Source organism: Micromonospora sp. NPDC048843 (genome assembly GCF_040649965.1).
In the GTDB taxonomy this organism is placed as follows: domain Bacteria; phylum Actinomycetota; class Actinomycetes; order Mycobacteriales; family Micromonosporaceae; genus Micromonospora; species Micromonospora hortensis.
Window position 1 is genome coordinate 1 of record NZ_JBEZGJ010000046.1, and the last position, 40,807, is coordinate 40,807.

The window sequence follows — 40,807 nt, forward strand, 5'->3', positions numbered from 1 at the left end:
CCCACCTGGCCAAAACCAGCCATCGACCGAATCGCGAACGGTGCCGTGCCCGAGCAGCCCCTGCTCGGGCACGGCACCGGCCTGATGTGAACGAAGCCGCCGGTTCAGACGTCGCCGAGCGCGTCGATGTCGCGCATCTCCTCGGCCGTGAGCGAGAAGTGGAAGACGTCGAAGTTGGCGCTGATCCGCTCCGGGGTCACCGACTTCGGGATCGCCACGATCTCGTGGTCGATGTGCCACCGCAGCACCACCTGCGCCGGCGAGACCCCGTGCGCGGCGGCGATCCTGGTCAGCACCGGGTCGCTGAGGTCGCTGGTCTTGAACGGGCTGTAACCCTCCAGCACCACGCCCCGGTCCCGGTGCTCGGCGTGCCGCTGCCGGTCGTACAGCGCCGGACTCCACTCGATCTGGTTGACCGCCGGGTTCTCCTCGGTCGACTGGATCAGTTCGTCGATCTGCCCGGTGCTGTAGTTGCTGACCCCCACCGCCCGAACGAGGTTCTCGTCCCGGGCCGCCAGCAGCTCACGCCAGAGCGGGATGCTGTCCGACGGTGACGACGGCGGCCAGTGGATCAACCAGAGGTCCACCTGGTCGACGCCGAGCGCCTCCAGGCTGGCCTCCAACGTCGCGCGCTCCTGGCCCACCCGGTTCGGCGGGAGCTTGGTGGTGATGAAGATGTCCTCCCGGCGCAGCCCGCTCTCCTGCACGGCCCGGCCGACCTCGCGCTCGTTGCCGTACACGGTGGCGGTGTCGACGTGCCGGTAGCCGGTGTCGAGCGCGGCCAGCACCGCGTCGTAACCGGCCTGGCCGGTGGCCTGCCAGGTACCGAAGCCGAGCAGGGGCATCCGGACGTCGCCCGGGAGCAGGGCGGTGGGCTGGTCGGTGAGGTCCATGAGGTCCGTTCTACCCCGCCGAGCCCTCCGCCGCCGAGCGAACCGGACACTCCGGCATCCAGCGCAGGGGTCCGGTGTGCCGCAGAATGCCTGTGTGACCGACCGGCTGGAGGAGTACCGGCGACGACGGGACGCGGCCCGTACGCCGGAGCCGGTGCCGGCGCGGACCCCCACGACACCCGGGGCCGACGGCGACACCGCGCGCTTCGTCATCCAGCAGCACCACGCCCGGAGCCTGCACTGGGACCTGCGCCTGGAGCACCAGGGGGTGCTGGCGTCCTGGGCGGTGCCGCGCGGCCTGCCCCGCGATCCGGGTCGCAACCACCTCGCCGTGCACACCGAAGATCACCCGATGGAATACCTCGACTTCGCCGGCGAGATTCCCGCGGGTGAGTACGGCGGCGGCCGGATGCTGATCCACGACCGGGGCACCTACCGGTGTGAGAAGTGGCGCGACGACGAGGTGATCGTGACCCTCTCCGGTGACCGGACCGCCGGCCGGTACGTCCTCTTCGCCACCTCAGGACGGGACTGGATGGTCCGACGCACCGACCCCGCGCCGCCGGGTTGGACGCCGATGCCGGATCTGGTCCGACCGATGCACACCACTCCCGCCGCCGGGCTCCCCCGCGACAGCGCCGACTGGGGGTACGAGCTGCGCTGGGACGGCGTGCGGGCGATGGCGTACGTCTCCGGCGGGCGGCTGCGGCTGCTCTCCGAGACCGACGAGGAGATCACCGGTGGGTATCAGTGGCTGCGCGCGATGGCCGAGGCGCTCGCGCCCACCGAGGCGGTGCTCGACGGTGTGCTGGTCCGCATCGATGGTGCCGGGCGGGTCCGCCCGGTCCGGCCGGCGACCGGCAGCCGGGTTCCGGCCGGCGCCCAGTACCTGATCGTCGACCTGCTCTGGTTGGAGGGCGTGAGCAGCGTCGACGTGCCGTACGCGCAACGCCGGGAGCTGCTCGACGGGCTGGTCTTGTCCGGTACGCACTGGCAGACTCCGCCGTGGTTCCCGGGCGCGGGCGACGAGGCCCTGCGTGCCGGGCGGGAACAGGGCCTGCCGGGCGTAATCGCCAAGCGACTGGACTCGGTCTACCAGCCGGGGCGGCGCAGCCGGCACTGGCTGAGCATCGACGCTGTGTGACGGCGAGGAGCGACGTGTACCTGACTCACCTGGACTGCCCGCGCTGCGGCAAGGAGTACGCCGCCGACCGGTTACAGAATCTCTGCGAGTGCGGATCGCCCTTGCTGGCCCGCTACGACCTGCCGGCCGTGGCGAAGGCGGTCACCCCGGAACGCTTTCCGCTGCGCCCGGCCGACCTGTGGCGATACCGGGAGCTGCTGCCGGTCGCCGACCCTCGGCACGTCACCACGCTGGGTGAGGGGTGGACGCCGCTGTTGCGGGCTCCGGCGTACGGCACCGAGATCGGTATCGCGGATCTGATGATCAAGGACGAGGGGCTGATCCCGACCGGCTCGTTCAAGGCCCGGGGCGCGGCGGTCGGGGTGAGTCGGGCCCGCGAGCTGGGCGTCGAGCGGATCGCGATGCCCACCAACGGCAACGCCGGGTCGGCCTGGGCCACGTATGCCGCGCGGGCCGGAATGGGCGCGACAATCGTCATGCCGCTGGAGGCGCCGAGCATCTGCCGGCGCGAGTGCGTCGCCGCCGGTGCCGACCTGCGCCTGATCGACGGGCTGATCGGCGACGCCGGCCGGCGGGTGGCCGAGCTGATAGCGGAGTCGAACGGGGCGATCTTCGACGCCGGCACGCTGCGCGAGCCCTACCGGCTGGAGGGCAAGAAGACGATGGGGTACGAGATCGTCGAGCAGCTCGGCTGGCAGACACCCGACGTGATCATCTATCCGACCGGCGGCGGGGTCGGCCTGATCGGCATCCACAAGGCGCTGCACGAGCTGCGCGAGCTCGGCTGGATCGGCGACAAGCTGCCCCGGCTGGTGGCGGTGCAGTCCACCGGCTGCGCGCCGATCGTGCGGGCCTTCGCCGCCGGAGAGGATCGGGCGCAGCCGTGGGCGGACGCGCACACAGTGGCGTTCGGCATCACGGTGCCGGCCCCGCTGGGCGACGAGCTGATCCTGGCGGCGCTGCGGGAGTCCTCCGGCACGGCGGTCGCCGTCGACGACGCGGACATCCTGGGCGATCTGCGGGACTTCGCCGCCCGGGAGGGGCTGCTGCTCTGCCCGGAGGGGGCGGCCTGCCTCACGGCGGCCCGGCAACTGCGCGCGGGCGGGTGGATTCGGGCCGGCGAACGGGTGGTGGTGCTCAACACCGGCGCCGGGCTGAAGTATCCGGACACCGTCGACGTCTCCGGCGTACCAGTGATGGGGTGACGTGACGGCGCCCCGCGGACCGGGCGGTCCGCGGGGCGCTGTCGTGCCGCTCTACTGGTAGGTGATGTCGGAGGGCGAGTAGAGGCAGTTGACGCCGTCGGCACCCTCGCCGATCTCGGTCGGCTCGCTGCCCTTGGGCACGCCCTTGTACTTCACGCAGATCGAGGTCTCCCGGTCCGGGTCGCCGACGATGGTGATCCGGCTGAACCGGGCGGTGTCGCCCCAGTTGGTGTTGATGCCGGCGATCGCGTCGGTGTTCCGGACGATCACGTTGTCGATCACCACGTGCCGCTGGTACGACGTGGAGCAGTTGCCGCAGGCGCGGTAGAGCTTGCCGGCGTTCTCCACCCGGAAGTTCTTGATGTAGACGGTGCCCGAGCCGTTGTGCTGGAAGACCTTGTCGCTGGCGGAGCGGGCCCCGCCGCCGTCGACTGTGTACGTGGTGCCGCCGCGGAAGGTCGCCGCGTCCTCGCCGACGTCCTCCCACCAGACGTTGATCAGGGTGCAGTTGCCCTCGCAGTGCACGCCGTCGCCGGCCGGAGCACCGATGATCACGTTGCGCAAAGTGGCACCTGCGGCCAGCTCGAACATCGGGTCCTGGCTCTCGCTCTGCCCGCCGTCACCGATGCCGTAGTAGCGCTTGAGCCCTCCGTCGAACGAGCCGGAGACCGGGATCGTGGCGTCCACCTTCTGGCTGCCGGTGGGCGTCGGCCAACCAGCCGGCGGAGGTGTGGTGGTCGGTGGCGGCGTGGTGGTGGGTGGCGGAGTGGTCGTCGGTGGCGGTGTGGTCGGGGTGCCACCGCCGGACGAGTCGACCGACACGTCGTCGAAGCCGCCACTGGCGTACGCGGTGACCAGGCCGATCCGGCCGGCGCCGGCCAGGCTGTTGCTGCCGGACGCGATCTGGGTGCCGTTGACGAAGCCGCGGATGGTGCTGCCGCTGGTCTCGATGCGCAGGTTGTACCAGGTGCCGGTGCCGATGCCCAGCGCGGCGGAGCCGATCGCCGTGACGGAGCTGCCGTTGACCGCCTGGAGTTCGGCCCGGCCGGAGCCGAGCAGGGCCAGCCGGTACATCTTGGTGCTGCTGGTGGAGCGGGCGGCGAGCCCGACCAGGGCGCTGGACGAGCCGAAGCTCGTCGGCCTGACCCGGGCCTGCACTGAGTAGTTGGTCCAGCTCGTCTGGCCGGTGAACTGCCGGGCCAGCTCGCTGCCGGCGTTGGACTGGTTGAGCACGCCCGAGCCGTCGACGGCCCAGGTGCCGCCGGACTTGGACCAGCCGGAGGTGTCGCCGTCGGTGAAGTCGTCGCTGAAGACGGTGGCCGCGAAGGCCGAGGTCATGCCGGCGGCGAGGGCCGCCGCGGTCACCCCGGCCCCGACCGCCAGCAGGAGTGGTCGGCGGCCGGAGAGTCGTCTTTTCTGCACAGGTGTCCTCCTTGACGCATGTGGTGGTGATCCCTCGGTCGCCGTACCGAGACGTGTTCGCACGGCGTGCTGCGCTGAACGGGATCGGTGTGCGCCCCCGTCGGACGCCCGGATCCGAGGCGGGGTGAGGCGGGATCAAAGCCCTGGGGAAAGGGCTTTCCCGATGCCTCGAGGCTAGGACTGTCCAACCATCAGCGTCAATGCCTGGCGTTTGCAGGTCTGTTGCAGGATTCCGGCCGGGGCGGAACCGACAGCTCAGTAGCTCTCCGGCTCGGTGATCCGCCAGGCTGCGTTGATCAGCCCAATGTGCGAGAGCGCCTGCGGCGTGTTGCCCAACTGCATGCCGGTGGTGAGGTCGATCTGCTCGCTGAACAGCCCCACGTCGTTGGAGTACCCGACGACCCGCTCGAAGAGCGCCTCGGCGCGCTGCGGCTCACCCGTCATCACCAGGCACTCCACCAGCCAGAACGAGCACAGCAGGAATCCGGCCGGGTCGGTCGTCCAACGCCGCAGCAGGCCGTCCTCGGTGCCCAGCTCACGCTCGACCATCGCGATCGTCGAGCGCATCCGCGGGTCGGTGGCCGGCAGGAAGTGCGTTACCGGCAGCGCGAGCACCGAGGCGTCCAGCTCCGCCGAGCCGAACGCCCCGGTGAACGCCCCGATCCGTTCGTTCCACCCCTCGCGCAACACCGTGTCGCGGATCTCGTCGCGTACCCGCGCCCAGCGACCGGGGTCGGCCCGATCACCGAGCCGGTCGGCGAGCCCCACCGCCCGGTCCATCGTCAACCAGCAGGACACCTTGGACGAGACGTAGTGGCGCTCCTCGTCGCGGGTCTCCCAGATACCCCGGTCCGGCAGGTGCCACGTCGCGGCCACCTGCTCGGTCAGCCCGAGCACCATCTCCCGCAGCTCGTCCTCGAACCGCGCGCCCAGGTAGTCGCGCAGCCGCCACACCGCCGACATCACCTCACCCGGCACGTCGAGCTGCCGCTGCCGCCAGGCGTCGTTGCCGACCCGCACCGGTCGACTGTCGCGGTAGCCGCGCAGGTGGTTGCAGTGGTGCTCGGAGAGATCGCGCTCCCCCTCCAACCCGAAGAGCACCGGCACTGGCTCATCGCCGAACCGGCCGATCGAGCGGGTCGCCCAGGCGAACAGTCGGGACGTCTCGTCGGGGCAGGCCGCCACCCAGAGGGCCCGCATGGTCAACGAGAAGTCCCGCAACCAGGAGTAGCGGTAGTCGTAGTTCCGGTCGCCACCGATCTGCTCCGGCAACGAGGAGGTCAACGCGGCGGCGACCGCGCCACTGCGGGCGTACGTGAGGCCGGTCAGGACCGTCGAGCTGTGTTTGACGAGTTCGGGGTAGCGGCCGGAGTACCCGTGCGTCTCCCGGAACGCCTGCCACGCCGCCGTCGTCTCGGCGAGGGTGGTCAGCGGGTCCACCCGGGCCGGCGGGTCGCCGTACGCCTCGCCGAACGCGAGGTCCATCCCGATGACCTGACCGGCGGAGACCTCGAACTCGTGGGTCACCCGGTCGGCGCCGGCCCGCAGGTGCAGACCCCCGGCGCGCAAAATCAGCACCACCGGGCCGGCGCCGGCCAGCACCCCGCCGTCCGGCTGCTCGTGCAGGTACGGCGTGAGCAGGCCGTACTCCGGGCGAGGCGCGAAGTCCAACGCCATCCGTACCCGCCCGGAGAGTCCCTTGACCACCCGGATCAGCACGGCGGGTGAGTTCTTGCCCAGCTCGTGGGCGCGGGCGCCGACCTCGGCGGCCAGCGCGTCGGTGACCGCCACGCTGCCGTGCGGGGTGTGGTGCACCGTCCGCAGCACCAACGTGTCCGGCAGGTACGCGCGCTCCACCCGGTGACCCGGGCCGCCGACCCCGACCGGTGCCAGCCGGAAGTGGCCGGCTCCCGGGTCGAGCAACCGCGCGAACACTGACGACCCGTCGAACCGGTGCGGGCACCACCAGTCGATCGAGCCGTCCTTGCCGACCAGGGCGCCCGAACGAGAGTCCGAGAGGAACCCGTAGTCGGAAATCGGCGGCTGCTGCTCCACCCGCCGGGGGTACCCGCATCGGCCCGAATCAGGCCGGACGCATCACTCGGTCGGTGGCTCGTCCTCGCCCGCCGCCTCGGCCGCGTCGGCCTCTTCCTTGGTCTTGTGCACGGCCTTGTCGGCGTGCTCCGGCGGCCCGTAGACCGTGTACAGCACCAGCGGGTTGGGACCGGTGTTGACGAAGTTGTGCTTGGTGCCCGCCGGCACCACTACCAGGTCGCCCGCGACGACCTTCCGCTTCGCGCCGGCGACCCGCGCCTCGCCGACGCCGCTCACGAAGGTGAGGATCTGGTCGATGTCCTCGTGCACCTCCTCGCCGATCTCCCCGTCGGCGGGGATGGTCATGATGACCAGCTGGGTGTGCTCACCGGTCCACAGCACGCGCCGGAAATCCGGGCTCTTCTCGGCGACAGTCGCGATAGTGAAATGCTCCATGTCCACGCTCATACCCCGTCCGGCGGCGCGCCACGCCGGGACCCGCGAATGGTGGAATTCCCCACGCTGGGCGGGTTTGGATACGCGCGGACCGGGGATCGAGAAGCGGACCGGCGCGAACGGCCGGTCGAGCCAGGTCCCCGCCGACGTACCGCCGAACGGCTGCGGTGGTGGGAGACGGCCAGAGCGCGGCGACGTTCCGATCGCGGAGCGGCGCCGCGCGCTCTTGTGTGCCTGGGGGCCTAGCGGTGCAGCCAGGTGAGCAGGTCGGGCGGGGCCAGCGCGGTGACCCGTTGTTGGTAGCGAGCGAGGCCGGCCTCGTCCAGCAGGTCACGTCCCTGGCCTGAGGCGCCTCGGCGGAAGAACGCCTGCCGGTCACGCAGCACGCCGAGCGTGTCCGGCGCGAGCCGGTCGGCGCGCTCCCGCATGCGACTGAAGGTGGCCGCCTCCACCAACCCCGGCCCCGGGCTCGGGAGTTCCCACCTGTCGGCGAGCCGGCGCATCTCACCGCCCAGATCGGCCAGCAGGTCGTCGTAGTGCACCAGCTCGACGTTCGGCTCGTGCCGGCGGGCCCACGCGTCACTCAGGTGCATCAGCACCCCGGGCAGCGAATCCAACTCGGTGTGCGGGTCCACCTCCCGGTCGACCCAGCTCAGCAACCACTCCCGTACTCCAGGCCGTTCTCCGGGTGGCCCGGCCGGGGCGGGTTGGCCGGTCAGCTCGGCGATGCGCGCCCGGTCCAGGTTGGCGCCCTGGTGGTAGAGGGAGACCGCCATGTCCAGCGGGTGCCGGGCCACCACCACGTAGTGCGCACGAGGGTCGAGCGGCACCCCGTCCAGCGGGGTGTGCGTCTTGATGAACCGCCGGTGTGGCTGGGCGGCCAGCCGGTCGTACACAGTGGCCTGCGGCTCGCCCAACCAGTCCAGCCACGGCGACAGCACTGTCAGCGGGGCCGGCAACTCCGGGGTACGAAGCACCAGGAGCGCACAGATCATCTGCATCCAGGTGGTGCCACTCTTGGACCGGGTGCTGATCACGATGTCGCCGTCGCGGAACGGGAAACCGGTCCACCGCCCGCTGTCCTCTTCGTCGGATTGGTAACGGTAAATCGGCGTGGGCATCGGTGGATGGTAGTCGCCGAACCGACAGTCGAGCAGCCGAATTCCGGCTTACATTCCTGGGGCATGTCCGGATGCCTGGCTAGATTGAAGTATGGTGCCCGCCCACGGGGGCCGGGCGGCGGCACCGGTCTACCGCCCCATCCTCGCCAACCGACGAGGCGAGCTTGAGGCCCTGAGCCACCTCGATCCCGCGTACACCGCACTGGTCGCCCCGATCCTGGAGATCGGCGCGATCGGTCGGTCCACGATGGACGACGTTCGCCGGTTGCCGTCCGGGCTGCTGGCCGCCATCGACGTCAGCGCACTGCCCGACATCCCCGAGGCGGAGCTGACCCGTTGGGGCGTACCGGTGGTGCCGGTGATCGGGCTCTCCGAGAGCGACCACCGGCTGGTAGCGCACGGCGCGGCGGCGCGGGCGTACGGCCGGCGCGCGCTAATCCGGCTGCGGGCCGGCCGGGACCGGGCCGGGCCGGACGCGAGCACCACAGCTGTGGAACGGATCTGGCGGTTCACCAGCCTCGCCCCGGAGGAGTGCGACCTGCTGGTGGACGCGGGGGACGTCTGCTGCCCGGCGGACGTGCGGACCGCCGAGCCTCGGGTACGCCACCTGCTGGACTGGGCACGTCGACACGCCTGGCGGTCGGTGACGGTGGCGGCAGGCGGTATGCCGCCGACGCTGTCCCGGTTGCCCACCGACGAGCCGGTCCAGTTGGACCGTTGGGACTGGCAACTGTGGCGACGACTTGCCGACGCCGGGGTCGACTACGGCGACTACGGCGTCCACCCGGCCGGGCCGGGCACCGGTGACAGTGGCGACCGGTTGCCGACAGTGCGATACACCGACGACGGCAGCTGGTGGGTCTACCGCTGGGCGCGACGCGGCGGCCGGGGCGACGACCGGTTCGCCGACCTGTGTCGCACGCTGGTGTCGGCACCACACTGGCCGACCAGCGGAGCGGCCTTCTCCTGGGGTGACCATGAGCTGCTGCGCCGGGCCCGCCGGGGCGCCGGGGCCGGCTCGACCGCCAACTGGGCGGCGTGGAGCACCTCGCACCACCTGGCCCACGTGCTCGGCACGCTGTTGCACCCGGCCGGCGACGGCGCGCCGCGGTGGCACCCCGGGCAGGGTCCACCGCAGCGGGGACGATCGCTGCGCTGAGGTCGGGTCTACTGCTTCTCGGTGAAGCCGAACTGGATGATGCCCTCGTCGTCGACTGTGGCGTCCACCGACGCGTCGCCGAGCAGCTCGGCGGCGTCCTCGTCCAGGAAGATCCGGGCGCCCTGGTTGTCGACCACCCGATCGCCCTGTGCCGGCTCGGGCACGAGCTCGACGGTGAGCGAGCCCGCCTCGGTGTCGGCGGCGATACGCACACCGCCGTCCTGGGCGACGTCCTGTTGATTGGCGAGGTCACGGATGACGAGCACGGCGTTATCGGTCATGGTGAGCATTGATGGAACTCCTCGTGGATTCTCGGGCTCGCGGTCGGATACCGCGCGGACCGGACAGTCGGCCCGCGTACGAGCACACGTGGGAGGCGACAGAGGGGCGAACGGTCGTCGCCGTCGCATCGAATCGGGGCAGCTGACGGCCCCGTCACTCCCACCGTGCCCGCTGGCTGACCATCCGTCAAATAGAGCCAGGTCAGTGGAGAACGGCGGCCGGCGCCAGCCAGGCGCGAATCTCGTTGACCGCCGCTCGGCCGGCCCGGTTGGCACCGATCGTGCTGGCCGAGGGGCCGTACCCGACCAGGTGAACCCGCGCGTCGGCGACCACCCGGGTGCCGTCCATCGTGATACCGCCACCGGGCGCGCGCAGCCCCAGCGGGGCGAGATGGTCGATGGCCGCCCGGAAGCCGGTGCACCACAGGATCACGTCGGCTGGCTCGAACCTCCCGTCCGTCCAGGCCACCCCGTCGGGCGTGATCCGGTCGAACATGGGTAGCCGGTCGAGGACGCCACGCTCGCGCAGTCGGCGCACCTCCGGGGTGACCGGCAGCCCGGTCACGCCCACCACACTGCCCGGCGGTCGGCCGGCCCGTACCGCCTGGTCCACCCGGGCTACGGCGGCGCGACCGAGCTCCTGGCCGAACTCCTCGTCGTTGAACGCCGGCGGCCGGCGGGTCACCCAGGTGGTGCCCGCCGCGACGGTGGAGACCTCGCCGAGCAGTTGCACGGCCGAGGTGCCGCCACCGACCACCACCACGCGCAGGCCGGTGAAATCGGCGGGCCCCCGGTAGTCGGCGGTGTGCAGCTGGCGTCCTCGGAACGTCGACCGGCCCGGGTAGTGCGGCCAGAACGGTCGCGTCCAGGTGCCGGTGGCGTTGATCAGGGCTCGGGCGGTCCAGGTACCCCGGCCGGTGTGCACGTCCAGTCGTCCGTCCGGGCGGGAGTGCACCCCCCGGACCCGCACCGGCCGCCGCACCGGCAGGTCGAAGGCCCTCTCGTACGCGGCGAAGTAGGCGCTGACCTGCTCGGAGGCCGGGCGATGCGGCTCGGTGGGCGGGAACGGCAGCCCGGGCAGGTCGTGGAAGCCGTGCACCCGGTCGAAGACCAGCGTCGGCCAGCGGTGCTGCCAGGCGCCGCCGGGCCCGTTGTCGGCGTCGAGGATGACAAAGCCGCTGCCGGGCGCGAAGCCGGTGCGGTGCAGGTGATAGCCGGCGCTCAGGCCGGCCTGCCCGGCGCCGATCACCACGATGTCCGCGGAGTGGGTGTCCACGTGGGCTACAACGCGCCGGACGTCACCGCTGTGCCCGTCCTCGACCGTCGCGCCGATCACAGACGGCCATTCCGGCTTCGGCCACCTGACCTGCACCTACGCTGAGTGAATGAGCGACTTCCGTCGGTACGCGGCCGAGTTCCTCGGCACCCTGCTGCTGGTGTTCTTCGGGGTGGGCAGCGCGGTCGCCGCACGGGTCCAGGGCGGCGTGGTGGTGGTGGCGCTGGCCTTCGGATTCGTGATGGTGGCCCTCGTCTACACGATCGGCCCACTCTCCGGTAGCCACGTCAACCCGGCGGTGACGCTCGGTGTGCTGCTCTCCGGCAAGATCTCGGTGCTCGGGGCGGTGGCGTACTGGATCGCACAGTTCGTCGGCGCGACCGTCGCGGGCTTCGTGCTCTGGGCGCTGACCCGATGGGGTGACGTGGCGGACCAGACCGGGGCCCTGGGCACGAACGGTTACGGCGCGCACATCAACCGGGGCGGCGCGGCGGTGCTGGAGGTCGTGCTGACCTTCCTCTTCGTGTTGGTCGTGCTGGTGGTGACGAGCCGGAGCGAGAATCCGGGCACCGCCGGGCTGGCCATCGGGTTGGCCCTGGCCGTGACCCAACTGGTGGGCGTGACGCTGACCGGCGCTGCGGTCAACCCGGCCCGCGCGTTCGGCCCGGCGGTGTTCGAGGGCGGCGTCGCGCTACGGCAGCTCTGGGTGTTCATCGTCTTCCCGCTGCTCGGTGGGGCGCTCGCCGCGCTGGTCGCACCGCTGGTGATGGGGGCGCAGCGGCACTACTGGGGTGGCCACGAGAAGACGGTCGGCGGGCCGAAGTAGCCCATACGGCAATATCTTTCGCTTGAGGGCCTTCTCCGGCGAATATCTCCGTGACAGCATCAGCGGATGCATCGCCGTCACTTTCCCCGGGCCCTCGCGCTGCTCGCGCTGGTAGCCACAGCGGCCACCGCCGCCGCGCCCGGCGCCACGGCCGAATCGCCCACCCCCGCGACGACCCAGCTGCGTGCCACCATCGACACGATCCTCGCCGACACCCGGTTGGCTGGCGCGCAGGCGTCGGTGGTGGTGGTCGACACCAGCACGGGACAGACGCTCTACGACCGCAACGGTGACCGCCGGCTGGTTCCGGCGTCCAACACCAAGCTGCTGACCTCGACGGCCGCCCTTGAGCTGCTCGGCCCGGGTCACCGGTTCAGCACCGACGTACGGGCCAGCGGCAAACGCCGTGCGGGCCTGCTCTCCGGCAACCTCTACCTGCGTGGCGGGGGCGACCCGACGATGCTCGCCGCCGACTACGACGCGCTCGCCGCCCAGGTCGCCGCCGACGGCGTGCGGGTGGTCACCGGAAACCTGGTCGCCGACGACACCCGCTACGACCGAACCCGCCTCGGCCCCGACTGGACCTGGGACGACGAGCCCTACTACTACGCCGCGCAGGTCTCCGCGCTGACCATCGCCCCGGACACCGACTACGACGCGGGCACGGTGATCGTGCACGCCGCACCGGCGGGCCGGGCCGGCGCCCCGCCGGTGGTCACCACCACCCCCGCCACCGGGTACGTCCGCGTCGACAACCGCGCCCAGACGGTCAGCGACGGCGAGACCTCGATCTCGATCGAGCGCGAGCACGGCGGCAACACCGTAGTGGTGACCGGTCAGATCGCCGTCGGCGACGAGCCCGCGAGCGACTGGGTCACCGTCTGGGAACCCACCGGCTACGCGGCCGACGTGTTCCGGGCGGCGCTGCACCGACACGGCGTCCGGGTGCTCGGCCGGACCGTGCTCGGCCAGCCCACCCCGGAGACGGCCGACCCGGTGGCGCGCCACGACTCGATGAGTCTGGGCGAGTTGATGACGCCATTCTTGAAGCTGTCCAACAACGGGCACGCCGAGGTGTTGACCAAGGAGATCGGTCGCGTGCTCTCCGGCTCGGGCACCTGGACGGCCGGGCTCACCGCGATCAGCGAGTACGTCGCCGACACCGGAATGGACACCGGGAGACTGCGCCAGCGTGACGGCTCAGGATTGTCCCGGCGCAACCTGGTCCCGGCGGCGGAATTCGTCGACCTGCTGAGCGCCGTCCGCGCCGAACCGTGGTTCGCGACCTGGTACGCGGCGCTGCCGATCGCCGGTCAGCCCGAACGGTTCGTCGGCGGCACCCTGCGCAGCCGGATGGCCGACACGCCGGCCGCGGGCAACGTGCACGCCAAGACCGGCAGCCTTACCGGTGTCTCCGGGCTCTCCGGCTACGTCACCAGCGCAGATGGTCGACTGCTGGCGTTCTCCATCCTGTTGAACAACTACCTCACGGCGTCAGTGAAGTCGCTCGAGGACCAGATCGCCGTGGCGCTGGCCGGCTTCCGCGAGGGTGGTGCGTCGACGGCACGGGTCGCCCCGCCGGCGGTGCCGGAGACACCGCGCACCCCGGAGGGCGTCGAGTGTTCCTGGGTCAAACCGATCACCTGCTGAGCGACGGCCGGGAGGCGCGATCACGCCTCCCGGCCCGGCGAACGCTCAGGCCGGACGGTCCGGTGGGGGGACCACCGCCGTCGGGTCACCACGTTCGATGAGCGCGGCGATCTCAGCGGCCCGCAGCCCGCGCAGCGCCAGCACCCGGGTGCCCCAGCGGTGCAGGCGGCACGGGTGCGGGCTGGCATCGTTACGGCACACCACACCCCCGGACCACAGCCGGGGGGCGTGCACCACCACCGCCCGTACGGCGAACTGGGTGTCCTCGCCCGTCACGTACGGCGGCAGGGGGATGTCGCGAAGAACCTCCCCGGGCGTTTCACCGGTGCCGGACGAAGCGGCACGACGGTCGCGGTGGACGGTGCTGCTACTCATCTCCGCTGCCTCCACACTGGATGGTCGGATGGGGACAGCAGAAAGTTACGACGCATTCGACAGTCTGCGACGGACAAACTGTCCCGCTGTCCGGACGCACAGCGATCAGTCAGTCAGTCAACGCACCGTCACGGCCTGGAGGCCGACGTTGCCGCAGTGCGGCGTGAAGACCTTCTCGACGGTCCAGTTCAGCAGCAGCCGGGCACCCTTCGGCACCGTGAAGCGGATGGTGAACTGGGCGCTCTGACTGGTGTAGGGGTCTTCCAGTCGGGCGATGCTGGCGGGCCCGCCGGTGGACAGCCGCGCTTCCAGTCGCCCCCGAGCCATCCAGATGCCACCGTAGAGCTGGACCGTACGCGGCTCACCACTGCCGGCGACGGCGAGGCTGAACCCGTTCCCGGCACCGCAGGCGTAGACGCCGTTGGAACTGCCGTTCGTCGACCGCTCCGGCGTGCCGTCGGCCCAGCGCACGTACTCCTGGTTGCCGTCCCAACCGACCCGCCGGCCTGGACCACCCCCGTCGATGATCTCGCCGGAGCCGGAACGCTTGCGGTTCATCGACCTGCCGCCGCGCTCCCCCCAGTGCACCCAGTCACGGGCGCCAACGGCGGTGAGGTCGACGATGGCCGGCATCTCGCCGCGGCTCACCGTCAACGCCGGCGAACCGGGCTTCGGCGGCGGCGGGGCGGGCGTGCTGGCCGACGGCGTCGGGTCCGGCGAGGGTGGGCGCTGGCGCGGACGCAGACCGGGCGTCGCCGGCCCCGCCTCGCCGGTGCGCCCGTCGGCGGCCGGAACACCGGAGGGACGGGCGGGCACGCCGCCCGGACCCGCCTGGTCGTCGTCCGGCGCCGGACCGGACCGGGTGGCGAGATACGAGATCAACACCACAAGGCAGACGAGGACGGCGGCTCCTTCGACCGCCCAGCGCCGCCGCTGTCGGGCACGGCGCAACACGCTGCGGGTCTTCCCGGCGGTAATGGCACGCGGACGGTGCTTCGGCGGCGCGTCGCCAGCCCTCGAACCAGCCCGCGTGCGGTCTTCGTCCGCCACCGACCCCTCCAACTCCGCCGCCCGGCCGTTTTGGACCGCCGAGGACCACACCATCCACTGTGGGCAGTTTCACGTTTACCCGGGCGTGGACGACACGCTAGATCCGGACTGCCGGACGTGTCCAGCCCACAATGGGACGCTGTCGGACAACCCGGCCGCCCGGACGGGCAGTTGGGCAGACCACCAGCCCCTTTCGGGTCAGCCGATCCGGAAGCCGAGCAGTTGTGCGACGACCACTGCCTGCTCGACGTCGATCACGGCACCGGCCCGTTCGACGACCGTCGGGTCCAGCGCTGTGAGATCGCTGCCCCGCAGGTCGGCGCCACCGAGCCGGACGTTTGTGAGCTGCGCCCCGGAAAGATCGACACCGGTGACCGTAGCACCGGTGAGGTTGGCCCTGGTGAGGTCCACCTCGCGCATGCGCACCCCGGTCAGCCGGACGCCACGCAGGTCGGCACCGGGTAACGCGACGAAGGACCAGTCACCGCCGTCCACCGTCAACGGACGCAGATCGCACTCGCTGAAGGTGCTGCCGACCAGCTTGCAGCCGGTGAACTCGGCCTCGAAGAAGTTGCACCGCCGAAAGACGCAACGGGTGAAGGCGGAGTCGACATGCCGGGAGGCGTTGAACGCCACGTTGCCGAACGTGCATCCGGTGAAGACCGCGCCTCTGCTCACCGCCTCGGTCAGGTCCACCCCGAAGAACTCACAACCCATGAAGTGCCGGTCGGTCAGCTCCTCGCCGTACCAGTCCTCGTTGCGGAAGGTCACGTCCTCGGTCAACTCCGGCATCCGGCCAGGCTAGTGGGCGCCGCCGACAGCCGGCGGCCGGCGGGCCGACGCCGGCCCCCTTCCGGTGTCGGTGTACCGGCGAGTACGTTCGGCGGCGTGAGTGTGGCTCGGAGCAAGGACCCGGATCAGATCGGTTTCGACAGGGCGCGGCTGGCGCGGATCGACGAGCACTTCGGCCGGTACGTCGACGACGGCAGGCTGGCCGGCTGGCAGGTGGTGGTCACCCGTCGCGGTGAGGTGGCGCACTCCTCGACGTACGGGCTGCGCGACCGGGAGTCGGGCGCACCTGTCGAGGCCGACACCCTGTGGCGGATCTACTCGATGACCAAGCCGGTCACCTCGGTCGCGGCGATGATGCTGTGGGAGGAGGGCCGGTTCGAGCTGACCGACGAGATCAGCCGCTGGCTGCCCGAGTTCGCCGACCTGCGGGTCTACTCCAAGGGGTCGGCGCTCAAGCCGTACACGGTGCCGGCGGTCGAGCCGATCCGGGTCTGGCACCTGCTCACCCACACGGCCGGCCTGACGTACGGCTTCATGCAGACCTCGGTGGTCGACGGGCTCTACCGGGCCGCCGGCTACGACCTGTACCCGCCGGCGGACGTCGACCTGGCCGGCGCCTGCGCGGCCTTCGGCGAGCTGCCGCTGCTGTTTCAGCCCGGCTCGGCGTGGGGCTACTCCGTTGCCACCGACGTGCTGGGCCGACTCGTCGAGGTGATCTCCGGGCAGAGCCTCGACGCGTTCTTCGCCGACCGGATCTTCGGCCCACTGGGCATGACCGACACCCGCTGGTGGGTGGAGGGCGACGAGGCCGACCGGCTGGCCGCGCTCTACGTACCGGAACCGCGCAGCGGCCGGGCCGTCCGCTACGACAGCCTCGGGGCCCTCGCGTTCAGCAAGCCGGCGCTGCTCTCCGGCGGTGGCGGCCTGATCTCCAGCGCCGCCGACTACCACCGGTTCACCCAGTTGCTGCTGCGCGGCGGCGAGCTCGACGGCGTCCGGCTGCTCGGGCCGCGCACTGTGCGGTTCATGACCCGCAACCACCTGCCCGGCGGTCAGGACCTGGGCACCCTGTCCACCGGCGGCTTCGCCGAGACCACCCTGGACGGGATCGGCTTCGGCCTCGGCTTCGCGGTGGTCGACGACCCGATCCCCAGCCGGGTGCCCAGCAGCGTCGGCGAGTACTACTGGGGCGGGGTGGCCAGCACCGCGTTCTGGGTCGACCCGGCCGAGGAGATCACCGCGCTGCTGTTCACGCAGCTGATGCCGTCGAGCACCTACCCGCTCCGCTCCCAACTACGCCAGCTCGTCTACGCCGCCCTGGTCGACTGACCCCGCCGGAGGCGCTGACGGACCCCACCCCAGCCCTGTCGATCTTGCACATTGTGTTGTCTAGATGACCCTGATGAGTCGTTTGTCGGGACAGAAACTGCAAGATCGACGGAATGCCCGGCGAAGGAACGGTCAGTCGGCGAGGCGGGCCGGGAAGCCACCGGTGGCGATCGGACCCCAGGCGTCGATGGTCACCCTGATCAGCGACTTGCCCTGACGCTCCATCGCCGCCCGGTAGTCGTCCCAGTCCGGGTGCTCACCGGAGATGCTGCGGAAGTATTCGACCAACGGCTCCAGTGCCTCGGGCAGGTCGAGCACCTCGGCGGTGCCGTCGATCTGCACCCAGGGGCCGTTCCAGTCGTCGCTGAGCACGCAGGCCGAGACCCTGGGGTCGCGGCGGAGGTTGCTCACCTTGGCCCGCTCGGGGTAGGTGGAGATGACCAGCCGCCCCTGCCCGTCGACCCCGGCGGAGACCGGCGAGGACTGCGGTCGCCCATCGGCCCGGGTGGTCATCAGCACGACGCGGTGTCGCGGCCGGAGGAAGTCGAGCAGGCCATCCCGGTCGACCCGGGTGTTCCTTGCGATGCTGCGTGCCATTCCCCGTTCCTACCAGGGTGCGGGCGCAACGGCGGCGGCGGGTCAGCGGGGTCGGGCCGCGTCGCGGTGCACCGCCTGGGTGGGCACCCGGGGACGGCCGGACGGACGCCAGGCCCGACCGTTGGCGTAGATCACCCGAAAACCGAGGTACGACGCGAGGGGCGCCCAGTGGGCGGAGCCCATCCGCAGCTCGGCGGCATTGTGTCGCTGGCCGTTGGCGAGCACGTCGAGGAGCACTGTTTCGAAGGCCGCCGATTCGACCCAGTCGACCTCCCGGGTGAACCCGCAGATCAGAGCGGCTCCGGTGACCTCCAGGAACTCGCGCAGCACCGCGTCCGAGGCGCGCAGCACCGAGCAGCTACCGAAATAGAGTCGCCGCCCCTCCGCGCGGCCGGCCATCAGCTCGGCCACCTCGTTCAACTCCACCGACTGCCAGTCGGTGAGGCAGAGCCGGCTCGGCTCACCGTGCATGGCGAAGAAGCCGACCCGGTGGTCGGCGTACTGCTTGAGCAGCCAACGGTCCAGGAAGTAGAACAACTCGTCACGGGTGGCCGCGTCCTTGTGGATGAACCGGATCTTGCCCAGCCGCTCCAGCAACTCCAGCGTGGGCAGCACCGAGCCCCGCTCGTTGAGGTCACGGTGCCACTGACCCTCGACACAGAAGACGCCACCGCGTGCCACGCGCACCTCCGCCAGTCCGCAGCCCCGGGGCTGACGTTACCGGCAGCCATCACCCCGGGAACATCACCCTCCGTGTGGCAGATTGCGACGTTCGGTGCCCTTTTCCGCAGGAGGGGCGATCGGCCGGAAATGGCTGTTTCGCAAATCAGCCTAATTCCCAGCCAATACCCAGGTACAGCGGATTGTGAGCACGATTCTCGTTAACCACCTCCAACGGCACTGATCAGTGCGAGGGTGGAAATCACGGGACTTCTCGGTCGATGTCCCGAAGCCACCCCATTCGCTCTCCTATCGGGAGGACTTCTGTGCGCGTAAACACCTTGAAGCGGGTCGCCGTCGCATTCGCCCTGGCACTGCCCGGGGCCGCAATCGCCACGGTGATCGCCGCACCGGCGGCGTACGCGGACGGCTGTTACACCTGGAACCGCACCCTGAGCCAGGGGCGCTCCGGCGACGACGTCCGCCAGTTGCAGATCCGGGTCGCCGGGTGGGCCGGCTACCGGGACATCGTGGAGAACGACGGCCGCTACGGGCCGAAGACCGCCGCCGCGGTCAAGCGGTTCCAGCAGGCGTACGGGCTGCGCGCCGACGGCATCGCCGGCCCACAGACCTTCGCGAAGCTGTACCAACTCCAGGACAACGACTGCACACCCGCGCACTTCACCTATGGCGAGTTGGACAACGGGTGCGGCGGAAGCGGGTGGAGCGGCGGCCCGCTGTCGGCCAACCAGACCAAGCAGAACGCGCTGCGCACCATGTGGAAGCTGGAGGCGCTGCGCAAGAGCCTCGGTGACAAGCCGCTCCACGTGTCGAGCGGTTTCCGCAATCGCGCCTGCAACAACCAGGTCGGCGGCGCGTCCGACAGCCAGCACCTGTACGGCAACGCGGCCGACGTGACCTCACGGACGTCCTCGCTGTGCCAGGTCGCCCGCGGCGCCCGCAACAACGGCTTCAGTGGAATCTACGGGCCGGGCTACCCCGACCACGACGACCACGTGCACGTCGACTCGCGTCGGGAGAACAACAGCGACGACAGCTCGAACACGACGAACTGGTCCGCCCCGGACTGCGGGGTCGGCAACTGAGCCCACCCGCTCAGAGCGACGTCGGCCCGACGCGGAGGGGGAATCTTCGCGCCGGGCCGACGTCGTGTCGCCCCGGGTCGGATGGGCGGAGGGGTAGCGCGCTCAGCTCGCCCGGGGCCAGCGCGGCGCGGTGACGGGGGGAGTCACCGGCCGGCCAGCAGCGGTGGGCCGTATCCCCTGGGGGACGACCCGCGCGGCCTGTTGCCGCGACGGCCCGGTCGCCGTGAACGGGAACGGCACGTGCACGAACGGATTGCCATGCCGGATCAACGCCTCGATCTGCCGCTCGTTGAGCCCGTGTGTCTCCAACACCCGACGCCCCCAGCGGTGCAGCCGGCACGGGTAGGAAGCGCCGTCGTTGCGGCACAGCGGCCCGGTGGGCCACTCCTCGGCTGTGTGCACTACCACCGCCCGGACCGCGAGCCGCACATCCTCCGGGGTCAATGGTGCCGGCATTGGCACCTCACCCAGTACCTGATCGATGGGATCCGTCGACTGCTCACCAACTCGCACGGCAGGCCTCCCGCAGTTCGGCAGCGGTACGGCGGACCTACCGCACCGACATCCTCGGCCATGGGTACGGCGGACACCGGACGAAAGTTCAATTCCGGTACGCGGTAAGCAGATCCTCCGCCGACAGCACCCGGATGCCGTCCACGGCGGTGCCACTGCGCGACACGGCAACGACTGGCACCGACTCGTCGGCGCCGGGCAGCAGAGAGCGGTGCAGGAGCAGCCGGCCCAGGTCATGCGCGTCAAAGGGTCGGCTCTCCTGCCACTTGACCGATCCCACGAAGCTGATCCTCTGAGCGACTGGCGCACGGTCGGCGCCGACGATATCGATCTCCGGGTCGTTGGTCCGGGTCCAGTAGCCGCCGATCGTCGCCGCCTCCGCCGGCAGATGGTCACCGGGCAGCCGGCGCAGCGCCTCCCGGACGACAGGTTCGATGGCCCGCCCCCGCCAGGACGTCCACGACCGGTCGATCCGGTCCAGGGTCAGGTCGCCACGCCCCCGCTCGATCTCGGAGAGGTGTGGCCCGAGAAACGACAACCAGAAGCGCAGGTACGGATCGGCCACCGCGTAGCGGGTCTCCCGCGACGGCTTGGTCGACAGCGGAACGGTGACCTCCACTGCCCGCTTCTGGGTCAGCAGGCGCAGGGCGCGGTTGAGGGACGCCTGCGGAAGATCCCCTGCCGCGCGGGAGATCAGCGAGAAGGTCCGCTCACCGGAGCCGATGGCACGCAGCACCAGACCCGCCTGGGACTGGGGCGGGAACTCCGCCGCCAGCGCCCGCTCGCCGCTCACCAGCAGGGCAGAGGTCGGATCCCGTACCGCGTCGGTCAGGTACTCGTGGACGGATGCACCGGTCGGCCACTCGTCGAGGATCAGCGGCAATCCGCCGGACACCAGGTAGGCGTCGAACGCGTCGGCGGCGGACAGGCCGAGCATGTCGCTGACGTCGGCCGGGCTCAGCGGCGGAATGACCATTTCCGTGGCTCGCTGGTGGAACGGCCGGCCGTAGTCGTTGAGCGCTTCCATCATGGCCAGGTCCGATCCGACGCAGATCAGCAGGACCGGCCGTCGGGACAACTCGCGATCGAAGACCTTCTGCAGCGTTCCCTCGAAGCCCGGGTCGCCAGCGATGAGGTACGGCATCTCGTCCAGGACGACGACGCTCGGCCGGTCGGACGGCAGCGCGGCGGCGAGCAGGGTCAGCGCGGCGTCCCAGGTCTGTGGTTGCTGCTCCCGAAGAATCTGCGCACCCGGCAGCGTCGAGGCGGCCGCCTCCTCCACGAAGAGGGCGAGCTCGGCTGCGACGGTCGGCTGCGCGGAGGCGGTGAAGAAGAGGTACGGCACCTCGGCCCGCTCCACGAACTCCTCGACCAGTCGGGACTTGCCTACCCGCCGGCGACCGCGCATGAGCAGGGCCCGCCCAGGCCGACCGGCACGGCCACCCCGTCGCACCCGAGAGAGCATGCTGCCCAGGAGATCGAGTTCACGGTCCCGCCCGACAAAGCCGTCCACGATCACTCCTGACACAACCAACGATGGAACAACCAAAAATGAGTGTAACCTCATCCATGTTGGTGTGCCCGATCATTCGGCGCGTGTGAAACCGCTCGTCAGACGAGGCCGGCGTCGTGCACGAGCAGCGCCACCTGGACCCGGTTGTTCAGCTCCAGTCGGGTCAGCAGCCGGGAGACGTACGCCTTCACCGTCGCCACGCTCATGAACAACTCCCCCGCGATCTCCGCGTTGGTGTGGCCCCGCCCCAGCGCGACAGCCACCTGCCGCTCCCGCTCGCTGAGCCCGGTGAGCAGCCGCAGCGCCCGTTCGCGGCGCGGGTCCGGGCCGACCGGGCCGGGGGCGGCGGCGGTCACGTGGGCGATCAACGTCCGGGTCACAGTCGGCGAGAGCGTCGCCTCACCCGCCGCCACCCGGCGTACGGCGCGCACGATCTCCGCCGGTGGGGTGTCCTTGAGCAGGAAACCGGCCGCCCCGGCGCGGAGCGCCCGCAGCACCTGTTCGTCGGCGTCGAAGGTGGTCAGCACCAGCACCTCCGGCGGATGCGGTTGGGCACGCAGCGCCTCGGTGGCGGTCAGCCCGTCGACCCGTGGCATCCGGATGTCCATCAGCACCACGTCCGGGGCGTACGCGGCGACGGCAGCCGGCACCTCGCCACCGTCGGCCGCCTCGCCGACCACGGCCAGGTCCGGCAGACCGCCGAGGATCATCGAGAGCCCGGCCCGGACCAAGGCGTCGTCGTCCACGATCAGCACGCGTACCGGCGGCGCGCCCACGCCGGCCGACCCGCCCGCGCCCGACGGCCCGGCTGCGCCGGCAGGGCTGGTCACGCCGGCCACGGCAGCCAGGCGGCCAGCCGGAAGTCACCGCTGTCGTCCCGACCGTAGGCGAGCCGCCCGCCGGCCAGGGTGACCCGTTCGCTGATGCCGACCAGGCCGGTGCCGGCACCCGGCAGTGTGCCGCCGGCCGGCGACCCGACCGGCCACCGGTTGCCGATCGCCACTGTCAGCCCGGCGCCCGGCCCGCCAGCCACGTCCACGGTGACGGCCGCGCCGGCAGCGTGCTTGCGGGCGTTGGTCAGCCCCTCCTGCACGATCCGGTACGCGGCCCGGCCCAGCGCCGCCGGCACCTCCCCCGGGCTGGCGACGCTGTCGCTGACGTTCACCCGCACCCCGGCCGACCGCGACTCGGCGATCAGGGAAGGCAGGTCGGCGAGGGTGGGCTGCGGCGGCTCCGGGGCGTCGCCGGCACCATCGTCCTCGGCCCGGAGCACACCGATCACCTCCCGCAGGTCCTGGAGGGCGGCGTGCGCGCTGCCCCGGATCACCCCGGCGGCCCGGGCCACCTCGTCGGCCGGTGCGTCCGGACGGAACTCCAGCGCACCCGCGTGCAGGCTGAGCAGCGAGATCCGGTGGGCCAGCACGTCGTGCATCTCCCGGGCGATCCGGGTGCGTTCGAGGTGGCGAGCCTGGGTGACCCGCAGTTGCTGCTCCGCCTCGGCCCGCTCGGCCCGCTCCCGCAACGACACGATCAACTGCCGGCGGGCCCGGACGAACATCCCCCAGGCCAGCACGGCGAAGCTGATCACCACACCCCAGGACGCGGTCTCCCAGTACGACATGTGCGGATCCGGACGCACCCAGCTGAAGACCAGGTTCGTGAGAAGGCCGGCACCGGTGACCGCGATCGCGACGGCCGTCCGTCGATGCACCACCACTGTGAAGTAGAAGATCAGCAGCGGAATGGCGGCGGCCAGCGCAAACAGGGTCAGCGGTGTCGTGGCCACCAACAGCCCGAGCGGCCACCGTCGGCGCAGCCAGAGCAGCCCGCAACAGACCAGACCCATCAACGCGTCAACGCCGGTCATCCAGTCGTACGGCAGTGGGATCGCCATCGCCGGATCCGGCGACAGGGCGTCCGCGGTGACGAACAGCACCCAGAGCAGGGAGACCAGGAAGGCCAGGGTGTCGACCGCCCAGTCACGGGTGGTGCGGCGCGGCCGCCGGGTCGCCGCGTCCGGGCTGACCGCGCCGGCCAGCGCCCCGGGCAGCAGCCAGGGGTGCTCCGGGACGGCGAGGCTGGTCACGGCCCCATGCTAGGCAGCCGACGGGCACCACGACCAGCTACCAAAGTCGAGATCCGATGATCGACCAAGGTCGACGGGGCACAGACCGGCGGCCGCAGCGGATGGCCGGGCGGCGCGGGCAGGCTCAACCGCATGATCACCGTGGAGAACCTCACCAAGCGATACGGGCCACACCCGGCCGTGGACGACGTGTCGTTCCAGTGCGAGCCGGGCACCGTCACCGGCTTCCTCGGCCCCAACGGCGCCGGCAAGTCGACCACCATGCGCATGATCTGCGGGCTGACCACGCCGACCGCCGGCCGCGCCACAGTCGCCGGGCACCCGTACCGGGAGCTGCCCAACCCGGGGCGGGAGGTCGGGGTGCTGCTGGACGCCTCCGCCCAGCACGCCGGGCGCACCGGCCGCGAGGCGTTGACGCTGTCCGCGTACACCATGGGGTTGGACCGGCGCGAGGTCGCCGCGAAGCTCGACCTGGTCGGTTTGAACGCGGTGGCCGCGAAGCGTCGGGTACGGGCGTACTCGTTGGGCATGCGCCAACGGCTCGGGCTGGCGCACGCGCTGCTCGGCGACCCCCGGGTGTTGATCCTCGACGAGCCGGCCAACGGCCTGGACCCGGAGGGGATCTTCTGGATGCGCGGCCTGCTGCGCGACTTCGCCGACCGGGGCGGCACCGTGCTGCTCTCCTCCCACCTGCTGCGCGAGGTGGAGGCGGTCGCGGACCGGCTGGTGGTTATCGGGGGTGGCCGGATCGTGGCCCAGGGCGACAAGAACGAGCTACTGGCCGGCGGTGGCACAGTGGTCCGGGCCCGCGACGGCGCGGCGCTGCGCCGGGCGCTGGAGGTGGCCAACCTGAGCGCCGCCGACAGCTCGGAGGGGCTGCTCGTGCAGGCCGACGCCGAGGCGGTCGGTCAGGCCGCCGCCGATGCCGGCGTCGCGCTGGCCGAGCTGCGCCCCGCCAGCGGCGGCGGCCTGGAACAGCTCTTCCTCACCCTGACCGCCGGCGAATCGACAAAGGAGGCCGTCCGATGACCACCACCACCGCGCCCGCCGCCGGCGCCCTCGCGCCCCGGCACCACACTCCGGTACGCCGACCGTCGCTGCTCCGGCTCAGCGCCGTGGAGGTGCGCAAGCTCGTCGACACCCGGGCCGGTCGCTGGCTGATGATCACCATCGGTCTGGTCACCGCCGCGATCGTCACCCTGCAACTGATCTACGCCGGGGACGCCGACCAGACCTTCCTCAACTTCTTCGTCCCCTCGCTGCTGCCGGTGTCGGTGCTGCTGCCGGTGCTGGGCATCCTGTCGATCACCAGTGAGTGGTCGCAGCGCACCGCCCTCACCACGTACGCCCTGGTGCCCCGCCGGGAGCGGGTGGTCGCCGCGAAGCTGATCGCCGTGTCGCTGACAGCGCTCGCCTCGGTGCTGGCCAGTCTCGCCGTCGCCGCCGTCGGCACGCTGGTGGCGTCCGCCACCGGCGGGGCGGGCACCTGGGAGTTCGACTGGTCGCTGGTCCTGAACGCGGGGATCCTCCAGGTCACCAGCGTGTTGATGGGTGCCGCCTTCGGTCTGCTGCTACTCAACCCGCCGCTGGCGATCGTCGGCTACCTGCTGCTGCCCACCCTGTGGGGGGTGCTCGGCGAGATGGTCAAGCCGCTGCGCGGTCCGTCCGAATGGCTGGACACCAGCAAGACCATGGAACCGTTGTTCAGCAGCGACGCCATCACCGGCGAGCAGTGGGGGCGGGTAGCGGTCTCCCTGTTGGTCTGGATGGTCCTCCCGCTGGCCGCCGGCCTGTTCCGGACGCTGCGCCGCGAGGTGTCCTGACCATGGACGTGGCCGGCTACCGTCCGCGCACAGTGGTCAGCGGCGGCCCGCTGGAGCTGGCGGTCATGTGGGGTGGCTTCCCGCTGCTCGGCGCGGGCGCCGGATGGCTGCTCGCGGCGGCGACGGGCTGGCTCGCCCGGCTGCCCTGGGTGCCGTTCAGCGACCTGATCGAGTGGTTGGACCGGCTGCCCGAGCCGCAGGCCACCGCCGGCACCATCGGTGTGGGCGTCCTGGCCGGCCTGGTCATCGCCGGGATCGGCACCGCCGAACGGTTGATCGTCACCGTCGACGGGGCGCAGGTCCAGCTGCGCCGCTCCGATGAGAACCGGACCGTCGCCCGGGTCGACACCCGGGTGGCCTTCCTCGCCGACAGGCACCTGGTGCTGCTGGACGCCGACGGCGCGGAACTGGTCCGGGAGTCGACGGACCTTCCGGCCGCCCAACTGGCGGCGGCGTTCCGAGAGCACGGCTGGGGCTGGGCGGACGACGACCCGCACCGGTCGGCGTACCGGCTGTGGGTTCCGGACCTGCCCGGATTGCCGGCCGGCGCGGACGCGCTGCTGCGCGCCCGGGATCGGGCCATCCAGCGGGACCGCCGCGACGACGCCCGGGAGCTGCGCCGCGAGCTGGGCCAGATCGGGGTGGTGCTGCGCGACGAGGGCAAGCGGCAGTACTGGCGGTTGACCACCAAGGCCCTCGCCCCCGGGCCGGAGCGGCCGACTTCGGCCGAGCGGGAGGCGGACGGGCGGTAGCGTCTGTCCCAGCAGACCCTGGGAGCCGCGCGATGACCGAACAGCAGCCGTACCGGGTGGTGTCCCGACACCCCGGCTTCGAGCTGCGTCGGTACCCCGCCCACCTGGTGGCCGAGATGCAGATCCAGGCATCGTTCACCCGGGCGCCGATCGAGGCGTTCCGGCCGCTGGCCGCGTACATCGGTGGCGCCAATCGGGCCCGGCACCCGATCGGCTCCGCCGCTCCGGCGATGGCGGCGGCCGGCGGCTCGGAAAAGATCGCCATGACCGTGCCGGTGGTGCAGATCGAGGGTGAGTGGCCGGGCGCGTACCTGATCCAGTTCGTCATGCCGGCCAGCTTCACCACCGCCACCCTGCCCGAACCGGTGGACGCCCGGGTGCGGATCCACGCGGTTCCGGCGCGGCTGGCGGCGGCGATGCGGTTCTCCGGGCGGTGGACGGAGCAGGCGTTCAGCCAGCGGGCCACGATGCTTGGCCGGTCGGTGACCGCGGCCGGGCTGCAACCGACAGGCGCGATCCGGTACGCGCGCTTCGACCCGCCGTGGAAGCCGTGGTTCCTACGCCGCAACGAGGTGGTGCTGCCGGTCGTCGAATGAGCTACCTGAGCTGCCGACGATCCTCGACGCTGGGCCGCGCCAGCAGCACTGCCATACCCAGCCCGGAGAGCAGCCCGGCCAGGGAGGCCAGCAGATCGGAGTCGGCGGCGTGGATCGGGCTGTTGCCGGCCAGCGCGGTGAGCGCCGCACCGATCGGGATCATCATCATCATGGTGATGGCCGTGGCCAGCAGCAACACCAACGGGCCCACAAGCGCGATGAGCGCGGCCAGGGCGTGGTGCCACCAGATCGGCCGACCACCCGGCCAGTCCCAGGCCAGCAGTGTGACTCCGGTGAGCAGCACCACCCCGAGAGCGACCTCCGGCAGGAGTCGTTCGCCGGGCGCTGTGGCACGGACCAGCCCGACGCCGAGCAGGGCCACCACTGTGAGGCCGGCCGCCAATCCGACGCGAACCCGGGTCCGCGCCGGAGCCGCCGCCAGCGCGGCGCCGACGGCCACTGCCACCAGCAGCGCCGCGGTGACCAGGGCGCCCTGGTTCAGCTCCGGCTCCCGGTCGGTCGGTGACTCCATCGCGGCCGCCACAAGCGTCAGCACCCCGGCCACGCAGGCCGCTCCGGTCAACACCCGCCGGTCGGTGGCCGGGGTCGTGCCAGGCTCCCGCCCCGACGGCGTGTCAGGCTCCCGCCTCGGCGTGCGGCGCTCCCACCAGAGCAGAAGCGCCGCGACCACGCCGAGCACGGCGCAGCCCGCGACGGCCAGCAGCACCGTCGCGTCGACGCCGATCGGGTCGGCCCGGTCGACAGCCACGTCGGCGGCGATCCAGCAGCCGCCCAGCACCACCGCCGGGCCGCCCCACCGCACCTGCCCCCGCCCGGCAAGCACCAGCCCGAGCGGCACCACCATGATCGCCATGAACCGCAGGTCGCGCGCCCAGTAGGTGTTGTTGCCCGGCAGGATCTCCGACCACGGGCCGAGCGGCTCGGTCAGCGGTTGCCACGTGGTCATGCCGTACGCCCAGAGCGCGACGGCGGCGGCGGAGAGGAGCAGCCCGACCGGGCGCGCGAATCGCATCAGTGGACGGTAGCGGCCCTACCGCCCGTGCGGGGGCGCGGTCATCCGCCGACCGGTGACCGGGCGGGACGGTGGCGCAGCAGCCGCCACGTCGGCAGCACACTGGACAGCACCGCGAGCAACAGACACAGCCCCACCACACCGGCGACCACCGACCACGGCATCACCAGGTCGACGGGGGCACCGACCTGCTCGGCGAGGCCGGCGCTGATGCTGAGCAGACCGACGAACGCGACAGCCCCACCCAGCAGCGCGCCGATCAGGACCACCAGTGCGGACTCCGCCGTGACCAGCCAGATGACCTGCCGTCGGGTCGCCCCGGCCATCCGGATCAGCCGCAGGTCCGCGGCGCGGCCGGCGGCGGCCAGCAACAGCGTGTTGGCCACCGCGATGGCGCCGTAGCCGGCGGACACCCCGATCAGCAGCAGTGTGAAGAGCCAGACGAGCCGGTCCTCGGCGGCGTCCGCCTCGGCCGCCCAGCCCGGGACGTCGAGGATCCGCGCGCCGACCGGCGGATCGATGCGGTCCCGGACGTACACGGTGGACGTCAGCGCCGACGGGTCGTGCGCCCGCACCACGGCCCGCGGCACGAGCAGGTCGCCGGGGATCGAGGTGTCGTCGACCACGGCGACGACGCGCAACGACACAGTCGTCCCGTCGGCGAAGACCACCGGATACGGCTCGGACGGCAGCCGGTTCGCCGAGGCGCTGACCACCACAGTGTCGTCACCCCTCAGGTCGTTCAGTGAACCGGCGACGACGGTGAGCACCCGGTTCGCGGTGGCGAAGCCCTCCGGGTCCACACCGAGCGCGGTCATCGGCCGGTGCGGTGGCGATGTTCCGGGGTCGGTGCGGTAGACGGTGGTCGGCAGGAGCGCGGTGCCACCGGTCGCGGCGACTGCCCTGTCGGACAGGCCGGGTGCGCGGTCCGGCACGACGATCCAGCCGGCGTTCACGTTGTCCGCCCGACCCGCCGCGTACGCGGCGGTGGTGGTGCGCACCATCCCGGACACCAGCACCGCGAACGCGACAGTGAGCAGCACCGGCGCGGCGATGGCGGCGGTCCGTCGGGTCGCTGTCAACGCCCCGCCCCGGACCAGCATGCCGATCGCGCCACCGGGCCGACGCACCGGGGAACGCAGCAGCCACACCAGCGGCCCGACCACCACCGGGGCGAGCACAGTGGTGCCGGCCACCAGCGCCATCACCGCGTAGAGCGCGTACTGCGCCCCCACCCGAGCCTCGTCGGCGGTCGCCGTGCCGAGGCTGAGCGCGGCCCCCGCCGCGAGGAGCAGCACCCCGGTGGCGGCGCGCAGCCGCCCGATCGGTCGCTGTTCCACAGCGGCCTCGCGTAACGCCTCCAACGGACGGACGCGCGCCGCCCGGCGGGACGCCGACCAGACGGCCAGCAACGCGATCACCGGCCCGGCGGCGAGCGAGACCGCGACCGGCCAGAGTTCGTAGCGGACCCGGAAGGTCGACGGTTCGTAGCCGAAGTCGACCAGCAGCCGACCCAGCAACGGGGCGAGCGCCGCGCCCACCAACAGGCCGACGAGCCCCGCCGACACGCCGACGGCGAGCGCCTCGGCGTACACCATGCGGCGGACCTGGCGTCCGGTGGCGCCGACGGCGCGCAGCAGGCCCAGCTCGCGGCGGCGCTGCGCGATGGTGAACGCGAAGGTGGAGGCGACCACGAACACCGTGACGAAGCCGGCGAGGGCTGCCGTGGCGGTGAGCACCTGCATGCCGATCCACCGGGTACGGGCGTCGCCGCGCGGCTCCAGCGCACCACGGGCGGCACCGGTGAGCACCCGTCCGTCGCCGGCGACGACCCCGCGAGCCGCAGTGGCGACGCGCTCGGGGTCGGCGTCCGGGGCGAGCACCAGCCCGATGGCCCGCACGCCGGGCGCGAGCGCGGCGGCGACATCGTCCGCGACATGGACGCCGGGTCCGTCGACCAGACCGGTGACTGTGTACGACTCCGGGCCCGCCGCGGTCAGCACTGTGACCGGTGCGCCGACGCGCAGTCCGAGCGCCCTGTCGACGACCACCTCGCCGGGCCGACGGGGCTGCTCGCCAGCGGTGAGGCGCAGCCCACCGAGTTGGGCGCTGGACCAGCCGTGCCCCTGGTAGGCGTCCTCCCGCCGGGTGTCGGCGGCCGAGGGCCGGCCGTCGACGAGCGGCTGGGCGTAGAAGGTGCGGTCCGGCACCGCCGCCACCACGTCCGGCAGACCGGCCAGCCTGCCGGTCAACTCCGCCGCCGCGCTGGCGGACCAGGGCCGGGTCGGCACGAACTCGTCAGCTGACGCCCCCGCCTCCGGGCTCTGCACCACTACCGCCGCCCGCGCCAGCCGGTCCGGCACCTGCGGGCGGCCGGAAGCGAGCAGCAGGGTGGCCGCCGCGACCAGCGTGACCCCGATGGCGACGGCCACGAACGCGCTCGCCGACCGCCGGACGCTCAGCACGACGACTCCGCGACGGTCTCCCGCTCGACGATCCGGGCGGCGACGACGGCGGCGGTGATCGGGCCGGTCAGCTCGTCGACGACGCGACCGTCGGCGAGCAGGAGGACCCGATCGGCGTACGCGGCGGCGGCGGGATCGTGGGTCACCATCACGACGGTCTGCCCGTGGTCGTCGACGAGCGCCCGCAACAGCCGGAGCACCTGCCGGGAGGACGCGCTGTCCAACGCCCCGGTCGGCTCGTCGGCGAAGACCACCGCCGGACGGGTGATCAACGCTCGGGCCACGGCGACGCGCTGCTGCTCCCCGCCGGACAGCTCACTCGGCCGGTGCCCGGCCCGGTCGGCGAGGCCGACGGCGTCGAGGGCGGCGGCCACGTCCCCGGCCGGCGGGCGGCGGCGCGCCAGGCGCGACGGCAACTCGACGTTCTGCGCGGCGGTCAGCGTGGACACGAGGTTGAACGCCTGGAAGACGAAGCCGATCCGGTCCCGCCGCAGGCGGGTCAGCTCGTCCTCACCGAGGTCGTTGAGGCTGGTGCCGTCGATCGTGACGGTCCCCTCGGTCGGGCGGTCCAGCCCCGCCGCGCAGTGCAGCAGTGTGGACTTCCCCGAGCCGGAGGGGCCCATCACCGCAGTGAACGTGCCGCTCGCGAAGCCGGTGGTCACGCCGTCGAGCGCCGTCACCCGCCGGGTGCCGGCACCGTACACCGCGCGCAGCCCCGTCAGGGTCACCGTATGTGTGGTCATGACCGTTACCGTGCCGAATGCCGGGGGTACGGCGCGTCGGACCGGGGCGGGCACTTTCCGGCCCTCCCCCGGGTGGACTCGGCGGCCCGCAAGCGCCGGCACATCGTCCTGCGGGATGACCACCCGCAGGCGGACGCGGCCGACCCCGCCGGCCGTTACCGTTCGACGGATGACCGCTCTTCTGCTGACCCGACGGATGCGGCCGGCGGACCTGTACGCCGTGGACGCCCTGCTGGCGGTGGCCGTCGGTGGGCTGCTCTGCCCGTACGCCGCGCTGGAATCGCCGCTGCACGGCGGCGTACGCGAGCCGCTCTGGGTGTCGGTGCTGGTCGGGATGGCCCTCGGGCTGCCGTTGGCCGTCCGGCGACGGTGGCCGATGACGGTGGCCGTCGTGATCAGCTCGATCACCACTGTCGCCCTGGTCACCGGGGTGATACCCAACTTCGCGGCCGCCGCTCCGGCGTTCGCCATCGGCCTGTCCTTCTACACGGTGGCCGTGTTGACGCCCACCCGCCGGTCGATGCTCTGCGCCGCCGGTTGTCTGGCACTGGTGAGCGTCGGCCTGGCGCTGACCGCTGGCGACCTCTGGTCGCGGACCGGCGGGGTCGTCTACGCCACCGTCATGGTCGCGCCGGCCTGGGTGATCGGTTGGCTGATCCGGGAGCGACGCGCCCTCGCCACTCGGCAGAGTGATCAGCTCGTCCGTCAGGCCGCCACCGAGGAGCGGTTGCGGGTGGCGCGTGAACTGCACGACGTGGTCGCGCACACGCTCAGTCTCATCGTGGTGAAGGCAGCCGTCGCCAATCACGTCGCCGAAGCCGACCCCCGCGAGGCGGGCGCCGCGCTCCGGGTCATCGAGCAGACCGGCCGCACCGCGCTGACCGACGTCCGTCGGGTGCTCGGCGTGCTGCGCGAGGACAGCCCGTACGCGCCGACGCCGGGGCTGGACGAATTGCCCCTCCTCGCCCGGCAGGCGGCGATCGGCGGCGTCGACGTGCAGCTCGACGTGCGGCGGGACGAGCCGGCCGGCGCGGTGCCGGAGTCGGTGGGCCTCGCTGTGTACCGGATCGTGCAGGAGGCGGTGACGAACGTGGTCAAGCACGCGGCGCCGGCCGCCTGCCGGGCTACGGTGACCGTCCGGCCCGACGAGGTGCGGGTGGAGGTGACCGACGACGGCCAGCGGCCGGCTCTGCTCGGCGGGGAGGGGCACGGATTGATCGGCATGCGGGAACGGGTGGCGTTGCACGGCGGGGAGTTCCGCGCCGGCCCCCGCTCCGACGGTGGCTTCGCGGTGACGGCCAGCCTCCCCTACCGGGTGGCCGCGTGATCCGCGTGCTGATCGCCGACGACCAGGCGTTGCTGCGCGGCAGTTTCCGGCTGCTGGTGGATCTCAGCCCGGACTGCACCACTGTCGGTGAGGCGGGCACCGGCGTGGAGGCAGTCGCGTTGACCGGGCAGCACCGGCCGGATGTGGTGCTGATGGACGTGCGGATGCCGGAGATGGACGGCATCGAGGCGACCCGGCGGATCTGCGCCGACCCGGCGACGGCCGACACCCGGGTCATCATCCTGACCACGTTCGACCTCGACGAGTACGTCTACGGTGCGCTGCGCGCCGGGGCGAGCGGGTTCCTGCTCAAGGACACCCCACCGGCGGACCTGCTGACCGGGATCCGGGTGGTCGCCGCCGGGGAGGGGCTGCTCGCGCCGACGGTGACCCGCCGGCTGATCGACGAGTTCGCCCGGCAGCCGGAGCCGACCCGACCGCTGCCCCGGCGCCTCGACGGGGTGACCGACCGGGAACGGGAGGTGCTCGCGTTGATCGCCCGGGGCCTGTCCAACGCGGAGTTGGCCGCGCACCTCAACCTCAGCCAGGCCACAGTCAAGACGCACGTCGGGCGGCTGCTGACCAAGCTGGCGGTACGCGACCGCGCCCAACTGGTCATCGTCGCGTACGAGACGGGCCTGGTGGGTCCTCACCGGCCGGGGTAGCGAGGTCGTGTCTCGACGTGGGCGCGGGAGCATCCGATCCGGACGCTCCCGCGCTCACCGAGATCAGCTGACGTACACCGACGTGCTGGTCGCCGACTGGAAGTCGGTCGAGGTGCCGGGGTAGACGACCCGCCAGAAACCTGCCGTCTTCCGGTAGATCGACGTGGCGAAGTCGTAACTGGCGCCAGCGTAGATGGTGGCCTGGGTGCCCCAGGTGCCCTCGACGCCGGTCGCCGAGAACTGCACCTTCAGCGGCACCGTTCCCGGGGACAACCCGCCGTTGAACTCCATCTCACCGCTGAGCGCCACCGTCGTCGCGTTCTCCCGGACCGCCGAGAAGCTCCGGAACGCGGCCGGCTGTAGCACTGAGATGTTCGTGCTGGCGATCGCGGCGCTGACGAACTCGTCGTTCATCGAGTAACCGACCTGGAGGCGGCCGGACTCGTACGGCGAGGTGGTCAGCGAGTATCGACCGTCCGCGTCAGTGGTGGCGGAGCCGAGGTACGTGCGGCAGTAGTCGGCGCTCATGCAGAGGGAGACCCCCGGCTCCACACCGGGCACCGGCACCCAGCCCTCCGGCGTCCGCCAGGTCAGCCGACCGCTCACAGTGACGTTCTCATCCTTGAGGATCTTGGATTGGTCCGCCTCGATGGTGATCCGCATCGGCCGCTTGGTGATCGCGATGGGGGTCTCGGCCGAACGCGACGAGCCGTGGAAGAGATGGTCGTTGTCATAGCTGTAGGACGCGTACACCATCACGTCCTTGCGACCGATCGTGACAGTGCCGGTGAAGGAACCATCGGCCCTGGTGGTGACCGCGTCCCAACTGAAGCCGGCGTTCACCGACATGGGGAACCTCCCCAGGGACCTGATCTCGCCGCTGCCCGGCCAGCGCCCCTTGAGCCATCCCCGCACTGTCACGTTGCGATTCTCGTAGGTCACAGTGGTGCGGTTCAGCGTGACGTTGTCGAAGAACGTGACCACGGAGTAGTCCAGGTCGCCGGCATCGGTCTGGGTGACGTGGTGACCGGCCTCGTCGGTGACCTCCACGTCGACCCGGTAGTAGCCGAGCTTGTCGAGGACGATCGGGTTGGATCGCCACACGCCGTCACGCTCGGTGCCGGACTGGAGGTAGAAGTCCTCCTGAACGGCGACCTCCGCCCCGGTGTTGTACTCGCGGATGTGCGCACGGACGTCGGTGACGTCGCTGGGCGACGTGATGGACACCAGCAACGTGCCCCGATCGAGGTCGTAGTCGCTGTGAGCGGACGTGACGACCGGAATCTCGTCGGCGTGTGCGGTCGCGGGAAGCCCCACGATCGCCGTCGCCGCGGCGACGGCGATCGCCACGGCAAAACGGGAACGGATCAAAGTTGACCTCCAGGAAAGGCCGGCGATTCGCTGAGTGGCGGCCGGCAGAGGAAGCCTATCGATCCCGTCCGACAGCTCCGCTCGCACCGCTAGGCTGACGCCGTACCCATGTGGACGGAGGTGGACGGGATGACCCGGTACGTCGCCCTGCTGCGTGGGGTCAACGTCGGCACCACCCGGCTGGCGATGGCTGACCTGCGCCGGATCGTCACCGACCTCGGGCACGAGGACGTCACGACGTACCTGCAGAGCGGCAACGTGGCCTTCGGCAGCTCGGTGCGCGACGCGGAGAAGCTGGCCGCCGGCATCGCGCGGGCGCTCACTGACGAGCTGGCGCTGACAGTGCCGGTGTTGGTGCGCAGCGGCCGGGAGTTGGCGGCGATCGCCGGCGGCAACCCGTACGCCGACCGGGAGGACGACCCGACGCGACTGCTGGTGGCCTTCCTCGCCACCGCACCGAGCAAGTCCACGGTGGATGCCCTGTCCGTGCCCGGTGGCGAGAACGTGTCGTTCACTGTGACCGGCCGAGAGGTGTTCCTGCACTACGTCGACGGCGGTTACGGGCGGTCGAAGTTCACGAACGCGTACCTGGAGAAGAAGCTCGCCGTGGTGGCCACCTCCCGCAACTGGAAGTCGGTGCGGGCCCTGGCGGAGATGACCGCCTCCTGACCGGGGTGGGGGCCGCGCCTCGGCGACCCCCACCGACGCTGCTCAGAAGTGGTACGCGGTCTCGTACTCGGGCACCAGCACCCGGCTGCGCGGCGAGATCCGGCGCACCGCGGCGATCATCTCGTTCAGGCGGGTGCGGTCGGTCGGGGCCACCGGCGGCGGGTTCTGCAACGCCGTCTCGAAGTTGTCGTAGTGCACCGGCACCACGACCTTCGGGTAGTCCAGGCCCGCCAGCAGCCGGGGCAGGTAGTCGCCGGTGGTGGTGGCGTTCTGCATGGCCACCATCGCCACGTCGGGCGCGAGGCCGGTGAGGTTCCGCTCGGCGACGTCGCTGGCCCCGGTGAAGTAGACCGACGGTCCGCCGTCGACCCGCAGCAGGTAGCCCAGCGTGTCGCCCTCCGGCAGGTCGGCGATGGTGGCCGGCTGCGGCGGCGGGCTCACCCGCACCCCGGGAAAGGCCACCGAGTACGACGGGTTGCGGCTGTGCAGCGAGCCGACCACCTCGACGCTGTGGTCGCCGAAGTCCAGCACCTCGCCACCCTTCACGGCGCTGAGCTGCGTCGACGGCAACTCGTAGGCCAACCCCAGGTGGTACGCGGTCAGCGTGCCGAACACCCGTGCGCCGGTGCGCTCGGCGATGTACGGCACGTCCATGAAGTGGTCCCAGTGGGTGTGCGTGACCAGCACCGTCGTGGCCCGGTCGACGCGCGGGTCGATCACGTCGGTGCGCACCGTCAACGCGGTATCGGTCTTGAACGCCCCGGTGAACAGCCCGGTGTCGATCCGGCTCAGGAACGGATCGACGAGGACGGTGCGGTCGCCGATGTCGACGCGCCAGCCGGCAGTACCCCACCAGCGGAAGCTGACCGGGCCCTTGCGGCGAGCGGTAGGCGTGGGCGCGGCGGTCGAGGGCGCGGCCTGCGCCGGGGTGGCGACGCCGGCGACGAGGCCACCGGCGGAGACCAGGGCGGTGGTGGCGGCGGCGTCGCGCAGGAAGCGTCGGCGGTCGAGACTGGGCATGCGGATCTACTCCCCGTGGTCGGGTGATGTGTCGACCACGAGCCAATCAGCGGCACCGGGCCGCGGTCCAAGATCAAGGGCCGTCGGCTTCGATACGCCCACGGATATCGAGCCTGCTCAGCAGGGGTGCGGCGGCGCTCGGAGGGCACGAAATCAGTCGCCGCGCAGCGCCCCGACGGCCGTCCGGGCGGCCTCCCCCATCGCCAGGTCCACGTCGATGCGGCGTGGGGTCAACTGTTCGGCACGGGCGAAGACCGCGATCGCGTACCGGCCACCGTCGGGGTATTCGGCGACCCCCGCCTCCAGGTGGAACCCGGGCAGGGTGCCGGTCTTTCCGGAGACCCGGACGCCGGGCGGGAAACCGGCGGCCAGCCGGGTCCAGAAGATCTGCCGGGCCATCCAGGTGCGGACCATCGCGCAGGCCGCCGACGGCCCGGCCTCGTCCCGCCAGATCAGCGCGAGCAGCCGGGTGATCTCCCGGGCGGTGCTGGACGTGGTGTGCGCGGGGTCGAAGACCCGCATGGCCCGGACCCGGTCCGCCGGCAGCGTCGGAAAGATCCGGGCGAACTCCGCCTCGGTCCGGGCGCCCACGTCGGCGAGCATCATCTCGACCAGTTCCCGAGGGCCGCCGAGGACGCGGGTACGGGTCAGCCCCAGCTCGACGGCGAGCATCGGCAGCAGGTCCGGGCCGACCCGGCGCAGCAGCAGGTCGGCGGCCGTGTTGTCGGTGACCGACATGGCGAAGTACGCGAGGTCGCGCAGCGACACCTCGGCGTCGTCGTCGCAGCCGGCCAGACCCCACCCACCGAGCCGGTCGGCGGCGGTGACCAGGACCCGCTCGGTCGGGTCCAGCTGACCGGCCTCGACCTGCCGGGCGAACTCCAACACCAGCAGAATCTTGAAGATCGAGGCGATCACCACCTGCTCGTCGGCCCGCACCCCGACCTCGCGACCGCGCCCGGCCGGGCCGCCACCCTCGACGGCGCTCAGGTCGACGGCGTCCAGGTCCACGACGTGCAGGCTGGCCGTCACCCCGACGGCGGCGAAGATGGCCCCGATCCGTTCCTCCACGTCCACGTCCACGCCAGCACGGTATCCAGCGCCGCGGTGGCGGTGCTGGCGTAGGGTCCCGGCCGTGGATCTGCTCCGGCACCTGCGGCACTTCGTGGTGGTCGCACACGAACTGCACTTCGGGCGGGCCGCGGAGCTGCTCGGGATGGCCCAGCCGCCGCTGAGCCAGTCGATCCAGCGGCTGGAACGGGAGCTGACTGTCGAGCTGTTCGACAGGTCCCGCCGCCAGGTACGCCTCACCACCGCCGGTGAGTTGCTGCTCGGCGAGGCGGAGGAACTGCTCGCCGGCGAGGGTCGACTCCGCAGCCTGATGGGGCAGATCCGCGCCGGTGAGCTGGGCGTACTCCGCGCCGGGGTGCCACCGGAGACGCCCGCCGTGACGCTGCGCTCGCTGCTGGACGGGCTCACCACCCGGGCGCCCGGCCTGGACGTGGAGCTGCACGAGCTGACCACTGCCGAGCAGGTACGGATGCTCGCCGAGCGGACCCTGGACGTGGGGCTCGTGCATCACCCGGTGGCGGCGGACGGGCTGCGCTTCGGGGCCCCGGTCGACGTACCCCTGGGGGTGCTGCTGCCGCGCACCTCGCCGCTGGCCCGCGGCCGCGAGGTGACGCTCGCGTCGTTGAACGGTCTGGATCTGGTGGCCGCTCCCCGCGCCACAGCCCCCGGCTGGCACGACCACCTGCTGGCGGTGTGCCGGCAGCACGGATGGCGCCCGGCCCGGGTGCGTCCGGCCCGCAACCCGGAGTTCCTGTGCGGGCTGGTGCTGGCCGGCGGCGGGGTGGCAGTGGAACCGGCGGCGGTGGCCCGCCGGGAACCCCGGATGGCCTGGCGGCCGATCACCGACGCGCCGCTGGCCAGGCGCACCTCGGCGGCCTGGCCGGACCGTTCGGCACACCCGGCGGCGGCGATGTTCGGCCAACTCGCCGCGGAGGTGCTGGCCGATGCCGAGCCCACGGCGCCCGCGCCGGCCACGACGTCGGTGCCCGCGGCACGGCCGTGGCCGGTGCTGTTCGACACGACCGGGTGAACCGATCCGCCGTTGCGTTCGTCACCCCCGATTGGGCGGTGGATCGTCCGCCCACCCGGGTATGGATGACACATACGAAGACGAGAAGGAGCCGCAGTGGCAATCACGATTCCCGACATCAGCCTGAACGACGGCACCACCATTCCGCAGCTCGGCTTCGGGGTGTTCCAGATCGAGCCGAAGGACACCGTCGCGGCGGTGACCACCGCCTTTGAGGTGGGCTACCGGCACATCGACACCGCCGAGATGTACGGCAACGAGGCCGAGGTCGGCGAGGCGGTCCGCGTGTCCGGCCTCGACCGGGGTTCGGTCTACGTGACCAGCAAGCTGAACAACGGCTTCCACCGCCCCGACGACGCCCGCCGGGCGTTCGACTCGACGCTCGCGGCGCTGAAGATGGACTACATCGACTTGTTCCTGATCCACTGGCCGCTGCCGACCCTGTACGACGGCGACTACGTCTCGACGTGGAAGGTGCTGGAGGAGTTCCAGCGCGACGGCCGGGCCCGCTCGATCGGCGTGTCGAACTTCCAGGTGTCGCACCTGGAGCGGCTGGCCGACGAGGCGAGTGTCGTGCCGGTGGTCAACCAGATCGAGGCGCACCCGTACTTCGGCAACGACGAGGTCCGCGCCTACGGCCGTCAGCAGAACATCCTCACCGAGGCGTGGTCGCCGATCGCGCAGGGCAAGGTGCTCGACGACCCGACGGTGGTCGACATCGCCGGGCAGCTCGACCGGACCCCGGCGCAGGTGGTGCTCCGCTGGCACGTGCAGCGCGGCGACATCATCTTCCCGAAGTCGACCACCCCGAAGCGGATCGAGGAGAACACCCGGATCTTCGACTTCGAGCTGGACGACGCGGCGATGGAGCGGATCACCGCGCTGAACAAGGGCGAGGCCGGCCGGCAGGGCCCGGACCCGGATACCTTCGCCTACCTGCCCAACTGACCTGCGCTGGGGCGGGCGCCCATTGCGCTGGCGCCCGCCCCTCCCCGACCCCCCGGTCAGATCCGGCCCACGGAGTCCTGGTTCTGCAACACCAGCCACCGGCCGTGCTGGTAGGTGTAACTCACCCCGATCAGGAGCGGCACCCTGGTGCCGGTGGCCGGCACCGCGTAGACGGAGTCGAACAGCACGAAGCCCGTCCGGCAACCCACCACTGTCTGCTTCGCCACGCTGAAGGACTGGGTCCAGGAATCGTCGGCGAAGAACCCGCGCAGCCAGTCCACTGTGGCCCGTTTGCCGTCGAGCACCTCCCCGTCGGAGGCGAAGACTGAGGTGACGTCGGGGTGCAGCAGCGCGGCGAAGCCCTCCAGGTCGCGCCGGGCGGTGGTCTCCACGTACGCCCGGACGGCGCGGTCGAAGGCGCGCTCGCAGCCGCCGGCCGCCGCGTCCCCGGTTGTGGTGTCGCCCGGGCCGGGGGTGGCGGCCGACACCGCGGACGGAACGGCGGCGAGCAGGCCGGCGGTGAGCCCGAGCAGCGCGATGGTGCGGCCGAGCCGGCCGGCGGGACGGGCGGAGGCGGGTGGACGCATCGGGTTCTCCTTCGGACGAGTGGTTGTGCAGTCGCAGCCAACCCGGCCCGCCACGCAGTCGGCCAGTGATTCGAACCAGTTCGAATGCCGACGGCACATCGATGCCACCGCTTGTACGATCCGCGCTGTGATGGTCGCGCATCTGGACGGTTCGAGCCTCGCCCGGCTCCGGTTGGCGATCTCGCCGGCCTGGGAGGTGACGTCCTGGCTGCGGGCAGCGCTCTCGCGGTTCGGGCATCCGGTGCACGGCGATCCCGGTCCAGCCGCCCGCGCCGCGCTGCGGCACCCCGACGTAGCCCTGGCCGCGGAGCTGCTGACCCCGCCCGGCCGGCTCGGCTACACGCCGGACCTGCTCACGCCGAAGCCGCCGCTGGGCCCGCTCGACACGATCTTCGAGCAGCAGTTGGCGGCCACGGCCGCGACCTCGGCCAACGAGGTGGCGACACAGATGAACGAGCGGTTCCCGACGGGCCCGATGCCGGTGCGGGTCCGCGCGGCGGTCGAGGACGGCACCCTCGCCCGGCGGGTCACCGACGGGCTCCGGCACTTCTGGCGGGCCGCGCTCGCCGAGCAGTGGCCGGCGGTACGGGCCATGCTGGAGGCCGAACTGGCCGTGCGCGCGACCTCGATGGCCACCGCCGGGGTGGGCAGCATGCTCAACGGCCTGCACCCAAAGGTCGGCTGGACCGGCAGGTCGCTGACCATCGACAGCTCGTACCGGATCACCACGGCGCTGACCGGCGCGGAACTGGTGCTCGCGCCGTCGGCGCTGGCCTGGCCCCAGGTGTCCACCCAGCTCTGCGACGAGGGCAACGCCGTGCTGGTCTACCCGGTCGGCGCCGGGCCGACGGTTCAGCGCCGGGCGGGTCGGCTCGGTGACCTGGTCGGTGCGAGCCGGGCGGCGATCCTGGCGGACCTGGACGTGCCCCGGTCCACCGGACAGCTCAGCGAGCGGCACCGGCTGGCCCCGGCTACCGTCTCCTACCATCTGGGGGTGCTGCTGCGGTCCGGCCTGGTGGTGCGCACCAGGGAGCGGCACAGCGTGCTCTACCGGCGGTCCGACCACGGGGACGGGCTGGTCGGCTGCCGGCCAGGTCAGGGCGGCGCGACGCGCTCGGCGAGCTGGCGGAACACCGCCTGAGTGGGCGAGCCGGGGCGAGGTACCGAGCAGCTCGGTGACCAGCTCACGGATCGCCGGGTCGGCCGGGTAACGGCCGTA

General features: G+C 71.8%; 40 protein-coding genes. 17 read left to right on the top strand and 23 right to left on the bottom strand.

The genetic code is table 11. From position 1 onward, the window contains the following. Nucleotides 1–104: 104 nt before the first annotated feature. Nucleotides 105–893 (bottom strand): aldo/keto reductase, encoded by a 789-nt coding sequence (locus AB0C20_RS13780; RefSeq protein ID WP_357184386.1) that lies wholly within the window; start codon nucleotides 891–893, stop codon nucleotides 105–107. Between the two features lie 94 nt (nucleotides 894–987). Here AB0C20_RS13780 and AB0C20_RS13785 point away from each other — a divergent pair, with 94 nt between their 5' ends. Together AB0C20_RS13785 and AB0C20_RS13790 are read left to right on the top strand one after the other, a co-directional pair. Further along, entirely contained in the window at nucleotides 988–2,037 is a 1,050-nt protein-coding gene (locus AB0C20_RS13785) for a DNA polymerase ligase N-terminal domain-containing protein (protein WP_357568093.1), read from the top strand. Between the two features lie 14 nt (nucleotides 2,038–2,051). Continuing rightward, on the top strand, nucleotides 2,052–3,242 hold the full coding sequence (locus AB0C20_RS13790) for a threonine synthase (RefSeq protein ID WP_357184380.1): 1,191 nt from the start codon (nucleotides 2,052–2,054) through the stop codon (nucleotides 3,240–3,242). A gap of 51 nt (nucleotides 3,243–3,293) precedes the next feature. On the opposite strand, the gene AB0C20_RS13795 is transcribed toward AB0C20_RS13790, so the two are convergent. The 4 genes from AB0C20_RS13795 to AB0C20_RS13810 all read right to left on the bottom strand — a co-directional run bounded on the left by AB0C20_RS13795 (nucleotide 3,294) and on the right by AB0C20_RS13810 (nucleotide 8,275). After that, entirely contained in the window at nucleotides 3,294–4,664 is a 1,371-nt protein-coding gene (locus AB0C20_RS13795) for a pectate lyase (RefSeq protein ID WP_357568094.1), read from the bottom strand. 255 nt (nucleotides 4,665–4,919) lie between these two features. After that, nucleotides 4,920–6,719 carry a glycoside hydrolase family 15 protein gene (locus AB0C20_RS13800; RefSeq protein WP_357184374.1) on the bottom strand — a complete coding sequence of 600 codons (1,800 nt, stop codon included), beginning with the start codon at nucleotides 6,717–6,719 and terminating at the stop codon, nucleotides 4,920–4,922. 42 nt (nucleotides 6,720–6,761) lie between these two features. Further along, nucleotides 6,762–7,154, bottom strand: coding sequence for a cupin domain-containing protein (locus AB0C20_RS13805; protein WP_091397116.1), 393 nt, complete (start codon nucleotides 7,152–7,154; stop codon nucleotides 6,762–6,764). 242 nt (nucleotides 7,155–7,396) lie between these two features. Continuing rightward, nucleotides 7,397–8,275, bottom strand: a complete 879-nt coding sequence (locus tag AB0C20_RS13810) for a sulfotransferase domain-containing protein (protein WP_357568095.1) — start codon at nucleotides 8,273–8,275, stop codon at nucleotides 7,397–7,399. A gap of 91 nt (nucleotides 8,276–8,366) precedes the next feature. Here AB0C20_RS13810 and AB0C20_RS13815 point away from each other — a divergent pair, with 91 nt between their 5' ends. Then, a complete protein-coding gene (locus AB0C20_RS13815; RefSeq protein WP_357568096.1) occupies nucleotides 8,367–9,434 on the top strand; it encodes a hypothetical protein in 1,068 nt (355 codons plus the stop codon). Between the two features lie 8 nt (nucleotides 9,435–9,442). On the opposite strand, the gene AB0C20_RS13820 is transcribed toward AB0C20_RS13815, so the two are convergent. Next, nucleotides 9,443–9,724, bottom strand: a complete 282-nt coding sequence (locus AB0C20_RS13820; protein ID WP_179782354.1) for an adhesin — start codon at nucleotides 9,722–9,724, stop codon at nucleotides 9,443–9,445. Between the two features lie 193 nt (nucleotides 9,725–9,917). Beyond that, a complete protein-coding gene (locus AB0C20_RS13825) occupies nucleotides 9,918–11,051 on the bottom strand; it encodes an NAD(P)-binding domain-containing protein (RefSeq protein ID WP_357568097.1) in 1,134 nt (377 codons plus the stop codon). A gap of 49 nt (nucleotides 11,052–11,100) precedes the next feature. On the opposite strand from AB0C20_RS13825, the gene AB0C20_RS13830 reads away from it, so the two are divergent. Together AB0C20_RS13830 and dacB are read left to right on the top strand one after the other, a co-directional pair. After that, the gene (locus tag AB0C20_RS13830) at nucleotides 11,101–11,817 is read left to right on the top strand and encodes an aquaporin (protein ID WP_238683433.1); all 717 of its coding nucleotides are present in this window, start codon (nucleotides 11,101–11,103) and stop codon (nucleotides 11,815–11,817) included. A gap of 66 nt (nucleotides 11,818–11,883) precedes the next feature. Next, nucleotides 11,884–13,467 (top strand): D-alanyl-D-alanine carboxypeptidase/D-alanyl-D-alanine-endopeptidase, encoded by a 1,584-nt coding sequence (dacB, locus tag AB0C20_RS13835; protein ID WP_357184359.1) that lies wholly within the window; start codon nucleotides 11,884–11,886, stop codon nucleotides 13,465–13,467. Nucleotides 13,468–13,512: 45 nt separating this feature from the next. Here the strand turns inward: dacB and AB0C20_RS13840 are convergent, their stop codons facing one another. The 3 genes from AB0C20_RS13840 to AB0C20_RS13850 all read right to left on the bottom strand — a co-directional run bounded on the left by AB0C20_RS13840 (nucleotide 13,513) and on the right by AB0C20_RS13850 (nucleotide 15,684). Then, nucleotides 13,513–13,842 (bottom strand): hypothetical protein, encoded by a 330-nt coding sequence (locus AB0C20_RS13840; RefSeq protein ID WP_357184356.1) that lies wholly within the window; start codon nucleotides 13,840–13,842, stop codon nucleotides 13,513–13,515. A 117-nt stretch (nucleotides 13,843–13,959) separates the two neighbouring features. After that, nucleotides 13,960–14,892, bottom strand: coding sequence for a hypothetical protein (locus AB0C20_RS13845; RefSeq protein ID WP_357184353.1), 933 nt, complete (start codon nucleotides 14,890–14,892; stop codon nucleotides 13,960–13,962). A 198-nt stretch (nucleotides 14,893–15,090) separates the two neighbouring features. Further along, complete coding sequence (locus AB0C20_RS13850) at nucleotides 15,091–15,684, bottom strand: pentapeptide repeat-containing protein (RefSeq protein WP_357568098.1); 594 nt, start codon at nucleotides 15,682–15,684, stop codon at nucleotides 15,091–15,093. A 96-nt stretch (nucleotides 15,685–15,780) separates the two neighbouring features. Between AB0C20_RS13850 and AB0C20_RS13855 the strand changes: the two genes are divergently transcribed. Then, nucleotides 15,781–17,013 carry a serine hydrolase domain-containing protein gene (locus tag AB0C20_RS13855; RefSeq protein ID WP_357568099.1) on the top strand — a complete coding sequence of 411 codons (1,233 nt, stop codon included), beginning with the start codon at nucleotides 15,781–15,783 and terminating at the stop codon, nucleotides 17,011–17,013. Nucleotides 17,014–17,145: 132 nt separating this feature from the next. On the opposite strand, the gene AB0C20_RS13860 is transcribed toward AB0C20_RS13855, so the two are convergent. Together AB0C20_RS13860 and AB0C20_RS13865 are read right to left on the bottom strand one after the other, a co-directional pair. Beyond that, a complete protein-coding gene (locus tag AB0C20_RS13860) occupies nucleotides 17,146–17,610 on the bottom strand; it encodes a PPOX class F420-dependent oxidoreductase (protein ID WP_357184347.1) in 465 nt (154 codons plus the stop codon). Between the two features lie 42 nt (nucleotides 17,611–17,652). Then, nucleotides 17,653–18,291, bottom strand: a complete 639-nt coding sequence (locus tag AB0C20_RS13865; protein ID WP_357184344.1) for a hypothetical protein — start codon at nucleotides 18,289–18,291, stop codon at nucleotides 17,653–17,655. Nucleotides 18,292–18,596: 305 nt separating this feature from the next. Between AB0C20_RS13865 and AB0C20_RS13870 the strand changes: the two genes are divergently transcribed. Beyond that, the gene (locus AB0C20_RS13870; protein ID WP_357184341.1) at nucleotides 18,597–19,376 is read left to right on the top strand and encodes a D-Ala-D-Ala carboxypeptidase family metallohydrolase; all 780 of its coding nucleotides are present in this window, start codon (nucleotides 18,597–18,599) and stop codon (nucleotides 19,374–19,376) included. 102 nt (nucleotides 19,377–19,478) lie between these two features. Here AB0C20_RS13870 and AB0C20_RS13875 read toward each other — a convergent pair whose 3' ends face one another. From AB0C20_RS13875 to AB0C20_RS13890, 4 genes are all read right to left on the bottom strand, one after another. Continuing rightward, the gene (locus tag AB0C20_RS13875; protein WP_357184338.1) at nucleotides 19,479–19,832 is read right to left on the bottom strand and encodes a hypothetical protein; all 354 of its coding nucleotides are present in this window, start codon (nucleotides 19,830–19,832) and stop codon (nucleotides 19,479–19,481) included. A gap of 145 nt (nucleotides 19,833–19,977) precedes the next feature. Then, entirely contained in the window at nucleotides 19,978–21,402 is a 1,425-nt protein-coding gene (locus tag AB0C20_RS13880; protein ID WP_357184335.1) for a DUF234 domain-containing protein, read from the bottom strand. A 98-nt stretch (nucleotides 21,403–21,500) separates the two neighbouring features. Then, nucleotides 21,501–22,250, bottom strand: coding sequence for a response regulator transcription factor (locus AB0C20_RS13885; protein ID WP_357184705.1), 750 nt, complete (start codon nucleotides 22,248–22,250; stop codon nucleotides 21,501–21,503). Next, nucleotides 22,229–23,488: a histidine kinase gene (locus AB0C20_RS13890; protein ID WP_357184332.1), complete on the bottom strand. Its 1,260-nt coding sequence runs from the start codon at nucleotides 23,486–23,488 to the stop codon at nucleotides 22,229–22,231. Before AB0C20_RS13890 ends, AB0C20_RS13885 begins: the two co-directional genes overlap by 22 nt. A gap of 132 nt (nucleotides 23,489–23,620) precedes the next feature. On the opposite strand from AB0C20_RS13890, the gene AB0C20_RS13895 reads away from it, so the two are divergent. The 4 genes from AB0C20_RS13895 to AB0C20_RS13910 are packed head-to-tail and all read left to right on the top strand — an operon-like array spanning nucleotide 23,621 to nucleotide 26,659. Beyond that, nucleotides 23,621–24,517, top strand: coding sequence for an ATP-binding cassette domain-containing protein (locus tag AB0C20_RS13895; protein WP_357184329.1), 897 nt, complete (start codon nucleotides 23,621–23,623; stop codon nucleotides 24,515–24,517). After that, nucleotides 24,514–25,311 carry an ABC transporter permease gene (locus AB0C20_RS13900; RefSeq protein ID WP_357184326.1) on the top strand — a complete coding sequence of 266 codons (798 nt, stop codon included), beginning with the start codon at nucleotides 24,514–24,516 and terminating at the stop codon, nucleotides 25,309–25,311. The genes AB0C20_RS13895 and AB0C20_RS13900 overlap by 4 nt, the downstream gene beginning before the upstream one ends. Nucleotides 25,312–25,313: 2 nt before the next feature. Next, a complete protein-coding gene (locus AB0C20_RS13905; protein WP_357568100.1) occupies nucleotides 25,314–26,063 on the top strand; it encodes a hypothetical protein in 750 nt (249 codons plus the stop codon). A gap of 32 nt (nucleotides 26,064–26,095) precedes the next feature. Then, entirely contained in the window at nucleotides 26,096–26,659 is a 564-nt protein-coding gene (locus AB0C20_RS13910; protein ID WP_238683446.1) for a heme-binding protein, read from the top strand. A gap of 1 nt (nucleotide 26,660) precedes the next feature. Here AB0C20_RS13910 and AB0C20_RS13915 read toward each other — a convergent pair whose 3' ends face one another. The 3 genes from AB0C20_RS13915 to AB0C20_RS13925 are packed head-to-tail and all read right to left on the bottom strand — an operon-like array spanning nucleotide 26,661 to nucleotide 30,900. Then, nucleotides 26,661–27,692 carry a hypothetical protein gene (locus tag AB0C20_RS13915; protein WP_357568101.1) on the bottom strand — a complete coding sequence of 344 codons (1,032 nt, stop codon included), beginning with the start codon at nucleotides 27,690–27,692 and terminating at the stop codon, nucleotides 26,661–26,663. A gap of 41 nt (nucleotides 27,693–27,733) precedes the next feature. Beyond that, nucleotides 27,734–30,157: an ABC transporter permease gene (locus tag AB0C20_RS13920; protein WP_357568102.1), complete on the bottom strand. Its 2,424-nt coding sequence runs from the start codon at nucleotides 30,155–30,157 to the stop codon at nucleotides 27,734–27,736. Continuing rightward, nucleotides 30,151–30,900 (bottom strand): ABC transporter ATP-binding protein, encoded by a 750-nt coding sequence (locus AB0C20_RS13925; RefSeq protein ID WP_357568103.1) that lies wholly within the window; start codon nucleotides 30,898–30,900, stop codon nucleotides 30,151–30,153. The genes AB0C20_RS13920 and AB0C20_RS13925 overlap by 7 nt, the downstream gene beginning before the upstream one ends. Nucleotides 30,901–31,069: 169 nt before the next feature. Between AB0C20_RS13925 and AB0C20_RS13930 the strand changes: the two genes are divergently transcribed. Then, nucleotides 31,070–32,227, top strand: coding sequence for a sensor histidine kinase (locus AB0C20_RS13930; RefSeq protein ID WP_357568104.1), 1,158 nt, complete (start codon nucleotides 31,070–31,072; stop codon nucleotides 32,225–32,227). After that, on the top strand, nucleotides 32,224–32,892 hold the full coding sequence (locus AB0C20_RS13935) for a response regulator transcription factor (protein ID WP_357568105.1): 669 nt from the start codon (nucleotides 32,224–32,226) through the stop codon (nucleotides 32,890–32,892). The genes AB0C20_RS13930 and AB0C20_RS13935 overlap by 4 nt, the downstream gene beginning before the upstream one ends. Before the next feature lie 63 nt (nucleotides 32,893–32,955). Here AB0C20_RS13935 and AB0C20_RS13940 read toward each other — a convergent pair whose 3' ends face one another. Further along, nucleotides 32,956–34,242, bottom strand: a complete 1,287-nt coding sequence (locus AB0C20_RS13940) for a hypothetical protein (RefSeq protein WP_357568106.1) — start codon at nucleotides 34,240–34,242, stop codon at nucleotides 32,956–32,958. Nucleotides 34,243–34,392: 150 nt separating this feature from the next. Between AB0C20_RS13940 and AB0C20_RS13945 the strand changes: the two genes are divergently transcribed. Next, nucleotides 34,393–34,932, top strand: coding sequence for a DUF1697 domain-containing protein (locus tag AB0C20_RS13945; RefSeq protein WP_357184302.1), 540 nt, complete (start codon nucleotides 34,393–34,395; stop codon nucleotides 34,930–34,932). 42 nt (nucleotides 34,933–34,974) lie between these two features. Here the strand turns inward: AB0C20_RS13945 and AB0C20_RS13950 are convergent, their stop codons facing one another. Both AB0C20_RS13950 and AB0C20_RS13955 read right to left on the bottom strand, forming a co-directional pair. Then, a complete protein-coding gene (locus AB0C20_RS13950) occupies nucleotides 34,975–35,952 on the bottom strand; it encodes an MBL fold metallo-hydrolase (RefSeq protein ID WP_357568107.1) in 978 nt (325 codons plus the stop codon). A 153-nt stretch (nucleotides 35,953–36,105) separates the two neighbouring features. Continuing rightward, nucleotides 36,106–37,035, bottom strand: coding sequence for a serine hydrolase (locus tag AB0C20_RS13955; RefSeq protein ID WP_357568108.1), 930 nt, complete (start codon nucleotides 37,033–37,035; stop codon nucleotides 36,106–36,108). Between the two features lie 52 nt (nucleotides 37,036–37,087). On the opposite strand from AB0C20_RS13955, the gene AB0C20_RS13960 reads away from it, so the two are divergent. Both AB0C20_RS13960 and AB0C20_RS13965 read left to right on the top strand, forming a co-directional pair. Further along, nucleotides 37,088–38,053 (top strand): LysR family transcriptional regulator, encoded by a 966-nt coding sequence (locus tag AB0C20_RS13960; protein WP_357184293.1) that lies wholly within the window; start codon nucleotides 37,088–37,090, stop codon nucleotides 38,051–38,053. Between the two features lie 96 nt (nucleotides 38,054–38,149). After that, entirely contained in the window at nucleotides 38,150–39,001 is an 852-nt protein-coding gene (locus AB0C20_RS13965; RefSeq protein ID WP_357184290.1) for an aldo/keto reductase, read from the top strand. 56 nt (nucleotides 39,002–39,057) lie between these two features. On the opposite strand, the gene AB0C20_RS13970 is transcribed toward AB0C20_RS13965, so the two are convergent. Further along, nucleotides 39,058–39,588, bottom strand: a complete 531-nt coding sequence (locus AB0C20_RS13970; protein WP_357184287.1) for a nuclear transport factor 2 family protein — start codon at nucleotides 39,586–39,588, stop codon at nucleotides 39,058–39,060. A gap of 130 nt (nucleotides 39,589–39,718) precedes the next feature. Here AB0C20_RS13970 and AB0C20_RS13975 point away from each other — a divergent pair, with 130 nt between their 5' ends. After that, nucleotides 39,719–40,729 (top strand): winged helix-turn-helix domain-containing protein, encoded by a 1,011-nt coding sequence (locus tag AB0C20_RS13975; protein WP_357568109.1) that lies wholly within the window; start codon nucleotides 39,719–39,721, stop codon nucleotides 40,727–40,729. Nucleotides 40,730–40,807: the final 78 nt, after the last annotated feature.

Bases quoted from the DNA above. Each gene is read 5' to 3' on its own strand.
- AB0C20_RS13780 (WP_357184386.1), bottom strand. From the start codon at position 893: ATGGACCTCACCGACCAGCCCACCGCCCTGCTCCCGGGCGACGTCCGG.
- AB0C20_RS13805 (WP_091397116.1), bottom strand. From the start codon at position 7,154: ATGGAGCATTTCACTATCGCGACTGTCGCCGAGAAGAGCCCGGATTTC.
- AB0C20_RS13810 (WP_357568095.1), bottom strand. From the start codon at position 8,275: ATGCCCACGCCGATTTACCGTTACCAATCCGACGAAGAGGACAGCGGG.
- AB0C20_RS13815 (WP_357568096.1), top strand. From the start codon at position 8,367: ATGGTGCCCGCCCACGGGGGCCGGGCGGCGGCACCGGTCTACCGCCCC.
- AB0C20_RS13820 (WP_179782354.1), bottom strand. From the start codon at position 9,724: ATGCTCACCATGACCGATAACGCCGTGCTCGTCATCCGTGACCTCGCC.
- AB0C20_RS13830 (WP_238683433.1), top strand. From the start codon at position 11,101: ATGAGCGACTTCCGTCGGTACGCGGCCGAGTTCCTCGGCACCCTGCTG.
- dacB (WP_357184359.1), top strand. From the start codon at position 11,884: ATGCATCGCCGTCACTTTCCCCGGGCCCTCGCGCTGCTCGCGCTGGTA.
- AB0C20_RS13840 (WP_357184356.1), bottom strand. From the start codon at position 13,842: ATGAGTAGCAGCACCGTCCACCGCGACCGTCGTGCCGCTTCGTCCGGC.
- AB0C20_RS13850 (WP_357568098.1), bottom strand. From the start codon at position 15,684: ATGCCGGAGTTGACCGAGGACGTGACCTTCCGCAACGAGGACTGGTAC.
- AB0C20_RS13860 (WP_357184347.1), bottom strand. From the start codon at position 17,610: ATGGCACGCAGCATCGCAAGGAACACCCGGGTCGACCGGGATGGCCTG.
- AB0C20_RS13875 (WP_357184338.1), bottom strand. From the start codon at position 19,832: ATGCCGGCACCATTGACCCCGGAGGATGTGCGGCTCGCGGTCCGGGCG.
- AB0C20_RS13895 (WP_357184329.1), top strand. From the start codon at position 23,621: ATGATCACCGTGGAGAACCTCACCAAGCGATACGGGCCACACCCGGCC.
- AB0C20_RS13900 (WP_357184326.1), top strand. From the start codon at position 24,514: ATGACCACCACCACCGCGCCCGCCGCCGGCGCCCTCGCGCCCCGGCAC.
- AB0C20_RS13905 (WP_357568100.1), top strand. From the start codon at position 25,314: ATGGACGTGGCCGGCTACCGTCCGCGCACAGTGGTCAGCGGCGGCCCG.
- AB0C20_RS13910 (WP_238683446.1), top strand. From the start codon at position 26,096: ATGACCGAACAGCAGCCGTACCGGGTGGTGTCCCGACACCCCGGCTTC.
- AB0C20_RS13915 (WP_357568101.1), bottom strand. From the start codon at position 27,692: ATGCGATTCGCGCGCCCGGTCGGGCTGCTCCTCTCCGCCGCCGCCGTC.
- AB0C20_RS13925 (WP_357568103.1), bottom strand. From the start codon at position 30,900: ATGACCACACATACGGTGACCCTGACGGGGCTGCGCGCGGTGTACGGT.
- AB0C20_RS13930 (WP_357568104.1), top strand. From the start codon at position 31,070: ATGACCGCTCTTCTGCTGACCCGACGGATGCGGCCGGCGGACCTGTAC.
- AB0C20_RS13945 (WP_357184302.1), top strand. From the start codon at position 34,393: ATGACCCGGTACGTCGCCCTGCTGCGTGGGGTCAACGTCGGCACCACC.
- AB0C20_RS13950 (WP_357568107.1), bottom strand. From the start codon at position 35,952: ATGCCCAGTCTCGACCGCCGACGCTTCCTGCGCGACGCCGCCGCCACC.
- AB0C20_RS13970 (WP_357184287.1), bottom strand. From the start codon at position 39,588: ATGCGTCCACCCGCCTCCGCCCGTCCCGCCGGCCGGCTCGGCCGCACC.
- AB0C20_RS13975 (WP_357568109.1), top strand. From the start codon at position 39,719: ATGGTCGCGCATCTGGACGGTTCGAGCCTCGCCCGGCTCCGGTTGGCG.